Source organism: Flavobacterium sp. CR10 (assembly GCF_055814415.1).
In genome coordinates this window covers 1,208,878-1,266,548 of record NZ_CP185985.1, presented here as the reverse complement: position 1 = coordinate 1,266,548, position 57,671 = coordinate 1,208,878, and the positions used below count along the sequence as shown (strand labels likewise).

Genomic DNA, 57,671 nt, shown 5'->3' with positions numbered 1-57,671 from the left:
TATTTTTTATAATGAAATGTTTCAATTACCTGCAGTTGATTTTATAGTTTCAGAAAAAAGAACCAGAATCACAATGTTTAGCTATAAAGATCTTAATAATTTAGATAAGAAGGATAAAGTCCGAGCGTGCTATCAACATGCATGTTTGCGTTATGTCTCAAATGACATTATGACTAACCAAAGTTTAAGGGAACGTTTTCAAATTGAAGAACAAAACTCTGCAATAGCCTCTAGAATAATAAAAGACACTATAAATGAGGGTCTGATAAAAGATGATGATCCTACTAGCAATTCCAGAAAGTATAAAAGGTACATTCCTTTTTGGGCTTAATAATTATAGCTACCTTTCTACAAATCAATTCTTCCAAAAGTTATAAATTCTTTTTATTAATTTCTATTTTCGGAACCGCATGTTTTTTCAATGAAAAATAAGCTACAACTGTACTCAGCAACATTAAAACTCCTCCTAAAATAAAAGGTGCTCCTGCAAATTTAAAAGGTGCGTCGTCATGAGTGAAGAAATAAAATGTATTGGCCATCATTGGCGGACCAATAATAGAAGAAGCGCTCATTAAACTGGTTAAGGTTCCTTGAATTTCTCCTTGTTCGCTTGGCGCTACTTTACTTGCTACAACAGATTGTAACGCTGGTCCTGCAATTCCGCCAAGGCAATATGGAATTAAAAACACAAACATCATCCAGCTTTCTGTTGCAAAAGCAAATAATAGCATTCCGATTGTATATAAAGCTAAACCAGTGTAAATGCTTTTCTCATTTCCTATTTTCGGATTGATGTAACGAACCAATCCTCCTTGAACCACTCCAACTAATAAACCGATTATTCCCAATGAAATTCCGATCATTCTTTCGTTCCAATTAAATTGATAGATAGTGAAGAAACTCCAATTGCTTTGTACTGCATGAGAACCAACGTATAGTAAAAAAATAGCAACAATTAATCCAATTAATGTTGGGTGTTTTCTTAATCCTAAAATAGCTCCGATTGGATTGGCACGTTTCCAGTCGAATTCTCTTCTGTTTTCTTTTTTTAATGATTCTGGTAAAATGAAAAATCCGTAAAGGAAATTAAGCATGCACAGAACTGCGGCTGCGTAAAAAGGAACTCTAGAGCCATATTGACCTAAAAGTCCGCCAATAACTGGTCCGATGATAAATCCTAATCCGAAAGCAGCTCCAATTAATCCAAAGTTTTTTGCTCTGTTTTCTGCAGTGCTGACATCGGCAATATAAGCAGACGCGGTTGTAATACTAGCGCCAGTTATACCTGCGATAATCCTTCCAACAAAAAGCCAGATAATCGTTGGAGAAAATGCCAATAAAATATAATCTAATGAAAATCCGAAAAGTGAAATCAGGATAATCGGTCTTCTTCCGAATTTATCACTTAAATTTCCAATAACGGGAGCAAATACAAACTGGGTTATCGCATACGCGAAAGTTAACCAACCGCCAATTTTTGCGGCTTCGCTGATGTCACCGTGAATCAATTCTTCGATTAATTTTGGTATTACAGGAATAATAATCCCCCATCCTGTAATATCTATTAACATGGTTATGAAAATAAAACCAATTGCTGCTGACTTGTCTTTTTGTAGCATAATATTTTTTGTAAGGTGATGCAAATAAACAGATTTTTCAATTAACATTAAAAAAATCCTAAATCGCAAGGTTTAAATTCCAAAGTTCAAATTCCAAATTCCAATTGAAAGTGCTTTTTTTTTTCACGCAGATTTAATAAAGATTTAAGCGGATAAATACAGATTTTTCTAATTAAATCTGCCAAAAATCTGTAAAATCTGCGTGAAACTTTTTTAAGGTATTAATAAAAAAATCCCAAATTCCAATTTGAAGGAATCTGGGATTTTTCATTGTGAAATTCCGAATTCGGGCTCGGAATTTCACTATCAAAAATTAAAACTATTAATGAGTGTGTTTAGGATTGAAACCGTCTTCGCTTAATTCTGCTGGCGTATAATCCGCGTGCATTTCAGCTTCGTAGTCGATTTTTTCGCCTTTAGAGAATTTTCTAATGATTTTCTCCATAATATCATAGATTACAGGAACCACGATTAACGTAAGGAATAATGAAGAAATCAAACCTCCAATAATTACCCAAGCCAATCCGTTTTTCCATTCAGCTCCTGCTCCAGATGCCAATGCAATTGGGAACATACCAAATACCATCGCAATTGTTGTCATCAAGATCGGACGTAAACGAGCGTGGTTTGCCTGAATCAAGGCATTTCTGATTGATTCTCCAGCCGCTCTTCGCTGATTCGTATAATCGACAAGCATGATCGCATTCTTACACACCAGACCAATCAACATGATTACCCCTAAGATAGTAAAGATATTTAACGTATTGTTTGTTAATGCAAGTGCAAATAAAACCCCAATGAACGAAAGCGGAATAGCAAATAATACGACAAACGGGTGAACGAAACTGTCATACAATCCAACCATTACAAGGTAAACCAAAATAATAGCGGCTAATAATGCGATTCCTAACGTACCAAAACCTTCCGATTGGTTTTCTTGGTCACCACCCCAGATATAGTTAACTCCGGTTGGTTTTTGCAATTTATCTAATTTTGCCTGCCATTGCTGAACAATCGTTCCCGCTGGCACCCCAACATTCTGACCTTGTACAGTTACAGAAGCTGTTTTATCTCTACGCTCCAATTTACTTGGTCCAGAACCTTCTGTAATTGTGGCGAATTGGTTTAATTTAATCTGCTGACCAGCATTGTTGATGAAAATCAAATTACTAACGTCTGTTATATTTTTTCTATCAAATTCGTTGTATTTAATGTTGATGTCATACTCGTATTCACCAGCTCTAAATTTACCATCTGTGTTACCACTGTAAGCAGTCTGCATGGTTAAACCAACTGTTTGAAGTGTTAATCCTAACGCAGCCATTTTATCTCTGTCAACCTGAACGTTGATCTCAGGGTTTCCATCCTCAACTGTTAATTTAATCTCAGTTGTTCCAGGAATGGTGCGTAATTCAGCTTCGGCAAGTTTAGCAAATTTCATGGCACTTTCTACGTTTGGACCTGTTACGATCAAACCTAAAGTAGCGTCTTCAGCGGTACCTAAAATACCTACAGGAACTGTTTTTACTTTTGCTCCAACTAAAACTTTTTCCAATTTACGTTTCACTTTTGCAGCGTATACGTTGGCGTCATCTGTACGATCTTTTTGATCGATCATTTTAACGTCAATCTCTGCTTTGTATGCAGTTGCCTGAGCTGCTCCTAAACCTTCACTGGTTTGTCCAACTGTTGTAATTTGGCTGAAAACATATTTCTCTCCTTTTAAGAAAGCTTCTGCTTTTTGCGTCATAAAGTTTGTCTGTTCTAACGAAGCGTCTTTTGGCATCTCGATTTGAACCAAGAACTCACCACTATCAGATGATGCGAAGAACTCTCCTCCAATGTATCCGCCTCCCATTAACCAGAAGATCGTACCAAAGAACATTACCACAATGACAACCATTGTTTTAATATAGTGATCTAAACACCAGTTTAATAAGTGAGATACCCAGTCAGTAAAACGAGTTAAGTAGCTTTCAAATCCAAGGATAATTTTTCCGAAAAGATTTTTACCTTCAATATGCTCTAATTTTCCGAAACGTGATGATAACCACGGAATAATCGTAAATGAAGCCAATAACGAGAACATTGTAGAAATAATTACCGTGACACAGAACTGTGTAATAATGTTCGATACCAATCCTGTACTCATCGCAATCGGTAGGAACACTACAACAATTACTAATGTAATCGAAGTTACGGTTGCACCAATTTCGGCAGTTCCATCATAAGCGGCACGAATTCGGCTTTTACCCATCTCCATGTGTCGGTAAATATTTTCAAGTACAACGATCGCGTCATCCACAAGAATACCAACTACAAGAGATAAACCAAGTAAAGACATTAAGTTAAGTGTATAACCTAATAAATAGATTCCAATAAATGTTGCAATCAAAGATGCTGGAATAGACACCATTACGATCAATGAGTTTCTAATACTGTGCAAGAAGAACAACATTACGAATGCTACCAGAATAACCGCAATTAACAAGTCATGTACAACAGAATCTGCTGCTTCAAGAGTAAAAACTGTACTGTCTTTTGCAACTTCTAATTTTAATTGAGCCGATTTATAATCGTTCTCTAAAGTTTTAATTGTTTTAATCAACTGCTCACTTACCGCAACGGCATTAGCATCTGATTGTTTTACAATTTGAAGTACAATCGCGCTTTTTTGATCTACACGCGCAATTTTCTCTGCAATTTTTTGCGTATCCTGAACATCTGCAATTTCTCCTAAACGAATTTGGATTCCGTTTTGAGAAGAAACCACTAAGTTTCTTAATTCGTCAACATTTTTATATTTACCCGCTAAACGGATTAAGATTTTTTGATTACGAGTCTGGATGTTACCTGTTGGGAAATCCAAGTTTGAACTCAAAATGGTCTGCTGCACTTGAGGAACTGAAAGTCCATAACCTTGCATTTTTACTGCGTCAAGGTTTACCTGAATCTCACGCTCTTGACCACCAATAATATTTACCTGAGCAACCCCTTGTACACGAGATAAAACTGGAGCAATCTTTTTATCGATCAAATCGTAGAAAGCTGCTTCGTCCATTTTACCATTCGCACCAAGCGTCATAATTGGTAAATCACTCAAAGAGAATTTAGTCAATGACGGCGGATCCGCATCGTCTGGCAAATCACTCAAAATCGCATTGATTTTACGCTGCGCATCATTCATCGAAATATCAACATTCGCATTTGAAGTCAATGTGATCGATACAATCGAAAGGCTCTCGTAAGATTTCGAGTCGATTTTCTTGATATTTTCCAAAGACGCAATCGCATCTTCAATTTTCTTTGTTACTGTATTTTCAACCTCACTTGGAGAAGCTCCAGGATATACAGTTGAAACCGTAATTACGTTGGTTTCGAATTTTGGGATCAGCTCGTAGCCTAATTGGCTGTAGCTGAACAATCCACCTAGTGTCAGAATTGTAAACAATACAATTACCAACGACGGACGTTTTATGGATATTTCGGCTAATTTCATATATTTTTTCTTTATGCTTTAAACTTTAGGCAGTAGGCTTTAAGCTTTTAAATTGCTTATAGCCTATCGCTTAATGCTTATAGCCAAATAATTATTTAATAATTTCTACTGTATTTCCGTCTTGTAGGTTGATTTGACCTGTAACAATTACAGTTTCTCCGTCATTTAAACCGCTGATAATTTCAACCTTATCTCCTAAAATTCTTCCAGCAACTACTTTTCTCAATTTAGCAACGCCGTTTTCTACAACAAAGATTTCGTTACTGCTCACACTACCAACAAATGCATTTCTCGGAACTACTTTTAAGTTTTGTTTTTGGTTTGTTGAACCGAAAGTTGCAGTTCCGTACATACCTGCTTTTAAGTCATTGCTTGCATTGTTTGTAATTTCAATTTCTACAGGGAAATTTAAAGAAGCATCTGCTTTTGCAGCGATGAAAGTAATTTTTCCTGAGAAAGTTTTGTCAGGATAAACGCTTGCTGTAATGTTTACTGTGCTGCCTAATTTTAAGCTTGCTACTTGAGTTTCGTTTACAGTAACATTCAGTTTTAATTTAGAAACATTTACGATGTCAAATAAGGCTGTTGCAGGCATTCCAGCTAAAATAGAACCTGGTTCAATATATTTTTTGTTGATGTAACCGTTAATTGGCGCTTTTACTCTTGTATCTCCAACATTGATTTTTGCTTGAGTATAATTAGATTGAGCGTTTGTTAAAGCCAATTTTGCCTGATCTAATTGTTGTTTTGTAACACCACCTGTTTTAAAAGCATTTTCATATCTAGCATAATCAGATTTTGCATTTTGGTATGCTGCCTCAGCTGCTTGAGCGTTTACGTTGATAACATCTCCTCTTACTGTTAAAAGAGTTTGTCCTACTTTTACATAGTCACCTTCTTTTACTAAAACACTAATTACTTTTCCAGATTTTTCAGCAGAGAAAGTCAATTCCTGAATTGGCACAAAGTTTCCGTTAGCAGTAAAAGCCAAGTTTACATCTTCAGTTTTTACTGTAGCCACTTTTACAGAAACTGCTGCGTTTTTTTCTGCTACAATGGCAGTTTTCGCTTCGTTTTCTGCTTTGTTCTTATTTAAAATGTAGCTAACTCCAAAAAAAGCTACAATTATGATTACGACTGTTATAATTATTTTCTTCATTGTAATAATTTGTTATTTAGTAAGAGATTTAAGTTCGCCTTTTGATTTGATTAGAGATATTTCGGCAATTTTATAATTTAAAACCGCTCTTGTAAAGTTATTTTGAGCTTCAAGTGATGCGTTTTCTGCGTCTAGCAAATCGGTTAAAGATGCTAAACCTTGAAGGTAATTATTTTTGGTATTGCTTAGAATTTCTAACGCTAAACGCATATTTTCTCTCTGATTTTCAATAGTTACAAGATTATTATTAATCTGTGTCATTGCATTTCTATAATCTAAATCAAGAGAAAGTTTAGTGTCTTTGATATCTTCTTGCAGTTCTCTAATTTGAACATCGGCTTGTCTAACTTTTGCACGAGTTCCGAAACCTGTAAAGATTGGCACGTGTAAGTTTAAAGCAATAGCTGAGAAATCTGACCAATACACTCCTTTTTCTGGTTTTGCAAACCAAGGCATTTCAGGTCCTTGTCCGATATAATTGTAACCCGCAGATAATGAAAGTGTAGGATAATAACCCGCTTCAACAGCTTTTTTATTGAATACTAAAAGTTCTTCTTGTTTTTTCAAAAGCAAATATTCTGTTCTGTTTTCAATATTCGGCTCTTGTGTTAAAGCAGCTGGCACAACTTCAAATTCTTCTTTTGGCATCACAATTTGAGTTTCTATAGGCATACCCATATAAAACTTCAATGCATTTTCCTGTAACTCGATTTGATTTTTAACCTGCTGACGATCTGTATCAATGTTAGACAGTTTTACGATAATACGATCTAAATCAATTTTTTTAGCCAAACCATTATTAAACTGCCCTTGAACAATATCACGAACTTTTTGCGTATTTACATAGTTGCTATCTAAAAGAATAAGTCTTTCTCTTTGCACATAAACTGAATAGTAGTTATTTGCAACTCTCTCAATAACTTGTTCTTCAGTTAACTGATCGTTTATTTGATAAAACTCACGAGTCGTTTTTGCTGCTCTTAAACCTGTAAAAACAGACTGATCAAATAATGCTTGAGTCAAAGAAATCCCTGCAGTTGATGTCCATTTTTGGCCAAATGCTGCCTGAATCGTAGTTCCTGGTGCGCCAAATGCAGCTCCATCAATAACTGTTGTCTGAATTACCGGATTATATGTTAAATTCCCGTTTGCACTAATTTGCGGTAAAGCTCTCGAACGTATTTCCTGAATCTGATACTCACTATTTTCTACCTGAAGTTTTGCTTTTTTAGCGTCAGCTTTATTTTGAAGCGCATAATTAACAGCATCTTTCAGGGTTAAAGTGGTTTGTGCGTTGACAGACAAGCCAATGGTGCACAAAAATATAAGAAGGATTCTTTTCATAAGTAGTTATTATTTATTTTTAAAATTTGAGATGGCATCGTCATTTCATCTTTTACAACTCTCTCAGAAAAATGACGACAATTTGGATAATAATTAATTGCTAATCTTTTTTAATTGTTTTTCTAATTCCTCTACCCCCTTTTCAGTCGCCATTGCACGAGTATGATACTCTAAGGCTTCCAGCTCTATTCTTTGCGCTTCACTTTCAGAAACCGTATTTTCGTTTATATGAAAAACTAGAGTGTAATAAAATTTAACGTAAACCTCTACATTCAGATCACTTCTATAAAGTTCCTCGCGAATTCCTTTTTCGATATTTTCTCTAAAAAGCTGGGTACACTGATCAATTTCGAAAGACAAAATATTCTGATAAATCTCAGGATAATGCTTTTTCAACTGATAGATTGGTGACGTATCCGTATTGTTTTTAAACATATCACGAAACATTTCTCTAATCTCAAAATTTTCATGAATAGCATTATAATTCTTTGCAATAATAGTATCCATGATTTCGTGTACCTGACCGTGAACTAATGAAGTGCTTTCTTCAATCAGAACTTCCTTATTGCAGAAATACTTGTAAATCGTTTTTTTCGAAATACACATCTCACCCGCAATATCATCCATTGTAACACTCTTAAAACCAAGCTTTAAAAACAATTCGCTTGCTTTTGCTATAATCTTCTCTTTCATTTTAAATTCTCGAATTGCATCACAAATATACTTTGGAAACTAAAATTAAAAAAATAGTTTCCTGTTTATTTGTAATAATTTTACATCAATTTATTGATTTGGTAAGATTTATATGCTAAATTCTAAATTTGCGATAAGTTTAATGTCTTTACCTAAAGCGGCGCCTGAAGCGTGATTGAAAGAGCTGTAATCTAAACCAAAGTCTTCACGTTTGATGTTTCCTTTAATTTCAAAAGCTACTTTCTTTTCTCCGTTATAAATATTTTCTCCAAGAAATTCAGCATCTAACTCCACTACTCTGGTAATATCTTTTATAGTTAAATCTCCTTTGAAGAAATTGATGTTTCTATTTACTTTTTGAAATGAAGTCGATTTGAAGCTAATAATTGGATGCTCATCTTCTTCAAAAAAGTCTTGAAGCTGTAAATAAGCATCTATAGATTGGAAACTTTCATTTTTGTTATTGATATCTAATGAGAATTCTACAGAAGCATCTTCAATCTCGTTATCTTCAATATTTACATACCCATCAAATTTATTGGCATCTCCTCCTAAATAAGCAGTTCTTGATCGTCTCATTTTCAATAAAACATCTGACTGGCTAGAATCTAAAGTCCATTTTGTTTTCATAAATACCTGATTTAATTGATTTTACAAATCATTAAAACTTTACACGGAAACTTTTACAGTGTTCTCAGTTTCCATTTTAATGTTGCAAATATAGACAGGAAACTCTAAATACCAAAAAAGTTTCCGAGTTTTTTAGATTTTTTTTTAACATATTAAAAATGAGAACGGTTAAAAGCCATTTTAAAGCCCGACAAGCTTTTAACATTTCATTCTTAGAAATTCATATTTGAATTGTATCTTTGAGCCGCGAAATCAGAATTTATTATGCACGATATAAGTCAGTACCAAGATTTTTTTATTAATTATCTACAAAGCCAGAACATACATAAAGACCCTAAAAATCTTTACGAACCAATAGAATACATTTTAGGACTAGGCGGAAAACGTATCCGTCCTGTTTTAACTTTAATGGCTGCAGAGGTTTTTGACACTGATTATTCGGTTGCGCTTCCGGCAGCAATGGCGGTTGAAGTTTTTCATAACTTTTCGCTCGTTCATGACGATATTATGGACGATGCGCCTTTGAGAAGAGGACAAGTTACTGTGCATGAAAAATGGAATCTAAACACTGGAATTCTTTCTGGAGATGCCATGCTGATTTTAGCTTACCAGTATTTTGAGCAATACGAACCAAGTGTTTTTAGAAATCTTGCCAAATTATTCAGCAAAACAGCTCTTGAAGTTTGTGAAGGACAACAATGGGATGTAGATTTTGAAACTCGTAAAGATGTTACGATTCCGCAATATCTTAAAATGATTGAATACAAAACGGCTGTGTTGGTTGCTGCTGCCATGAAAATGGGTGCCATTGTGGCTAAAACTTCTGAAAAAGAAGCAGATCTAATTTACGATTTCGGATTAAATTTAGGATTAGCATTCCAACTTCAAGACGATTATCTAGATGCTTTTGGAGATCCAGAAACTTTTGGAAAACAAGTTGGAGGAGATATTATAGAAAATAAAAAAACATATTTATATCTAAAAGCCTTAGAGTTTTCTTCTGATGAAAAAGCTTCTGAATTAGAAAAATTATTCACGCTTCAACTGGAAGATAATACAGAAAAAATAGCAACCGCTAAAGCCATTTTCAACGAATCCGGAGCATCAAAAGCCACTCAGGAAGCAATCGAAATGTACACTTTTAAAGCTTTTGAAACGTTAGAAAAAATGGAAATTAGCAATGAAAAGAAAGACGTTTTGAGAACTTTCGGAGAAAATTTAATGGGACGTAAAGTTTAAAAACTAGCAATTCAAAAATCAATTTCAATAACAAATTCTACAATCATAAATCAGTAATCTAAAATCTAAAATCTAAAATCATATGTTTGTAGCACCAGCAAATACCGAATCATTATTAGCGCAGGCGCAAGCAGAGACTTTATATCTGAGTCTTATTGAACAGCTTAATAAAGATTTTAATTTAGCGAATGAAGGAATTGATTTTCCAATGAGCATTTCTCCAGATGAATTAAAAATTCAGCTTCACGAAAAAGTCTATAGAATGATTCAGTATAAATTTGCTGAATATTTAAATCTCCTTTATATCATTGACGTTCCAGAAAATGAAATCAAACAACTAGATGGTTCTGATTTAGTCATTCTTGCTGAACAAGTTGCTTTCTTAATTTTAAAAAGAGAATGGCAGAAGGTTTGGTTTCGAAATTACTACAAGTAGTAAAGGTGCAAAGGTACAAAGTAGCAAAGCAACAAAGGCTTCCTTTCTTTGCGAACAGTTTCCTGATATTTTAGATAGAACTTTGAACCTTTGTTACTATGAACCTTTGAACCTCTAAAAATACACTCTCACAAAAGGCATAAATCCTGAGCCGTAAAGACTTTTATTAGGATCATACAAAACATCGTAACGGGCTCCAATAGTCACATTTCCTGTTCTATAACCTGCTCCTAGATATAGTGCAGTATTCCAATAACTATCTGAATAGGAAGGATAATAACGACCATAAATATCATATCCTGCTTCATATTGGCTATCGACTCTTACTTGTTCCAATTCAGCTGATAATTGGATTTCAGGAATTGGATTTACTAACCCTATAAGGCTTCCTCCCCAAACGAAAGATTCGTAATAATTTTTTTGATATAAATAGCCAAATTGAAGACCTGCTCCAACTGCTACAATTTCGTTAACATTATAAATGGCACTCGGCATTACCGAGATATTGGTATATCCTGAACCAAATCCGAGACCTAAACCACCTCCAAATTGAACTTTATCCCAAAAATGGTTACTATTGTCAATGACATATTTTTGTTGTGCAATACTATAACTTGAAAATAAGACAGCCAAAATCACAAAAAAATATCTGCAATCGATTGAAAATTGAATTTTATTCATAGTTAACGTTTATTTTAACAAATTTTTACGTAAAAGTACGTAAAAAAAAGATTTAAATAAATGCGATTGTTGTACTTTTGCCTTTCTATATAACAAAAAGTATATTCACTCATATTATGGATAGGTTTTCATTTTTAAACGCAGCGCATACTGAGTTTTTTGCACAATTATACGATCAATATTTAGTTAACCCAGACAGCGTTGAGCCTAGCTGGAGAAGTTTCTTTCAAGGTTTTGACTTTGGGCAAACAACTTATAATGACGAAAATCCGGTGCAAACGATCGTTGAGTACGTGACTAGCGATAACACAGATTACAGTCAGATTTCTGAAAAACTAAAGAAAGAATTTAACGTTCTTAAATTAATTGACGGATACCGTACGCGCGGGCATTTATTCACGAAAACAAATCCTGTTCGTGACCGTAGAACTTCATCTCCAACTTTGGATATCGAGAACTTCGGATTATCTACAGCAGATCTTTCAACTGTTTTTGATGCAGCTCAAACAATCGGAATGGCGCCGTCTTCTTTGCAAGATATCGTAAATCGCCTAAAAGCTATTTACTGCCAGCATATCGGTATTGAGTATATGTACATCAGAAATCCTAATGTTGTAAAATGGATTCAGGACAAATTATCTGTAAATACAAATCAGCCTAATTTCTCTACAGAAGAAAAGAAAACAATCTTAAATAAATTAAACGAAGCCGTTTCTTTTGAGAATTTCCTTCATACTAAATATGTTGGACAAAAACGTTTCTCATTAGAAGGTGGAGAATCTATCATCCCAGCTCTTGACGCTTTAATTGAGCAAGCTGCTGAAAAAGGTGTTGAACAATTCGTAATGGGAATGGCTCACCGTGGCCGTTTGAACGTTTTGGCAAACATCTTCGGAAAATCTACTCAAGATATTTTTGGTGAGTTTGACGGAAAAGACTACGATCAAGAATATTTTGATGGTGACGTAAAATACCACTTAGGCCTTACTGCTGACAGAAAAACAAGATCTGGAAAAAGCATCAACATCAATTTAGCGCCAAACCCTTCTCACTTAGAAACTGTTGGAGCAGTAATTGAAGGTATCACAAGAGCAAAACAAGAAAGACATTTCCCAGAAAATATTTCAAAAGTATTGCCAATCGCTGTTCACGGTGATGCAGCTATCGCTGGTCAAGGTATTTTGTATGAAATCATTCAAATGTCTTTATTGGACGGATACAAAACTGGTGGTACAATTCACATCGTAATCAACAATCAGGTTGGATTTACAACTAACTACTTAGACGCTCGTTCTTCTACTTACTGTACAGACGTTGCCAAAGTAACGCTTTCTCCAGTATTACACGTAAATGCTGATGATGCTGAAGCTGTTGTTCACGCGGTATCTTTTGCATTAGATTACAGAATGCAGTTTGGACGTGACGTATTTATCGATTTACTAGGATATAGAAAATACGGACACAACGAAGGTGATGAACCACGTTTTACTCAGCCTGTTTTATATAAAATCATTGCTAAACATAAAAACCCAAGAGACATCTACGCTGAGAAATTACTTTCTGATGGCGTAATCGATGCTTCTTATGTAAATGCTTTAGAAAAACAATACAAATCTCAATTGGAGGAGAATTTAGAAGCTTCTCGTAAAAAAGATTTGACTATCATTACTCCATTCATGAAAAACGAATGGGAAGGTTTTGTTCAGGTTACAGACACGCAAATGCTTCAAAAAGTTGATACTTCTTATCCAAAAGAAAAATTAACTCAAATTGCAAATGCACTTTCTAATTTACCTGAAGACAAAAAATTCATCAGTAAAATTCAAAAATTAATCAACGACAGAAAAACAATGTTCTTCGAAACTAATCTTTTAGATTGGGGTATGGCTGAGCATTTAGCATACGGATCTTTATTACAAGAAGGTTTTGATGTTCGTATTTCTGGACAAGACGTAGAAAGAGGAACTTTCTCTCACCGTCACGCTGTAGTTAAAGTTGAAGATTCTGAAGAAGAAGTAATCTTAATCAACAGCCTTGAAGACAAAAAAGGAAACTTTAATGTTTACAACTCTCACTTATCTGAGTACGGAGTTCTAGGTTTTGATTACGGATACGCATTAGCAAGTCCAAAAGCTTTAACTATTTGGGAAGCACAATTTGGAGATTTCTCTAACGGAGCTCAAATTATGATTGACCAATACATTTCTTGTGGTGAAGATAAATGGAACAACCAAAACGGTATCGTTCTTTTATTGCCTCACGGATACGAAGGACAAGGTGCTGAGCACTCTTCTGCAAGAATGGAGCGTTACTTACAGCTTTGTGCAAGACATAATATGTATGTTGCAGATTGTACAACTCCTGCTAACTTCTTCCACTTATTGAGAAGACAATTGAAAACGAATTTCCGTAAACCTCTTGTAGTATTTACTCCAAAAAGTTTACTTCGTGACCCAAGATGTGTATCTCCAGTAGAAGATTTAGCAAACGGAAGTTTCCAAGAAACAATTGACGATACTACAGTTAACAAAAAAGATGTTAAAACATTAGTTTTCGTTACTGGTAAATTCTACTACGATATTACTGCAGAAAGAGAAAACAACGGAAGAAAAGACGTTGCTGTTGTTCGTATCGAGCAATTATTCCCTTTCCCAGTTGAGCAGATTAAAGAAATCATTGCAAAATATCCAAATGCAGATGATTACGTTTGGGCACAAGAAGAACCTAAAAACATGGGAGCTTACAGCTTTATGTTAATGAACTTTGATCTTGTAAAATGGAGATTGGCTTCATTAAAAGCATATTCTGCTCCTGCATCAGGAAGTTATACACGTGCTAAACGTCGTCATGCAGATGCTATTAGAATGGTATTCGATAAAAATTTATTTAGATAATTAAAAAATAATTGTTTCAAGTTTCATGTTCCAAGTTTCAAGTCTAACAACCTGAAACATGAAACATGAAACGATAAAAACCTTAAACAAAAACAAGATGATTTTAGAAATGAAAGTCCCATCACCAGGGGAATCAATAAAAGAAGTTGAAATTGCAACTTGGTTAGTAAAAGACGGAGATTATGTAGAGAAAGATCAGGCTATTGCTGAAGTTGATTCAGATAAAGCTACTCTTGAATTGCCTGCTGAAATGAGCGGTGTAATTACACTAAAAGCTGAAGAAGGTGATACAGTTGCAGTAGGTGCTGTAGTTTGTTTAATTGATACAGATGCTGCTAAACCAGCAGGAAGCGGATCTGCAGCTCCAGCAGCAGAAGCTCCAAAAGCTGAGGCTCCTAAGGCTGAAGTAAAAGCAGAAGCTCCAAAAGCTGAGCCAGTTCAAGCTCCAGCTGCTACAAGCTATGCAGCAGGAACTCCATCTCCAGCAGCAAGAAAAATATTAGACGAGAAAAATATTGCTCCAGCTTCTGTAACAGGAACTGGTAAAGGTGGCAGAATTACTAAAGATGATGCGGTAAATGCAACAGCTGTAGCTTCAATGGGAACTCCAACTGGAGGAAACCGTGGAACTGAGCGTACAAAATTATCTATGTTACGTCGTAAAGTAGCAGAAAGACTAGTTTCAGCTAAAAATGAAACAGCTATGCTTACTACTTTCAACGAAGTAAACATGACTCCAATCAACAATATCCGTAATGAATACAAAGATGCTTTCAAAGCTAAACACGGTGGTTTAGGTTTAGGTTTCATGTCATTCTTTACAAAAGCGGTTACAAGAGCACTTCAATTATACCCAGATGTAAACTCTATGATCGATGGGGATTACAAAGTAGGATACGATTTCTGTGATATCTCTATTGCAGTTTCTGGACCAAAAGGTTTAATGGTTCCTGTTGTTCGTAATGCTGAAAACTTAACTTTCCGCGGAATTGAAGCTGAAATCAAAAGATTGGCTTTAAGAGCTCGTGATGGTCAAATTACAGTTGACGATATGACTGGAGGAACTTTCACAATCACAAACGGTGGTGTTTTCGGAAGTATGTTATCAACTCCAATCATCAACCCTCCACAATCAGGAATCTTAGGAATGCACAATATTATTGAGCGTCCGATTGCTGTAAACGGAAAAGTTGAAATTCACCCAATGATGTATGTAGCTCTTTCCTACGATCACAGAATCATTGACGGACGTGAGTCTGTTGGTTTCTTAGTTGCTGTAAAAGAAGCTTTAGAAAATCCATTAGAATTATTAATGAATGGCGACGCTAAACGTGCTTTAGAGTTGTAATTTTTAAGTAATTTTCGACAATACTAAAGCCTGTTCTTTCATTAGAACAGGCTTTTTTTGCTTAAAATTAGCTTAAGATTAGCTTAAGATGTTAATTTTTTGCATTAATGAAAATTTAACCCTTTAAAAAATAATTTATTTAGAATAAATAAAAACAACTTGTTTGATTGCGCTCCAGCAATTAAATTTGCACTATCAAAATTAATTCTAAATAAAAATGAAATTAAAATTTACGATTTCGCTCTTAACTTTATGCTTTGTTCTATTTGCAGGAACATCTGTTTTAGCACAGGAAAAAGCGACAATAAAAGGTCAGATTAGTTCGGATAGTGGAACAGCAGATAACATATCTGTTGCTTTAAAAGGAACAAAAATCGGAACAAACACAGACACCAAAGGTAACTATGAAATAAAGAACCTAAAACCAGGAACTTACATTATTAGAGTCTCAGCAGTTGGATTTACATCTAAAGAAAAAAGCATTACGCTTAATAGCGGAGACGAATTAATTGAAAATTTCAGTATTACCTCAAACTCTGAGCAGTTAAGTGAAATTGTAATTAACGGAAACGGCAGAAAAAACCCTCTTGCTCGTAAAGAAACACAGCAAGTATCAAGATTACCCCTTAAAAATCTTGAAAATCCACAAGTATATACTACAATTACAAGCGAACTTTTAAAAGAGCAAGTAGTTACAAACCTTGATGATGCTCTTAAAAATGCTCCAGGATTAAATCCGTTATGGGCTTCTACAGGTCGTGGAGGTGATGGAGCAGGATATTTCTCTTTACGAGGATTCGCTGTACAGCCAACAATGATTAACGGTTTGCCAGGTTTAACAAATGGAAGTTTAGATCCTGCAAACATCGATAAAATTGAAGTAATTAAAGGGCCATCTGGAACTTTGTTCGGAAGCAGCCTTATTTCTTATGGCGGTTTAATCAACATGACTACTAAAAAACCTTACGACCGTTTTGGCGGAGAAGTAACTTATACAGCTGGAAGCTACGGTTTAAACCGTGTTACTGCTGATGTAAATACTCCATTAGATGAAGAACATAAGATTAACTTCCGTCTTAACACAGCTTATCACACCGAAAACAGTTTTCAAGATGCTGGATATAGAAAATCTTTCTTCTTTGCCCCTTCATTATCTTATGAAGTAAACGACAGACTTTCATTTTTCATCAATACTGAATTCATGAAAAACGAAGCTACGAATCCAACTATGCTTTTCTTAGACAGAGCTGCCCCATTAAGAGTTCACAATATTGACGAATTGGGTTATGATAACAAACGTTCTTACACAAGCAACGAACTTGCAATCCAAACACCTTCTTATAGTCTTCAAGGACAAATGAACTATAAAATCTCTGACCAATGGACTTCTCAAACAGTTGTTTCTAGAGGTTCTTCGAAATCAGAAGGCTACTATACTTATCTATATGAAGGAACAAAATCAATTCCTCAAATCACTGAAGGAATTGTTTTAGGACGTTCCATGAATTACCAAAACTCTACAACTTTAACAACAGATATTCAGCAAAACTTCATTGGAGATTTCAGAATCGGAAGTTTAAGAAATCGTATTGTTGCTGGTTTAGACTACTTCAATAGAGGACAAATAGATAACGGATCTGGATATGTAAGAAATGGAAATGTATATATTGGAAACATGGATTTAGCAACCGTAAATCAATACGTATTTAAGATTACAGATCCAAAAAAATATATCACAGATGGTGATAGTGGTAATTTAACGAAAGCTGGCTCAGACAAACTTTTAGCTGAAGCAGCTGCAAATAACAACAAAACTAAACAAGAAGTTTTTAGCGCTTATGTTTCTGATGTTATCAACATTACTCCTGCATTATCAGCAATGGGAAGTTTACGTGTAGACCGTTTTATGACAGCTGGAGATGTTACAACAAAAGCAGATGATTATAACCAAACTGCTTTTTCTCCAAAATTTGGTTTAGTTTACCAGCCAATTATTGATAAGGTTTCAATTTTTGCAAACTACATGGACGGATTTGCAAACTCTGCTCCAACAAGCGATATTTTACCTGACGGAAGTTCTAGTCCAAGAACATTCAAACCAGAGCACGCCAATCAATTTGAAATCGGAACCAAATTAAATGTTCTTAAAGACAAATTGTATGCAACATTTAGCTATTATGATATCCAAGTAAAAGATCAGGTGTATACTGTATATGGAACTAGTGGTTCTGTCAACACTCAAACATCTTACCAAAACGGTGCTCAAAGAAACAAAGGTTTTGAAGCAGAAATCGTGGCAAGTCCAGTTCCTGGTTTAAACATTGTAGCGGGTTATAGCTATGTAGATGCAATCTTAAATGCGGGAGATCCTGATTTCGTAGGACACAGACCGGAAAGTTCTGGACCAAGAAATTCAGCAAACTTCTGGGCAAGCTATAAATTCTTAGAAGGAGATTTACAAGGATTTGGTTTAGGTTTTGGAGGAAACTATGCTGACAAAAACCTAATCATGAACAGAACAATTACAGGTCAGTTTACTATACCATCTTACACGGTTTTAAATTCATCTATTTTTTACGGAACAGAAAAATATACATTGACACTTAAACTAGACAACATAGCAAATGTTGACACTTATGATGGATGGTCAACTATTCATCCAAGAAACATGAGAAGTGTTGCTGCTAGTTTCTCTTATAGATTCTAATAAAAACAACAAACACCTTCCTTTATCGGAAGGTGTTTTTTAAATTTTAATGATTATGATTACAATCGCCAGCCTTATTGTTTTCTTAGCTTTTTACACACTGTATTACACTTCGAAAAGAGCAGTGTTATCGTATGATCTAGGTTTTGAAAAATGGATGCAGAAAAATCCAAAGAAAACAAAAATCATCGGATTAATGCTTTTACTTTCTGCTTATGCAATGTGGCTTTTTACACAATCTTTAGGTTGCGGTACTTTGATGTTTTTCATTCAATTGATGACCGTTGGAAGCTTAATCATTATCCTTACTCCTTTAAAAAAAATAAACAGCAAGTTACTTTTGGCTTTACTCATTTTTGTTGCCGTAACTGAACTTTATTACAACTAAAATCCACTTTAAAATATAATATGCCAGCAAATCCAAAATATCTAAATCCTTCTTTTTGGCCTCGTTTTTCCAAAATTACTGCTGCAATCTTAGGCGGATACTTTGTTTCTGTTACTTTTCATTTGGCTTTAGCCGCTTGGTTTAGCCGAAAAGATGTATTAATCACAATGGCTTTCAGCGGTTTTATCCTTTGGGTGGCCTTAATGATTATTGCTTTCTTAGCCAAAAGCGGCTGGAAAATTTGGGGAGTTTACATTCTGCTGTCTCTACTTTTTTGTCTTTTCATTTATCTAGGTCAAACCTATAATACGGCACAATAATATTTATGAATAACCGTCATTACAATATCTATTTTCACACGCATACTGTCAGCGGAATCGTTATCAGTGTAGTTCTTTTTGTAATTTTCTTCGCTGGATCTTTTTCTTTTTTTAGAGATGAAATCATCAATTGGGAAAGAAGTGAATCTACAGCAATCACACGAGAAATTCAATTAGATTATAATGATGCACTTCAGCATCTTGACAAAAAATATGTTTTGCACGGAAGAAATCTTACCATTTCTAAACCGTCTGTAGAAAATAGGGTTGCTGTATATATGGAAGGAACTAAAGATACCTTGGCTCCAAAAAAACAGCAAGCGGGAGAGTTCTTTTATCTAGACAATAAAAATTACAAAACCTACACTTACGAAGAGTCTTATTCATTAGGCGAACTTTTATACCGTCTTCATTTTTTAGCACAAATTCCTTATCCCGCAGGGTATTATTTGTCTGGATTTACGGCTTTGTTCTTCTTGTTTGCTATCATAACAGGAGTTTTATTGCATTGGAATAAAATTGTTTCTAACTTTTACATGTTCCGTCCGAAAGAAAAATTAAAAACGCTTTGGACAGATGCACACACTGCTTTAGGAATGATTGGTCTGCCATTTCAATTTGTATATGCGGTTACCGGAGCATTTTTTATGATTAAACTCTTAATCGTAGCGCCAGCTGTAATGGCTTTGTATAAAGGAGATCAAGATAAATTATATAAGGAACTGGAATATACTGATCCAGATTATAAATTTGAAAATAAAAAACTGGCAAATCCATTTAATATTAATGAACTCGTTGCCAAAACTAAAAAGAACTGGGCTGATTTTGAAATTACTCGTGTTTTCATCCAAAATTATGGAGATGCCAATATGCACGTTTTGGTTGAGGGCGAACTTTTAAGCCATAAAAAATTTACAGGAATTGGAAAAATAGTATACAGAGTTTCTGACGGAAAAGAAATTGCCAAAAAAGACCCTATTGCACAAACAAGCTATTTAGATGTTGTCAAAAATGTTTTGTACCGAATACATTTTGGAGATTATGGCGGATATGCTTTAAAAATCGTTAGTTTCCTCCTAGGAATTATAACTTGCTTTGTCATTATTTCTGGTGTTATGATTTGGCTTGTTGCCCGACAAAAAAATAATATGCCTGAAAAGAAAAGACGTTTCAACGCTGCTGTTGTTCGCATTTACTTGGCAATTTGCTTAAGCATGTATCCAATTACAGCTTTGGCTTTTATTGGAAGCAAAATTTTCTATCCTTTAAGCCAGTCTAATTTATATGCACTTTATTTTGGAGGTTGGCTCTTGCTGACGATCTTCTTTATCATTAAAAAGAATGACGCTTTCACCAACAAGTTCTGTCTGATTTCAGGAAGTATTTTAGGATTTTTAATTCCAATTACAAATGGAATTGTTTCTGGAAATTGGTTTTGGAATTCTTTTATAGAGAATAAGATTCAGATTTTCTTTATCGATGTTTTTTGGATTTTCCTTGCTGGAATTTCTTTATACACAGCGTATCATTTAAAACCTAAAAAAGCAGTTTCTTAATCATGACTTTTGCCACAAAGGCACGAAGGCGCTAAGTTTTTATTTAAAGCTACAGATTAGAAAATTGGAATGATTTTGTCTCGCAGATTCTGCAGATTAAGCAGAAAAAAATATAAAAAAAATCTGCTCAATCTGCAGAATCTGCGGGAAACAAAATCTTTGCAACTTTGCGACTTTCCGAGATTTTTCTTTGACCAACACTTTACCTTATAAACAAAATACTTTGGAAATATTTGCCCTATATAGATTTTGAGCATACTTTTACGCTTTTAATCAAAAAATGGGATTCAAAACCAAAATACGTTTTATACATAAATGGCTCGGATTAATTTCTGGGCTTATTGTTTTTATAGTCTGTATTACGGGTTGCATTTTCTGTTTTCATGATGAAATAAAAGACATTACCAGAAAAGAATGGCGTTTGGTTGAACCTCAAAACAAACCTTTTCTATCACCATCTCAGCTGCAGAAAAAAGCAAAAGAAGCTGTTCCTGCAAACAAAGCCAGTATGATCGCTTATTATGGAAAAGATAGATCGGCGATTGTTTACACTTATTCAGATACAGGAAATCTCTACTTATATTTTAATCCGTATACTGGAAAATATTTAAAATCCGAAAATCCAGAAAATGACTTTTTCATTATTGTAGAATACATTCATTTATATCTACTTCTACCCGATTATATCGGAAAACATATTATTGGCGGAGCAACCATCATTTTTATTTTATTGCTCATTTCGGGAATCATACAATGGTGGCCAAAACGAAAAAGTGACATTAAAAGAAGTTTTACCATAAAATGGTCAGCAAAATGGCGACGCGTCAATTACGACTGGCATAATACTACTGGTTTTTACATTTCTATAATAGCCTTAATTTTAGCCATAACCGGACTTACTTTTACCTACGAATGGGTTGGCGACGGAATTTATAAATCTTTCAATTTTGGAGGAGAAAAAGCTTCCGAAACAAAAACGCCTATAATCGACACTACCTCTTTCAAATCAAATTCGGTTACAGCAATTGACAAAGCATTTGTTCAAACTCAGAAATTGCGACCAAAAGCAGAAATGTTTTTTATAATGATTCCACAGAAAAAAGGCGATATTGTCAGCACAGGCGCTTATCCGCATACGTTACGCTATGATCAGCAGAGTAATTATTATTTTCATCCGTCAAGCGGAAAATTAATCCAAAGCCAAACTTTTGATGAAAAAAGCCTCGGACTGCAAGTTGTCGAAATGAATTACGGAATACACACGGGACAAGTTCTAGATCTTCCAGGAAAAATAATAGCTTTTACTGTGAGTCTAATTGCTGCCGCACTTCCTGTCAGCGGATTCATAATTTGGTTTGGAAGAAGTAGAAAATCTAAAAAAAGTAAAGCATAAAAAAACCGTCTCATTAAAAACGAAACGGTCTTTTTATAAGTGATTTTTGAAATTATGACTAATTTCTGTTTGCTAAAGCATTTTTCTGTAAACTTTTAACTGAGCTTACTTTGTTGTCTACATAAGCAACTTCGCTTAAACTGTTTTCATTAAAGTAAATCCATTTTCCTGTTTTAACTCCGTCTGTGTATTCTCCAACGGCTTTTTTATTTCCATTTTCGTCATAAGATACCCAGACACCGTCTAATTTACCGTCTTTAAAAAAGCCTTCTTGCTGCACTTTACCATTGTCATAGTAATACGTTGCTTTTACCTTATTCCCAGCAGCTTCTAATTCAGGCTTTCCTTCTTGTGCAACTACAATTCCAGAGAACAATATTGCAGCTAAAATTACACTCTTTTTCATATCTTTAGGTATTTAATGTTAAGAAATCTTTATCAAATATAGTTAATTGTTTACATTAAAAAAACTTTTACTTAACAATTTGGTAACATAGAATAAAAACTTAACATTGGAAAAACCTATAAAACAAAAAAACCAGCGCTCAAGCACTGGTTTTAATGGTATTTTAGAAATATTTGAATTTTACGATAACGTTGTAAATTTCGTAAATAAATTAGTTCAATAATGCGCTAAGCTCTTTATCAAGTTCAGGATCAGACGGTCTTGATGCATCAGATTTTACAATATTACCTTGCGGATCTATTAAAATAAATCGTGGAATTCCCGTTACACCATAATTCACAACAAATTCAGATTCCCAATCTTTATCTGCAAATAATTGAACGCCACCCAATTTTTTATCAGTTACGAACTTTTTCCATTTTTCATTGTCTTTTGCTTTATCAATAGAAATACTTACGAATTCAATATTTTTTCCATGGTATTTCTCTTCAATCTTTTGCAAATAAGGAATCTCAGCTCTACAAGGCGCGCACCAAGTAGCCCAAAGATCAATATAAACATATTTTCCTTTTAGATCAGAAAGTTTTGTTTTTCCTCCTTTAAAATTTTCGTAGTCAAAACTTGGCGATGCTTTTCCAACCATTTTATTTGCCTTAGAAACTCTTTCATATTCTTCGGCAGCATATTGGTGAAAACTTTCAAAACTGCGCTTTAGAGCTGTTTTAAATTCTGGAGCAAAATTTCCTTTTTCCAAACTCTCTGTATCGGTCTTTAGTTTACCATCAAGCAAAGCAGTAAATTCGGTTGATTCTTTAGTAAAAGCATCTTTCTGAAAATTTTCATCTTTTAAAGCCTGCTGCGCCAAAAAATTACTTTCATCCACACCTTTACCTTTATATACAATCGTTTCATCAAATTCTTTGGCATTCATGGTTAAATTGACTTCAGAATTTGGCTTTAAATATAAATTAGACGATTCCGTTCCATCAGAAAAAACATAGAACCCCTGAGGAGCATCAAAAGTTGCTGCAAAAACCTCTTTTTTATCAATTGGAATTACTTGTCTGAAATTATCTCTTCCTTTAATAACCAAAGTATCGCTATTTCTATTGGCTATTTTAGCTGTGAACTTAATTGAACTTTTGCTTTGAGCAATAATATTTAAAGCATTAAAAAGTACTAAACCTGCAACAAAAAGTTTTTTCATAGGTATTAAGATTTGTTTTTAGATGAATCAAAACTAAAGAAATAAAAGCTTCGGATTTTCACAATTAACAATTTATTTGAAATTATTCTGAATCAACTTATCACTTTACTATATTATCTTGAATTTTGTATTTACTTTTGCAGTCTAAAATTTTGATTATGTATAGAAGTCATAATTGTGGCGAATTAAACGCTTCAAATATTAATACCGAAGTTACACTTGCGGGCTGGGTTCAAAAATCACGTGATAAAGGATTTATGAATTGGGTCGATTTACGCGACCGTTATGGAATTACACAACTTATTTTCGACGAAAGTCGTACCGATAAAACTGTTTTTGAATTGGCCAAAACTTTGGGTCGTGAATTTGTAATTCAGGTAAAAGGAACTGTTATTGAGCGTGAAGCCAAAAACAAAAATATTCCAACGGGTGAAATCGAAATTTTAGTTTCTGAATTAACGATTTTAAACACTGCATTAACTCCTCCATTTACAATTGAAGATGAAACTGACGGTGGAGAAGACATCAGAATGAAATATCGTTATTTGGATATTAGAAGAAATCCTGTAAAAAACAGTTTATTATTCCGTCATAAAGTAGCGATGGAAGTTCGTAAATATCTTTCTGATTTAGATTTCTGCGAAGTTGAAACGCCTTACTTAATTAAATCTACTCCAGAAGGAGCAAGAGATTTCGTTGTGCCAAGCCGTATGAACGAAGGTCAGTTTTACGCTTTGCCACAATCCCCACAGACTTTCAAACAATTATTGATGGTGGGCGGAATGGATAAATATTTCCAAATCGTGAAATGTTTCCGTGACGAAGATTTACGTGCAGACCGTCAGCCAGAGTTTACTCAGATTGACTGCGAAATGGCATTTGTAGAGCAAGAAGATATCTTGAATATTTTTGAAGGCTTGACAAGACATTTATTAAAAGAAATTAAAGGTATTGAAGTAGATAAATTTCCAAGAATTACTTACGACTATGCCATGAAAACATACGGAAACGACAAACCGGACATTCGTTTCGGAATGAAGTTTGGAGAACTGAACGAATTTGCACAACACAAAGAATTCCCTGTTTTTAATTCAGCAGAATTAGTTGTCGGAATTGCTGTTCCAGGAGCAGGAAATTACACTCGTAAAGAAATAGATGGATTAATTGACTGGGTTAAACGTCCTCAAGTTGGAGCATCTGGAATGGTTTACGTAAAATGTAACGAAGACGGAACTTACAAATCATCTGTAGATAAATTCTACGATCAGGATGATTTAGCAAATTGGGCAAAAGCAACAGAAGCAAATCCTGGAGATATGATTTTTGTTCTTTCTGGACCTGCAAATAAAACAAGAGCACAGCTTTCTGCGCTTCGTATGGAATTGGCTACTCGTTTAGGATTACGTAATCCTGAAGAATTTGCTCCATTATGGGTTGTTGATTTCCCATTATTGGAACTTGACGAAGAAAGCGGTCGTTACCACGCGATGCACCACCCATTTACTTCTCCAAAACCAGAAGATATGGCTTTACTGGAAACTGAACCTGGAAAAGTTCGTGCAAATGCATACGATATGGTTTTGAATGGTAACGAAATTGGAGGTGGATCTATTCGTATTCATGATAAAGCAACACAGCAATTAATGTTCAAATATTTAGGATTTACCGAAGAAGAAGCAAAAGCACAATTCGGATTCTTAATGGATGCTTTCCAATTTGGAGCACCACCACATGGAGGACTTGCTTTTGGTTTAGACAGACTTGTTGCTATCTTAGGAGGACAAGAAACCATTAGAGATTTCATTGCATTCCCTAAAAATAATTCTGGACGTGATGTCATGATTGATGCTCCTGCTGCAATTGACGATGCACAATTGAAAGAACTTCGCATTAAAGTTGACATTGCTTAGGCAGTAATATTCATAAAAATTTAAAAAGCCGCTGAAATTTCAGCGGCTTTTTAAACTTAACAAAATGTTAAGAAAAATCTTAGAAGAAGATTTTTTTGAATTATCAAATTCTTACAATTTTAATATTTTTATATTCTTACAATTAATGATTCGCAAATTATGCTATTTTATAAACAAATTGATGCAATAAACCGCGTAAAAACACTGTAAATCAATAATTTTTACAAAAAATTAACACGTATTTGTCTTTTGTATTATTTTATATGTTACATTTGTTTTATTATAAATTATTATTACAATTACAATGCGTACAGGTACAGTAAAATTTTTCAATGAATCTAAAGGTTATGGGTTCATTACAGACGAAGAAACAGGAAAGGACATCTTCGTTCACGCTTCAGGAATTAACGCGGAAGAATTACGCGAAGGTGACCGTGTAAGCTATGAAGAAGAAGAAGGAAGAAAAGGGAAAGTTGCTGCTAAAGTAGCAGTGATCTAAGAAAAATATAGCAATTATTTTTTTTTGCCTCTGAATGGTCTCAGAAGACGTCCCGAAAATATCGGGACGTTTTTTTTTGCCCAAATCTTAAAAAAATATTAAAATAACTCATTGTTATTTATAATGAATAAAAATTAGACATAAACACGGTTTACCCCCCTACTTAAATCCTTTTTTAGCTTGTGTTTTACAGAGTTCCAAGTTATCTTTGTGGCTCATTTTTTTAAGTATAAAACCGAAGTTTATGCAATCTGATCAATACAGTTACATTCCTATTTTAATGCAGTTTATTCTAGCTGTTGGTTTTGTGGTAGGAACAATCATTATTTCTGGAAAATTAGGACCTAGAAGAACCTCTGAAGTTAAAGATAAAAACTTCGAATGTGGTATCGAATCTGTTGGTAACGCTCGTATCCCATTCTCTGTAAAATACTTCTTAGTAGCCATATTGTTCGTATTATTCGACGTAGAGGTAATCTTCCTTTACCCTTGGGCAGTAAACTTCAAAGACTTAGGAATTGAAGGAATGTTAAAAATGTTAGTTTTCATGTCTTTACTTTTAGTTGGTTTCTTTTACATCATCAAAAAGAAAGCATTAGAGTGGGAATAACGATTTTAGATTTTAGATCTGATATTTGAGATTTATCTAATATTGAGATTTAAAATTTGAACTCAAATTTAAAGTACTGATTTAAAAAATTGATTTTACCTTTTAAGATTACAAAAAATCTAAAATCTAAAATCAGAAATCTAAAATAAAATGAGCGATTCAAAAGTAAATATGGTTGCGCCGCCAGAAGGAGTTACTGGTGAAGGTTTCTTCGCCACAAAACTTAGTGATGTTGTTGGTTTAGCAAGAGCTAACTCATTATGGCCGCTTCCTTTCGCGACTTCATGCTGTGGTATTGAGTTCATGGCGACAATGGCATCTCATTACGATTTAGCGCGTTTTGGTTCTGAGCGTGTGAGTTTCTCTCCTCGTCAGGCAGATATGTTACTTGTAATGGGAACTATTTCTAAAAAAATGGCTCCAATTTTAAGACAAGTGTATGAGCAAATGGCTGAGCCTAGATGGGTAATTGCCGTTGGGGCATGTGCTTCTTCAGGAGGTGTTTTTGATACGTATTCTGTTCTTCAAGGAATTGACAAAGTAATTCCTGTTGATGTTTATGTACCTGGATGCCCGCCAAGACCAGAACAAATTGTTGATGGAGTTATGAGACTTCAGGAATTGGTAAAAAGCGAATCTGTAAGAAGAAGAAGCTCACCAGAATACCAAGAATTATTAGCTTCATATAATATCTCATAAGATGGCCTTAGAAAATACCCTGATTCAAGACAAACTTGTAGAAACATTTAATAACGATGTTTTTAACTTTCAGCAAGAAAGAGATATTTTTTCTTTAGAAGCTTCGGCTGATAAAATCACGCCCTTGATTCTATTCCTTAAAAATGATCCGGAATTACGTTTTCACTTCTTAACAGATTTATGCGGAATTCACTATCCAGATAACGAAACAGAACGTCAGTTTGCAGTTGTTTATCATTTACACAACTGGTACGAAAACAAAAGATTAAAAATCAAAGTTTTCTTAAACGGTGAAAAACCAGAAATTAAATCCGTTTCAAATATTTTCTTGAGTTCAAACTGGATGGAAAGAGAAACTTACGATTTCTTTGGGATTAACTTTATAGGGCATCCTCAATTGAAACGTATTTTAAATATGGACGAAATGCAGTCTCACCCAATGAGAAAAGAATTCCCATTGGAAGACAGCGGAAGAACAGATAAGGATGATAGATTCTTCGGAAGAACAACATCAAATTGCTAAAAAATAATTCAACATTATAAAATGTCAGAACTATTATTACCACCAGAGCATCGTTATGCTAAAATAATTAAGGAGAGACTAAATGAAGACGGAAGCGAACTTTCTGTACTAAATTTAGGTCCTACACACCCTGCGACACACGGTATTTTCCAAAATATCCTACTGATGGATGGTGAAAAAATTCTTGAAGCTGAGCCAACTATTGGCTACATCCATAGAGCATTCGAAAAAATTGCCGAAAATCGTCCTTTTTATCAAATTACACCTCTTACAGACCGTATGAACTATTGTTCATCTCCTATTAATAATATGGGATGGTGGATGACAGTAGAAAAACTATTGGGCATTGAAGTTCCTAAAAGAGCTCAATATTTAAGAGTTATCGTTATGGAGTTGGCTCGTATTACAGACCATATCATCTGTAACGGGATTTTGGGTGTTGATACTGGTGCGTATACTGGTTTCTTATACGTTTTCCAATTTAGAGAGAAAATCTACGAGATCTACGAAGAAATTTGTGGAGCTCGTCTGACTACAAATATGGGAAGAATTGGTGGTTTTGAAAGAGACTGGTCTCCAGAAGTTTTCAAAAAGCTAGACAAATTCTTAGAAGAATTCCCACCAGTTTGGGAAGAATTCCAAAACTTATTTGAGAGAAATAGAATTTTCCTTGATAGAACTGTAAATGTTGGTGGAATCACTGCTGAAAAAGCAATGGCTTACGGATTTACAGGTCCAAACTTACGTGCTGCAGGCGTTGATTATGATGTACGTGTTGCACAACCTTACTCATCTTACGAAGATTTTGATTTTATTGTTCCTGTTGGAAAATCAGGAGACACTTATGATCGTTTCTGTGTTCGTAATGCTGAAGTTTGGGAAAGTTTAAGCATTATTCGTCAGGCTTTAGAAAAAATGCCTCCTGGAAACGAATACCATGCTGAAGTTCCAGATTACTACCTTCCTCCAAAAGAAGATGTTTACACATCTATGGAATCTTTAATTTATCACTTTAAGATCGTAATGGGAGAAGTTCCTGTACCAGTTGCAGAAATCTATCACCCTGTAGAAGGAGGAAATGGAGAAATCGGTTTCTATTTGGTAACAGACGGAAGTAGAACTCCATATAGATTACATTTCAGAAGACCATGCTTTATTTATTATCAAGCATTCCCAGAAATGATTAAAGGTGCCATGCTTTCTGATGCAATTATCATCCTTTCAAGTTTGAACGTAATTGCAGGAGAATTAGACGCCTAACAGATTATAGATTTTAGATTATAGATTTTAGATTGCTGAATGAGGATGCAGATTTTAGAATTTAGATTTAAAATTATAATTAGGAATTGAAAAATTCAGATTGAAGAATCTAAAACTTAAACAATGATTGAAGAATCATAGATTGTAGACAAAGATTGAAAAAATCTAAAATCTAAAATCTGAAATCTAAAATTAAAAATGGAACGTAAACATTACAAACAAGAAATAAACATGACTGAGGCATTGATGAACCGCATCAATGAATTAATCAGTCATTATCCTGAGGGCAAACAAAAATCGGCTTTATTGCCTGTTTTGCACGAAGTTCAGGATGCACACAACAACTGGCTTAGTATTGAATTGCAAGATAAAGTTGCCGAGATTCTTCAGATAAAACCAATCGAGGTTTATGAAGTGGTTACTTTCTATACGATGTTCAACCAGAAGCCAATTGGCAAGTACATGTTTGAATTCTGCCAGACTTCTTGTTGCTGCTTACGTGGTGCCGAAGATTTAATGGATTATACTTCTGAAAAATTGGGCATTAAAATGGGTGAAACAACTCCAGACGGAATGTTCACTATTGCTGGTGTAGAATGTTTAGGTGCTTGCGGATACGCTCCAATGATGCAGTTGGGAGATTTCTACAAAGAGAAACTGACAGAAGAGAAAATCGATCAGATCATTGCTGATTGTAGAGATGATAAAATAATATTACACGATAAATAAGATGTCACAAAAAATATTATTAGATAAAATCAATATTCCTGGAATTAAAACCTACGAAGTGTATCGCCAAAATGGTGGTTACGCTTCTGTAGAAAAAGCTTTAAAAACACTTACTCCAGATGAAGTTACTGAAGAAGTAAAAAAATCAGGATTACGTGGTCGTGGTGGTGCGGGTTTCCCTGCCGGAATGAAATGGAGCTTTATTGATAAAAAATCAGGAAGACCAAGACACTTAGTTTGTAATGCCGACGAGTCTGAGCCTGGAACATTCAAAGATCGTTATTTGATGGAATTTATTCCTCACTTATTGATCGAAGGAATGATTACTTCGAGCTACGCTTTGGGTGCCAACCTATCTTATATCTACATCCGTGGAGAATATATGTGGGTTTTTAAAATCTTAGAAAGAGCAATCGCCGAAGCAAAAGCTGCCGGATGGTTAGGAAAAAATATATTAGGAACAGGTTATGATCTTGAACTTCACGTTCACTGTGGAGCTGGAGCTTATATCTGTGGAGAAGAAACAGCATTAATCGAATCATTGGAAGGTAAAAGAGGAAATCCTCGTATTAAACCACCTTTCCCAGCGGTTTCTGGTCTTTGGGCAAATCCAACTGTAGTAAACAACGTTGAAACTATTGCGACTGTGCCATGGATTGTAAACAATTCTGGTGATGATTATGCAAAAATTGGTATCGGACGTTCTACTGGAACTAAATTAATTTCTGCTTCTGGACATATCAAAAATCCTGGAGTTTACGAAATTGAATTAGGATTAAGTGTTGACGAATTCATGAATTCTGATGAATATCTAGGAGGAATGTCTTCTGATCGTCCACTAAAAGCATTTGTACCTGGAGGTTCATCTGTGCCAATCTTACCTGCTGATTTGATTTTCAAAACAGCAAACGGCGAAGATCGTTTAATGACTTACGAATCTCTTAGCGATGGTGGTTTTGCTACTGGATCTATGTTAGGTTCTGGAGGATTTATTGTTTACAACGATACAGCTTGTATCGTTAGAAACACTTGGAACTTTGCCCGTTTCTACCACCACGAATCTTGCGGGCAATGTACGCCTTGCCGTGAAGGAACAGGATGGTTAGAAAAAATCTTATGGAGAATCGAAAACGGTCAAGGCCGTGAAGAAGATATCGAATTATTGTGGAGCATTCAAAGCAAAATTGAAGGAAACACAATCTGTCCACTTGGTGATGCTGCTTCCTGGCCAGTAGCTGCGGCAATTCGTCACTTTAGAGATGAGTTCGAATATCACGTTCGTTTCCCTGAAAAAATCAAAAATAGAGATCACTTTGTCGCTGAACCTTTTTCACAAGTAAAACATTTAGTTGGCGGTAAAGTAGTCGTATAATATAAAAAGCAGAAAGTTATAAAGTTCATAATGTTAAAAAGGACAGCAATTCTTTTCAATATTCCGACTTTCAACATTCAAATCATAAAGAGATGAAAGTAACCATAGACGGTCAAAGTATAGACGTAGAACCAGGAACAACGATCCTGCAGGCTGCACGTATGATTGGTGGAGATTTGGTGCCGCCAGCCATGTGCTATTACTCAAAATTAAAAGGCAGCGGCGGTAAATGTCGTTGTTGTTTAGTTGAAGTTTCTAAAGGTAGTGAAGCTGACCCACGACCAATGCCAAAATTAATGGCATCTTGTGTAACAGGATGTATGGATGGTATGGAAGTAAACAGCAAGTCGTCTGCAAGAGTAACTGAGGCTCGTAAATCTGTAACAGAATTTTTATTAATCAATCACCCATTAGACTGTCCTATTTGTGACCAGGCTGGAGAATGTGATTTACAGAATTTAAGTTTTGAGCACGGAAATCCGAAATCACGTTACATCGAAGAAAAAAGAACATTTGAACCGGAAGATATTGGTCCAAATATTCAACTTCACATGAACCGTTGTATTTTATGCCAGAGATGTGTACAAGTTGCAGATCAATTGACAGACAACAGAGTTCACGGAGTATTAGACCGTGGTGATCACGCTAATATTTCAACTGGTATTTCTAAAGCAATCGACAATGAGTTTTCTGGAAACATGATTGACGTTTGCCCAGTTGGAGCTTTAACAGACAAAACTTTCCGTTTTAAATCAAGAGTTTGGTTTAACAAACCTTATAATGCGCACAGAGAGTGTACAACTCCAGGATGTTGCGGTAAAACTACAGTTTGGATGTTTGGTGGAGAAATTCAGCGTGTAACTGGTCGTAAAGACGAGTACCATGAAGTTGAAGAATTCATTTGCAACAGCTGCCGTTTTGACCACAAAGATGTAAATGACTGGGTAATTGAAGGACCAAGAGAATTTGAAAAAGACTCTGTAATCAACCAAAACAACTACACTCAAAGATTAGAGAAAGTTACCATCGATACAGAAAAGAACATTCTTTTAGGTAGAGATATCGACCGTAAAAAAATTAGTATGGCAGCAATTCCATTAACTGATAAAGACCAAAAACAATAAGAAATGGAAAGTGCATTTATTATAGAAAAGAGTGTTGTTATTGTTGTCGTTTTTGCGGTAACAATGATTATGGCAATGTATTCTACTTGGGCAGAACGTAAAGTTGCTGCTTTCTTGCAGGATCGTGTTGGACCAAACCGTGCTGGATGGGGGGGATTATTACAGCCGCTTGCAGATGGTATGAAATTATTCTCTAAAGAAGAGTTTTTCCCAAATACGCCAAATAGATTTTTATTCGTAGTTGGACCTGCAATCGCGATGAGTACAGCCTTGATGACAAGTGCTGTAATTCCGTGGGGAGATCGTTTGCATCTTTTTGGAAGAGACATTATTCTTCAAGCTACCGACGTAAATATTGCTTTATTATACATTTTCGGAGTTCTTTCTGTAGGAGTTTACGGCATCATGATTGGTGGATGGGCTTCTAACAACAAATTCTCTTTGATGGGAGCTATACGTGCAGCTTCTCAAATGGTTTCTTACGAAATTGCAATGGGATTATCAATTATTGCTTTATTGATGATGACTGGAACAATGAGTTTAAAAGAAATCTCATTACAGCAGCAAGGAATGAACTGGAATGTTTTTTATCAGCCGTTATCATTCTTAATTTTCTTAATCTGTTCGTTTGCAGAAACAAACAGAACTCCATTTGACTTAGCAGAATGTGAAAACGAGTTAATTGGAGGTTACCATACAGAATATTCATCAATGAAAATGGGATTCTATTTATTTGCTGAATATGCAAGTATGTTTATCTCTTCTACTATTATTTCTGTATTATTCTTCGGTGGATACAACTACCCAGGAATGCAATGGATGGTAGAAAATGTAGGCGTAAATACAGCTAACTTATTAGGAATTGGAGCATTATTTATAAAAATATGTTTCTTCATATTCTTCTACATGTGGGTACGTTGGACTATTCCAAGATTTAGATATGACCAATTAATGAACTTAGGCTGGAGAATTTTAATTCCGCTTTCGATTATTAATATCATGATTACGGGCGTTGTTATTTTAAGACACGATATTGCAGCAGCTTTAGGATTCTAAGAACCGTAACAAGCTTCAAATAAAAACAAAATAGATTTTGAATTTGATTGATATCAAATTGTAAATCATAAACTATAATAGTAAAAATGTCAATAGAAACTATATCATTATCGGGTAGAAAAAAGGTGGTCTCAAATAAGGAGATGTCTTTTGTTGAACGATTGTATCTTGTGGCGATTGTAAAAGGTTTATTTATTACTGTAAAACACCTTTTCAGAAAAAAAGTTACCATTCATTACCCAGAACAGGTTCGTGAAATGAGTCCAGTTTACCGTGGTCAGCACATGTTGAAACGCGATGAGCAAGGCCGTGAAAACTGTACTGCTTGCGGATTATGTGCATTATCATGTCCTGCTGAAGCGATCACTATGAAAGCTGCAGAACGTAAGCCTGATGAAAAACACTTATATAGAGAAGAAAAATACGCTGAGATATACGAAATCAATATGCTTCGTTGTATTTTCTGTGGTTTATGTGAAGAAGCTTGTCCAAAAGACGCTATTTACTTAACAGAATCTAAAGTATTGGTTCCTGCTAACTACAATAGAGAAGATTTCATTTTCGGGAAAGATAAATTAGTAATGCCTTTAGAAATGGCTTTGAAAAATGCTCAACTTAAAAACGCGAACTAAATGATACATATTCCTGATTTTGCACACGCAACAACTATTCAAGTTATCTTTTGCTTTTTAGCGTTTATTACCGTTATTACTGCTTTCTTGACTATTTTCAGCAGAAACCCGATTCACTCGGCTATTTACTTAGTGATCTGTTTCTTTTCTATTGCTGGTCATTATTTACTATTAAATTCTCAGTTCTTAGCTGTTGTACATATAATAGTCTACTCCGGAGCTATTATGATTCTGTTCCTGTTTACGATCATGTTGATGAACCTGAACGAACAGCGAGAAGTTCACCGTCCTAGAATTACACGTTTAGGCGCTATTGTGTCTTTCTGTTTAATATTGATTGTTTTAATTGCAATCTTTATTAATTCGAAACCAATTGTTGGTGAATACGATTCTACTGGAGAAGATTTCCAATCAATTAAAGTTTTAGGTAAAATCCTATTGGACGAGTATATGGTTCCTTTTGAATTTGCTTCGATCTTACTTTTGGTTGCTATGATTGGAACAGTTCTATTGTCTAAAAAAGAAAAATTAAATAAATAATGGGTAATATATTAAATCAAATAGGTATTGAAAACTACATCTTTTTAAGTGTTGTACTTTTCTGTATTGGTATTTTTGGTGTATTGTACAGACGAAATGCTATTATCGTTTTCATGTCTATCGAAATTATGTTGAATGCGGTAAACCTTTTATTTGTTGCTTTTTCAACTTATCATCAAGATGCACAAGGACAAGTTTTTGTGTTCTTCTCGATGGCGGTTGCTGCAGCCGAAGTTGCGGTAGGATTGGCCATTTTAGTTTCTATCTTTAGAAATATCGGATCAATCAGTATCGATAATTTAAAAAATTTAAAAGGATAATCAGAAATGGATACCAATTTAGCTTTAATTTTAGTTTTAACTCCTTTACTAGGTTTTCTAGTAAATGTCTTTTTTGGAAAAAGCTTAGGAAAAACAGTTTCTGGTGCAATCGGAACTATTGCCGTAGCAATTTCTTTTGTAGTTTCTCTTTTACTTTTTAATCAAATAACTTCGACTGGAAAAGGAATCGAAGTTACTTTATTTGATTGGATTCAAATTAGCAACTTAAAAATCAATCTTGGATTTTTATTAGATCAATTATCTGTTCTTTGGTTACTTTTTGTAACTGGAATCGGATCTTTGATTCACTTATACTCTATCAGTTACATGCACGATGATGAAAATATGCACAAGTTTTTTGCCTATTTAAATCTATTCGTTTTCTTCATGATTACACTTGTAATTGGAAGCAACTTATTGGTTCTTTTCATTGGATGGGAAGGTGTTGGACTTTGTTCTTACCTATTAATTGGATTTTGGTATAAAAACCAAGAATACAATGATGCCGCGAAAAAAGCTTTCATCATGAACAGAATTGGAGATTTAGGTCTTCTAATCGGAATGTTCATCATCGGAACGATGTTCTCGACATTAGATTATGCAACTTTAAAAACGGCAATTGCTGGAGCTACTAACTTAAATTTACCATTACTTTCTTTAGCGGCTTTATGTTTGTTTATTGGAGCTTGCGGTAAATCTGCTCAGATTCCGTTATACACTTGGTTACCTGATGCGATGGCTGGACCAACTCCAGTTTCTGCATTAATCCACGCGGCTACGATGGTTACTGCTGGTATCTTTATGGTAACAAGATTAAACTTTGTTTTTGACCTTGCAACAGATGTTCAATCTGTAATTGCAATTATTGGAGCTATCACTTCATTGGTTGCTGCTACAATTGGATTAGTTCAAACCGATATCAAAAAAGTATTGGCTTACTCTACAGTTTCACAATTAGGTTTAATGTTCTTAGCATTAGGATTTGGAGCTTATGAAGTAGCGGTTTTCCACGTAATTACTCACGCTTTTTTTAAAGCTTGTTTATTCTTAGGATCTGGATCTGTAATTCACGGATTACACGGAGAGCAAGATATGCGTAACATGGGAGGTTTGCGTAAAGCGATGCCAATCACTTTCTGGACCATGTTAATTTCTTCATTAGCAATTTCTGGAGTTCCATTTTTCTCAGGATTCTTTTCTAAAGACGAAATTTTATTGACAGCTTTCCACCACAGTATTCCACTATACGTTGTTGGATCAGTTGCTTCAATCATGACAGCTTTTTATATGTTCCGTTTAATGTTCTTGACTTTCTTCAAAGAATTTAGAGGTACTGAAGAACAAAAACATCACTTACACGAAAGTGGTTCATTAATTACTATTCCGCTTATCATCTTAGCTATTTTGGCAACTTTTGGAGGATTGATCAGTTTACCTGGAAACAGCTGGTTAAATGGATACCTTGCTCCTCTTTTCACGAAAGTAGCTGGAGAAGAACACCATTTAGGCACAACTGAATACACTTTAATGGGTGTTGCAGTTCTAGGTGGATTACTAGGAATTTTAATTGCTTACGTTAAATACTTTAAACAAGATAATGTTCCTGAATCTGATGAAAACATTACTGGTTTAAGCAAAGTTTTATACAACAAATATTATGTAGACGAAGTTTACGATGCAGTATTTGTTCAGCCAATTAATAGTTTATCTAAATTCTTTAGAGACTATATCGAGACAGGATTATCTGCTCTTGTTTTTGGATTAGGTAAAATAGCAAACGAAATTGCTTTCCAAGGAAAAAAATTACAAACCGGAAGTATAGGATTATATCTATTTGTTTTTGTTTTAGGACTTTGCGCAATTGTTTCCTATATATTTTTAGCTCAATAATATTATTACTATGAACGTTTCTACTATATTAATTATACTTTTAATTGGTGCATTTGCCACTTATTTTTCTGGTGACAAACTAGCTTCAAAAGTTGCTTTATTATTTAGTTTAGCAGCTTTAGGATGTTCAATTGTATTATTGAATAATTATAATGCTGGCGAAAATATCAGCGTAATCAGCAGCTGGATCAATCAGCCAAAAATTTCTTTCGCTTTAAATGGTGACGGACTTGGGCTTGCAATGGTTTTATTAACTGCAGCTTTAACTCCGATTATTATATTTTCTTCTTTTGGAAATGAATATAAAAATGCAAAAGGCTTTTATGGATTAATCTTGTTTATGGCTTTTGCTATGGCGGGAACTTTCTTAGCAGCTGACGGTCTTTTATACTACATTTTCTGGGAGTTAGCACTTATTCCAATCTACTTTATTGCTTTGATTTGGGGTAATGGCGATGCTGAAGAACGCAGAAAAGCAGTGGTTAAATTCTTTATTTACACACTTGCTGGTTCGTTATTCATGTTGACTGCTTTTATTTATTTATACACAAAAGCTGGTTCTTTCTTAATCGAAGATTTATACAAAGTAAACTTATCTGCTTGCGAGCAATTCTGGATTTTCTTGGCTTTCTTCTTAGCTTATGCTATCAAAATTCCAATTATTCCTTTCCACACTTGGCAGGCAAATGTGTACCAAAAAGCGCCAACAGTTGGAACAATGCTTTTATCTGGTATCATGCTAAAAATGGGATTGTACAGTGTTCTACGTTGGCAATTGCCACTTGCACCAATCGCGGCTAAAGAATACATGCATATTTTTATTGCTTTAGGAATTGCAGGTGTAATCTATGGTTCAATTGTAGCGTTGAGACAAAAAGATTTGAAAAAACTATTAGCTTATTCTTCTCTTGCTCACGTTGGATTAATTGCTGCTGGATCTTACACTTTGACTCTTGATGGTTTTAGAGGTTCAGTCATGCAAATGATCGCTCACGGTTTTGTTGTGGTAGGATTGTTTTTTGCTGCTGAAGTAATTTTCAGAAGATACGAAACTAGAGAAATTGGTGAAATGGGCGGAATCCGTGCTCAATCTCCAAAATTCACATCGATGTTTTTAATCTTAGTATTAGCTTCTGTTGCATTACCAAGTACATTTAACTTCGTTGGAGAGTTTACAGTATTATACAGTTTATCTCAAATCAATATCTGGTTTGCTATTCTTGGCGGTACTACTATTATTCTAGGTGCTTACTATATGCTAAGAATGTTCCAGCATGTAATGTTAGGAGAAACTAATTCTAAAGCTTTTGCAGATGTTACGCTTAACGAAGGAATTTCATTTGCTGTAATTATTGCAGTTTTATTATTCTTTGGTTTCTATCCAAAACCAATCACAGATTTGATTACACCAAGCTTGGAAAACATTTTACAAGTTATCAATAAGAACTAATATTTTAAACAAAAAATAAATTAGGATTTAAGCTTAAAATTGAAATCCTAAATCAAAAAGATAAAAATGAATACATTAATAGCTATAACAGGATTGGGTATTTTCTGCCTATTGTTTGAAATTCTTAATTTAAGAAAGGCGATCGTTCCTATTACCATTTTGGGTTTATTAGGCGTATTGGCACTTAATTACTGTGAATTTGGAGCAGAACAAAGTTATTACAACAACATGATAGCAGTGAGTAAGTTTTCTACAGCTTTTTCATCATTGTTTATCGTTTTGACTATTTTCCTTGTAGCATTAAGTCATAATTTTTACCATAATCACCCAACGAAAATTTCTGATTATGTTGCTATTAAAGTTTTCTTACTAGCTGGAGCTGTAGCGATGGTTTCTTTTGGAAACTTAGCCATGTTCTTCTTAGGAATCGAAATCTTGTCTATTGCATTATATGTTTTAGCTGCTAGCGACCGTTTGAATATAAAAAGTAACGAAGCAGGTATGAAATATTTCTTAATGGGATCTTTTGCTTCTGGAATTATCTTATTCGGAATCTGTTTGATTTACGGAGCAATGGGAACTTTTGATATAAGTGAAATCCACGAAAGCGCTTTATCTGCAGAATTACCAATCTGGTTTCCTATTGGATTAATTTTAATGATTATCGGAATGTTATTTAAAGTTGCGGCTGTTCCTTTCCACTTCTGGGCTCCAGACGTGTACGAAGGTTCTCCAGCTCTAACAACAGCTTTAATGAGTACTTTAGCAAAAGTAGTAGCTATTGCAACTTTATTTAAGTTGATTTCTGGAATGAACGTGATTTCTTCTTTAGAAAACCAAGATCTTTTACATACGTTTGAAGTTATTGTAGTTATTATCTCTATCGCTTCAATGTCTGTAGGTAATATTATGGCATTAAGACAAGTAAACGTAAAACGTATGCTTGCTTTCTCAGGAATCTCTCATGCAGGTTTCATGTTAATGACATTATTGACTGTTTCTGCTTCTGCTGGAGTTCTATTATATTATACTGCTGCTTATGCATTGGCAGGGATCGCAGCTTTTAGTGTAATCTTATATGTTTGCAGAGATCAAGATAATGAAGATATTACAAACTTCCACGGTTTAGGAAAAACAAATCCGCTATTGGCTGCTGTTCTTACAGCTTCGTTATTATCAATGGCCGGAATTCCTATTTTCTCTGGATTCTTTGCTAAACTATTCTTATTCAACCAAACTATTCAAGCAGGATATATTGGTTTAGTAATTGTTGCTGTGATCAACTCAATCATTAGTGTTGGGTATTATTTCAAACTGATCATCGCAATGTATTCTAAAGAACCTAATCAAGAAAGAACAGGAAAACCATTCCTTATTTATGCTACAGCTGTGGTATCAATTGTTTTAAACATTGCATTAGGCTTATTTCCATCATTAGTTTTAGACTTATTGAAATAAGATAATTTCTTAATTAAAAATATTTAGAAATCCATTAAATTAATTTTTAATGGATTTTTTTTATGCCTTACATAAGAACAGAAATTCATGTTAAAAAATTCTTTCCAATAATTACACTTCAAAAAATCTCCATATATTTGAGTTCAATTAAATGTATTAAAATATGAACTTTAATTCAAAAAATCCATTTTTAAACAGTAAGCGTTTTTCATCAAATGCTGAACCAAGAACAGAAGTACACCAAGCTCAGATTATTGATTACAATCAAGAAATGACGGTATCTGGAACAATCAACAAAACAGCAATCTTATTCCTTATTTTATGCGGTGCTGCTATGGTAACATGGTGGATGACTTTTAACGGAATGAACCCGATGTTGCCTACAATTGGAGGAGCAATTGTTGGTTTCATTTTAGTATTGGTTTCTTCGTTCAAACCACAGCTGTCTCCTTACCTAGCTCCAGGATATGCATTATTTGAAGGATTATTCATAGGAGGTATTTCTGCAATATTTGAATTAAAATTTCCTGGAATTGTAATTAATGCAGTTGGAGCAACTTTGGTTACTTTCTTGGTTTGTCTTGGTTTGTATAAATTTAGAATAGTTAAAGTTACGGAACAATTTAAATCTGTTGTCGTTGCGGCAACATTAGCAATTGCTACATATTATTTAATTTCTTGGGTTGTCTCTATGTTTACAAGCTGGACTCCTGTTCACTACGGAAATTCTATGATGAGCATTGGTATTAGTGTTTTTGTTATCATTATAGCAGCTCTTAACCTTTTCTTAGATTTTGACTTAATTGAAAAAGGCGCAAGAGAAAAAATGCCAAAATTCATGGAATGGTACGGGGCAATGGGATTAATGATTACATTGGTTTGGTTGTATATCGAATTCTTAAGACTTTTATCAAAACTTTCGAGTAAAGACTAACAGTCTCTTTTAAATAATCCAAAAGCCTTTTTGAGTAAAATCAGAAAGGCTTTTTTATTTCAACCAATTATTTTTCTGATTATAAACATCAAAACTTCTAGGAATAATCTGCTATTCAAAACATGAAAAGAATCTATTTCCTACAAAATTTAAAATGTAATTTATTGCAATAAAAAAAATTACAGACTCTCAATCTCCATTTTGTTTAAACTTTTCGAATTGTTAAAAGCGAGAAAAATACGGCTTTCCACAATTAATTGATTATATGTAATAAATTACAATCAATGCAATTTATTACATTTTTAACATTTTAAAAGCTAAATAATTTAAGTATCCTCTTTTTTTTAGTAAAAAAATTATACTATTAAAAATTAATATATAATTTTGTGTAATCGATTACAATTAAACCACTTGGAATCGTAAGTAAAAACCACTTACTTATTATATTAACTATCTTAAACAAACCTTATGAAAAAAAACCTACTTTTCGTGGCTGTCTTTCTTATGACAGTTCAATTATGGGCCCAAACCATTCAAATTAATGAAGCTTCTGGCTGGCTAGAATCTGCTTTTGTAAAATGGCAACCAGTCAGTGGTGCCCAAACCTACAATGTGTATTATACAGGAAACGGATTTACAGACCAAAAAATAGATGACCAGCTTATTAGAAGTTATGGTTCTTATTTTCGTGCTGATATTCCAGGTCTTAAAGCTGGAACTTATACTGTAAAAGTAAAACCTGTTGTAAACGGTACTGAAGGAACTGGAGCTACAACAGGCAATTTAACAGTAGCCGCACACGACAGAAATGGATTTGCTTTTGAAGGCGGACGTGTTCCTGGAGGATACAAAGCTGACGGAACTCCTAAAGACAATGCTGTAATCCTTTACATTACACAAAATACCAAAAACACAATTTCGATGAATATTACTGGAGCTAGCGCAAATCCTTGCGTTGGTCTTCAAAATATTCTTTACGCCATTAAAAAAGGAAAAGATACGCGTCCATTTATCATTCGTTTAATTGGAAATATCACTGATATGACGGTTATGGAAGGTGGCGACGTAGTTATTGAAAATGCAAACAATGCTTCTAGCTATGTAACAATTGAAGGTATTGGTGACGACGCTGTAGCGAACGGATGGGGAGTTAGATTAAAATCGGCTTCAAATATAGAAGTAAGCAACCTTGGTTTTATGAACTGTAATAGTACTGCAGGAGATAATGTAGGAATGCAGCAGGACAATGATCACGTATGGGTTCACAACTGTGATTTATTTTACGGAAATGCAGGAAGCGATGCCGACCAGATAAAAGGTGACGGAGCATTAGACAATAAAACTTCAACTTATATTACATTATCTTACAACCACTTTTGGGATAACGGAAAAGCAAGTCTTTTAGGCTTAAGCGAAGGAACAACTTCAGGATTGTACATCACGTACCACCATAACTGGTTTGATCACTCCGATTCTCGTCACCCGCGTGTGCGCTATTATTCAGCACATATTTACAACAACTATTATGACGGAGTTTCTAAATATGGTGCAGGTTCAACTCTAGGTTCTTCTCTTTTCGTTGAAGGAAATTATTACAGAAACAGCAAACATCCAATGTTAACTTCTCTTCAAGGTTCTGACATTTGGGACGAAGCCAATCAAGTGAATAATGCCGGAACAATGGGAACATTCTCTGGTGAAGCTGGAGGAAGCATTAAAGCTTTCAACAATACTTTTGACGCTTCTAATGGAACAAACAACATGCGTTTTGTAGCATACAACGATCCTAATCCTTTGTATAACATCGCAGGAAAAATAAGCTCAACAACAGATTTCGATGCTTATGTAGCTACAACAAGAGGAGAAGTGGTAAGCAGTGCTGTAAAATCTAAATCGGGTGCAAATACCTACAACAACTTTGATACAGATGCTAATTTGTATGTAAAAAATCTAACTATCGATACTCCTGCTGCTGCGAAAACAAAAACAACTCAATATGCAGGACGTGTATCTGGTGGAGATCTAAAATGGACATTTAACAATGCTACAGATGATACTTCTTCTTTAGTTATTACAGCTTTGAAAACAGCTCTTACAAACTATTCAGGAACTTTAGTTGCTGTACAAGGTGAAGGAAATCCGCCTGCTGGAACGCAGACTCTAACTTTGACTTCTGCTTCAAACAACAATCAAACTGTTGCAAGCGGTACTGCAATTTCTTCAATAGTATTTACATGGGGAGGAGATGCAACTGATGCAACCGTAACTGGATTGCCAGCTTCTGGATTGACTTTTGTAAAAAATACTACAGCTAAAACGATAACTATTTCTGGTACGCCAACTGCAACAGTTTCGTACTCAATTGCAACTTCTGGAACTAGTGGTTCCCCAGCCACTGGTTCAGGAACTGTAACAGTTACTGCTGCTGGAAACCAAACTTTAACTTCAACAGGAAATAATAGCCAAACCGTTTCTTCTGGAACTGCTATTGCTTCGATTGTATTTACTTGGGGTGGAAATGCTACAGACGCATCTGTAACAGGATTACCTGCTTCTGGATTGTCTTTTGTAAAAAATACAACAGCAAAAACGATAACTATCACAGGAACTCCAACTGCAAACGTATCTTATTCTGTAACAACTTCAGGAAGCGCAGGAACTCCTGTAACTGCATCAGGAACAATAACAGTTACTACAAGTTCAGGTGGCGGATCTGAATTACATAATTTTACAACATCTGGCAAAACAAGTACATTCTACTCTATTACAGGAAACATGAATTCAACTCCTGGATCTGTAACTTACAACGGATTAACATTAACAGAGCGTTTAAAAATAGAATCAAGCACATCTATAACGTATACAACAACAAGTGCGTCTACTTTAACTTTAGTTTTCGATTCGAGCTTTACTGGAACTATTAAAGTAGATAACGTTTCTTATACTGCATCTGCTGGTATTGTAACCGCATCAATTGCAGCTGGTTCGCATACCATAACAAAAGGTTCTGTTGCCAACTTATTTTACATTAGCACTGTTTATAGCGGAAGTACTTTAAGAATGGCTGTTGGAGCTGAAACTACTGCAAAAGAAAGTACAGAATCATCAAAAATAGTTTTATATCCAAATCCAGTTTCAAGCACTTTATTCTTATCAGATCCAGAACAAAAAGTTCAGAGTGTGCTTATATACAACATTTCTGGAAACTTGGTAATTAATTCTGGAAACTCTGAGAGTATTGATACAAGCAGTTTAATTCCTGGTACTTATTTAGCCAAAATTATTACTGTTGATGGATCAATAAACCAAACACTTATTAAAAAATAAAACTAACTTAACGAAAAAGGCTTCCAAATTTGGAAGCCTTTTTTATTTCTGATAATATGAATTACAAATCAAATTTAATTCCCTGCGCTAACGGAAGATTTGTAGTATAATTGATTGTATTGGTTTGACGTCTCATATATATTTTCCAAGCATCTGAACCTGATTCACGTCCGCCTCCAGTTTCTTTTTCACCACCAAAAGCACCGCCAATTTCTGCACCAGAAGTTCCGATATTTACGTTTGCAATTCCACAGTCAGAGCCTGTTGCAGATAAAAATCTTTCGGCTTCACGTAAATTATTCGTCATAATTGCAGAAGATAATCCTTGAGCAACACCGTTTTGAATTTCGATTGCATTTTCTACTTCTCCAGAATATTTAATTAAGTATAAAACTGGAGCAAAAGTTTCATGCTGTACAATTTCAAATGAATTTTCCGCTTCGGCAATCGCAGGTCTTACATAACAACCGCTTTCATAACCTTGACCAGAAAGCACTCCACCTTCTACCAAAATTTTTCCACCTTCGGCTACCACTTTATTTAAGGCAGCCGCATACATTTCTACAGCATGAGTATCAATTAGCGGTCCAACATGATTGTTTTCATCAAGCGGATTTCCGATTCTTAACTGTTTGTAAGCTGCCACCAATGCATCTTTTACTTTATCATAAATACTTTCGTGAATAATCAATCGACGAGTTGAAGTACAACGCTGTCCAGCCGTTCCAACAGCTCCGAAAACTGCACCGATAACTGTCATCTTAATATCGGCATCTGGAGTAACAATAATAGCATTGTTTCCACCTAATTCTAATAAAGATTTACCTAATCTTCCTGCTACAGTCTGCGCAACAATTTTCCCCATTCTAGTTGAACCTGTTGCAGAAATAAGCGGAATACGAGTATCTGCAGTCAACAACTCTCCTATTTTGTAATCTCCGTTTATTAAACACGAAATTCCCTCTGGAAGATTGTTTTCTTTAATAACCTGAGCTATAATATTCTGGCAAGCAATACCGCAAAGAGGTGTTTTTTCAGAAGGTTTCCAAACGCAAACATCACCAGAAATCCATGCTAAAGCTGTGTTCCAAGACCAAACCGCGACTGGAAAATTAAATGCTGAAATGATTCCAACAATTCCCAACGGATGATATTGCTCGTACATTCTATGTCCTGGCCTTTCAGAATGCATTGTTAATCCGTGAAGCTGACGAGATAAACCAACTGCAAAATCGCAGATATCTATCATTTCCTGAACTTCTCCAAGACCTTCCTGAAATGATTTTCCCATTTCGTAAGAAACCAATTTACCAAGAGCATCTTTATTTTGTCTTAATTTTTCTCCAAACTGACGTACAATTTCACCACGCTGTGGCGCTGGAATCAATCTAAAAGTTTTAAATGCTTCTGCAGCTGTTTGAATTGCTTTTTCGTAATCCTCAGCAGTTGACATTTTTACCGAAGCAATTAATTTTCCGTCAACTGGCGAATAACTCTCTAAGATTTCTCCAGATGAAAAATTATTAATTCCTGTTGATGTTCCTTCATTTATTGTCTTGATGCCCAATTTTTCAAGAGCTTCCTTCATTCCAAATTGCGATGCTATTGTTGTCATTGTAACTTTTTTGGTTAGAATTGTTATATTTTTAATGTAAAGATATTGTTTTAGAATTAATTTCCGATTGAAGTTAATTCATAAATGAACGTAAATTTAAGTTTATTTTATAGTATTAACAGAAACAAAACTTCAATATTGAATTTATTTAATGAAATTTGCATTACTTAAAATTAAAAATATGACCTCGTACATTAGGCTTCTGCTTTGTTTTCTTTTAGTAACAACCAATATATTTTCTCAAAAAGCAAAAACTTCCTTTTCAGTAGTTCCATTAGGAGTAATGGGCGGTATTGATGAAAAAAATCTTTCAGCTTACTTAATAGCTCCATCAAACACAACCGATTATATCTGTCTTGACGCTGGAACTGTAAATGCTGGAATCGAAAAAGCGATTGAAAAGAAAACTTTTAAAGTTTCCACAAGCGAAGTTTTACGAAAATACATCAAAGGATATTTGATTTCCCACGCGCATTTGGATCATGTTTCGGGTTTGATTATAAACTCTCCTGCCGATTCTTCTAAAACGGTTTATGCAACGAATAAATGTATGGAAATGATGGAAAATCATTATTTCAACGATCAGACTTGGGCTAATTTTGGAGATGCAGGTCCTGGCTTTCCTTTAAAAAAATATCATTTTCAGATTTTAAATCTGACTGAAGAAACTCCTTTAACTAATACCAAAATGACGGTTAAAGCTTTTTCTCTTAGCCATGTTAATCCGTTTGAGAGTACTGCTTTTTTAATTAAAAATGAGAATGATTATGCATTATATTTAGGAGATACAGGACCAGATGAAGTAGAAAAAAGCAACAATCTTCGTGAGTTATGGACAGCCATTGCTCCATTGGTAAAGGCCAAACAATTAAAAGGAATTTTTATTGAAGTTTCGTTTCCTAACGAACAGCCTGACAAATTTTTATTTGGCCATTTGACTCCGAATTATTTAATGAAAGAACTTCATGTCCTAGAGGATTTAGCAGGAAAAGGTTCTCTTGAAAACTTTAAAATTATCATCACACATTTGAAACCGCCTGCAAAGAATATTGCAAAAATTAAAGAGCAGTTAAAAGCTCAAAATGATTTAGGATTGAAGATTATCTATCCTGAACAGGGGAAGAAATTTAGTTTGTAAAAACAAATTATTTGTAGGTTTATTTTTATATTTTAGCCAAATATTTTTGAAAGATGAAAATTGTTTGGTCAACAAAAGCTAATTATACTTTTTATAAAACGCGAGATTATTTAATTCATTACAGGAATAATGAAATTGCTCAAAAATTCGTAAATGAAGTTTTATTAATCCTTAATTTGATTTCTAAAAATCCTTTACTAGGCAAATTTAGAAATGATTTAGAATGCAATGAAATATTAATTTCAAGGCATATATCACTTTATTATATTATAAATAAAGACTTAATTCATTTAATTAGGTTTCATGACAATCGACAAAAACCGTTAACAATCTTAGATCTTTTTTAGATTATTCCTTTTCTCTTTAACTCAAGCAACATATCCTCATGAGTTATAAAATTCCCCTCTTCTAGCTCACGTTTAGCCTGTTCAATATCTGCCTTTAATTCTAATCTAAAGTTTTCTTCAGGAGAAAGTATTTTAGCAATAGATAGTACTTCATCAGGAGTAAATGACTGTGTTTTCAGTTTACGATAGAATGTTGGACTAGGGATTCCTACTTTTTCAATTATATAGTTTTTCTTGTAAGGTGATTTTTCCATTAATCCTTCAATATTATCAACTATATTTTTATATGCAATTATTTCTTGTATCATAATTGATTGTTTTTTGTTTCATATTTGATACAAATGTAGAAAATAATTTCTTATTTGAATGAAAATACACCAAAATAAACCCGGCAAGTTTTTAAAAACCTGTCGCGTTTCGTATTTCTATCAAATAAAATATTATTTCTTAGCCGTGAATCTAGGATCAGTTTCCATAACAATTCCACAATTATCGCACGTTCTTAATTCTTCTGAATTGTAGAAATGTTCAAAATGAGGAAGGAAATCTTTTTCGATATTATGAAGTTCAAAATACACTTCATACAATTTATGATTGCAATTGTCACAATGCCAAAGCAAACCATCTGTAAAGCCTTGTCCAGCACGTTTACGTTCAATTACAAGTCCGATCGAACCTTCTGAACGAACAGGAGAATGTGGCACTTTTGCAGGATGCAGATACATATCGCCTGCATTTAATTCCATTTCTTTACGCTGTCCATCTTCCTGAATTACCACTTTTATACTTCCTTCTAGCTGATAAAAAAGTTCTTCTGTTTCGTTATAATGATAATCTTTTCTTGCATTTGGTCCCGCCACAATCATTACAATATAATCTCCAGAATCTACGTAAAGATTTTTATTTCCAACTGGCGGTTTTAATAAATGACGGTTTTCGTCAATCCATTTAATTAAGTTGAAAGGTTTTGCTATAGCCATTTTTATTCAAAATTTATGAAAAGCTAAGGTAGTGAAAAGTATTCAGTCGCAGTCGCAGTTTTCAGTTTTACTTAAACTGATTACTGTGGCTGAAAACTGAGACTGAATCCCATTAAAATTCTTTTATCAAATACACATAAACTGGAAGGTGATCACTAAAACCTGCTTCACTGAGTGTATTTCGCAATGGATACCCTTTATAGGCACCTGAATTTTGAATAAGATAAGGTCTGTTGAAAATGCCTGCTTTCCAAAAATTAAAAGTCGAAAAATCTGTTTTAACGAAAGAAGCTGTCATGATAATCTGATCAAAAATATTCCACGAATCACGATACGCAATAGTTCCCAAACCTTTATTGGCAAGTTCTTCAAACGGATTAAAAACATCAAATTCTGAAACTTCAGTCTTTATGCCCTTTGCTCCTAACCAAGCTTTTATACTTTTATTAAATGGTCCGTCATTAAAATCTCCCATTGTCAATACTTTAGCTTGTGGATTAATTTGCTGTAATGAATCGATAATTTTTCTATTCAATTTACCTGCTGCTTCGCGAAATAAACTCGTTGCCTTTTCTCCACCCGATCTTGATGGCCAATGATTAACAATAATATGAATTTCTTCATTTTCTAAAAATCCAGAAACCAAAAGCTGGTCTCTTGTAAAAACACGATTTTTATTTTCTTTTTTAACTTCAATTTCATCGTCTAAAACTTCTGTTTCTTCTTTTTGTGGAAATTCTTTTTTATAAATAATCAATGGAATATTCGAATAAGAAGTCGGTCTAAAATATTTTTTCTGATAAAGTAGCGCCACATCGATACCACGCTTATCTGGTGAATCAAAGTGAATAATTCCTAAATCTAATGGCTGTAATTTTGGCTCTTTTATCAAATCTTCTAAAACATTTCTATTTTCGACCTCTGCTGCTCCGATTAAAGTGGGCGCATTTGAATTTTCAGGTGTCCCAATTTCTGATATTGCTTTGGCTAAGTTTTTTAATTTTTGCTGATATTTTTCTGTTGTCCAATGCTGCGCTCCATTTGGCGTCCATTCATTATCATTTGTAAATGCATCATCCACAGTATCGTAAAGGTTCTCGAAATTGTAAAAGGCAACTGTATGTATTTTATACTTTTTGGATTGACCCGAAAGAACTAAAAATGAAAAAATAAAGAACAAACAAGATTTGAATTTGAGCGGCATGCAGAGAAAATTTAATGATAGCAATAAAAACAAATGTAAGAAAATTATTAAATTAAATTTCAGATTATTATATTTGTTTCTCTAATAATCTCTTGTACCTTGCTTAAAAAATCTGACCATTTCTACAATGAAAAAAATACTGTTTTTAACCTTCTTTTTTAGTTTTATAAACAACTTCTATGGACAAAAAAACAGGGATTTGGCAGAGAAAATCCGAAAAGAATACAAAATTCCCGAATTAGCATACGCTGTAGTTTCATCAGATTCCATTTTTGAAATTGACGTCCTAGGATTTCAACGTTATCAAACTTCTTTTAAAGCAAAAATTGACGACAAGTTTCGTTTAGGATCAATCACAAAAACGATCACAGGTTATATTGCTGCGACTTTAGTAAATGAAGGAAAGATAAAATGGGACACCAAATTCTTTGATTTGTACCCCGAATTAAAATCAGAAAGTAATCCAGAAGTTTATAATATAAACTTGCAAGACTTCTTAACTTTTCGAGCACCAATTCCAACTTGGTCTTACGGAAATGAAACTCCAACACAAAAAGAAATAAAAGGAAACAACCAAGAACAGCGTTATGAATTTATAAGCTGGTTTTTTAAACAAAAACAAATTATTACTGAGAAACAAGATTGGTACGGTTCCAATCCAAGTTTTGTTGCCGCAGGTTTAATGCTCGAAAAAGCAACTGGAAAAAGTTATGAAACTTTAGTACAAGAATTGGGTAAAAAGCTAAATATTAACTTCGGTTTTGGACAACCAAATGTTACTGATATAAATCAGCCGTGGGGACATGATGAAAATTTGATGCCTGAAAAACCGTTCGGAAATTATAAATTAAATTGGCTTTCATCAGCAGGAAATATCAATGTAAATCTTCCTGATTTTTGCAAATTTACTCAGATGCAATTACAAGGTTTATTAGGAAAATCAAAAGTATTGTCTGAAGAAGAATTTAATAAAATACATTTTGGCTTTCCAGAATTTTCTTTTGGTTGGTATTCTGAAATAAATGAAAATTCAGGTTTAAAATATTCTTTTCATTACGGAAATCCAGGAACATTTTTAACCAAAGTGTATATTTGCAAAGACATCAATAAAGCTTTCATACTTTTTGCAAATGTTCAATCTGAAGAAGCCGATAGAGGTTTAATGCTACTCTTGGCTGAACTTCAAAAACAATACGGAGGATAAATTACCAAACCTTAAAAATTAATTTTATAAATTTAAGCAAAAGAAAAAAATGAATAAAAACTGCTTTCACTATATAAAGAAACACTTTGTCTTTTGTAAACTCGCATTTCTTATTTTTGCTTTACAATCATTCAACTGTCAATCTCAACAAAACATGATAACACCACCTTATTTACAAAAAGGAGATACTGTAGCGCTTTTAGCAACAGCAAGAAAAAATATCGATGACAATTTAAAACCTACAATAGATTTGTTGCACAGCTGGGGTTTAGAAGCAGTAATTGGATCAACAATCGGTTTGGATTACAATCAATTGGCAGGAACAGATGAACAGAGAGCAGCCGATTTCCAGAAGCAAATGGACAATCCTAATATTAAAGCAATTTGGTGTGTTCGTGGCGGATATGGAACAGTGAGAATGTTAGATTTATTGGATTTTACCAAATTCAAACAGCACCCAAAATGGGTTATCGGTTTTAGTGATGTAACGGTTCTACATAATCATTTGAATACAATGGGTTATAAATCTATTCATGGCATTATGCCTGTAACCGTTCCGAGAGCAACTCCAGATGCTGTAAGTTCATTAAAAGCGGCTTTGTTTAACGAACCTATTTCCTATACTGTGAGTCCAACTCCGATAAACCGTTTGGGAAGTGCAACAGGAGAATTAGTTGGAGGTAACTTGTCTATTTTATATAGTTTATTAGGATCTCCGTCTGCAATTGACTGCAAGGATAAAATTTTATTTATAGAAGATTTAGATGAATATCTGTATCACATCGATCGTATGATGATGAATCTAAGACGTAACGGATGCATTGAAAACCTAAAAGGAATTATCATTGGAGGTATGACAAGCATGAAAGACAATGAAGTGCCTTGGGGAAAAAATGCATTGGAAATTATTGACGATGTAACCAAAAAATACAATATTCCCGTTATTTTTAATTTCCCTGCTGGACACATTAGAGACAATAGAGCTCTTGTTATGGGAAATATCGTTACGATGGAAGTTACTGCTTCTGGAAGTACCGTCACTTTTAAAAAGTAATAATACGTTGCTTATACTTTAAGCAAGTCTAACAATACCACATAAAATCTCGCAAAGACGCGAAGTCGCAAAGTTTTTAAATATCCTTTGCAACTTCGCGTCTTTGCGTGCAAAAAACTTAAAACTTGAAACCTGAAACAAAAAAACAATGGCAGAACATAATGATTTAGGAAAATTAGGCGAAGATCTCGCCGCTGCATATCTTGAAGAAAACGGATATTCTATTATAGAACGAAACTTTGTTATACAGAAAGCAGAAATAGATATTATTGCTCAAAAAGATTCCATTTTAGCCATTATTGAAGTAAAGACCCGTTCGAGCTTAGATTTTGGTTCTCCGCAAGATTTTGTTAAGCAAAAAAAAATTCAATTACTCATTAAAGCAGTAAATGCCTACATAAACGATAGGGAAAAGGATCCTCAGGAAGATTTAGAAATCCGTTTTGACATCATTGCGGTCCATAAAAATGGGGAATCATTTGCAATTGAACATCTTACTGACGCTTTTTATCACTTTTAACATAATTTTTTATTGTTATAATTGTAACAATTTGTTTTTTTATTTATATTTGCAAAGAATTATAACATCACAATGTTAAATTAACAAACCAACTCAACTGTTACCAAAAAAAAAAAAATTATGAAAACTGTTTCTTCTATTGTAGAAAACTACATTAAAACAAAACCATTTTTATTAAATGCCCTGTCACTCGGAATTATTAACCTAACATCACTTTCGCGAAATATCATGACCGAATTAGAAAGTGAGTTCGGAAAAGAGGTAAAACAAGGCGCTGTAGTAATGTCTTTAAAACGACTGACGGAAGAACTAGATTTTAAATTGAACCACAAAATCAATAAAGTAATTAAGAATATCGGTGAAATTACAGTTCGCTCTGAACTTACAGATTACACTTTCGCAGCATCTGAAACTGTACTTAACAAACAGGCAGATTTAATCTCTGATATTAACGCTTTATCTGATATTTTTTATACCTCATCTCGTGGAGTAAACGAAACTAATATCGTGGTAAGCAGCAGTGTGAATCATTTAGTTGAGAAACACTTTATGAGAGAAAAATTAATCCAGAAATTAGATAATTTAGCTTCTATTACGGTAAAATTACCAAAAGAAAATATTGTTGTTCCTGGTATTTATTACTTCATTTTCCAGCGTTTGGCTTGGGAAGGAATTATCATTAATGAAGTAATTTCGACTTCAAACGAATTTACAATTTTAGTTGGAGAAGATCAAGTTGATGTAGCTTTTAAAGTAATTAAAGACTTGAAAAACTAAATTAAATAATATTAAGAATCGTTTTGATTCTTCTTTATACCCACAAAATCCTTTTGTCTTTTTAATGAAAGATGAAAGGATTTTTTTTTGAATAAAATAGCACCTAAGCATAATTCTATTTTTAGCAAATAAGAATATTCTCAAAAGACAATTCTAAAAATAGATTTTATTCTGTTAAAGCGTCAATATGACACTTACTTGTAAAAAGCCACTTCACACTGCATTTTACGTCTTTTATATAAAAAACTAACAAAAAATCCGAATTAAGTTTTTTTAAATATAATTTATTACGAATAATATTTTTATATATTTGCTAACGCATCAAAAAACAAGAGCGATTTTTGACTGTATAGCCAAACTAATATTGAATTAAATTGTTTTGAAATAAATTCGATTTGTAGAATTTAAATCAACACTACTTTTTTCAAATTCACGATACAATTATCTAACCAAAACCACAATAATGCCATTAAATCACTCTTCGGAGTGATTTTTTTTCAAATATTAGAAAGAATAATTCAGAGCAAACCCAAAATTATTATTGAATGTGATATCATTTTTTATAACAGCAGGTTTAAATGCCAGTCTTTCATCTACATTAAATTGAGATAGAGCGGCATCTATATTAGCATCAATAATATTTAAAACATAAAATCCGACTATAAATAGAGCTGATAAATCTCTATATCGTTGATATTCTTTTTGAGCAGTTGTCAATTGGCTTTCTGATAATCGTGCTAAAAATTCGGAATCACTTTTTTTCCCTTCAAGTCTGTTTTTGTATTCGTCTCTGTATAAATTATATTTTTTCTGATTATCAATATAAAAATAAGTGCTCGTGCCAATTGCGCCATAAACTAAAGGAAGTTTCCAGTATTTTTTATTATAAATCTGCCCTAAACCAGGCAAAACTGCCGAATAAAATGCAGCTTTTGCAGGACGTAGCGGATCAATTGTTTCCGATTTTAAAGAATCTTTTAAAACGATTTTATTTTTTTCTTGAGCGAAGATTGTAGTTAATCCTAAAAATAAAAATAGAAGAATAAGTTGGTTCTGCATATAAAGTTGTCTTTGAAAATTTGACTCAAAGAAAACTTTTTAGTTCTAAGATTTTTCTTAAATAAAAGATAAAGAAAGCTTAATTTTTGATTCGCCACGAATTCACACGAATTATTTTAAAAAATTATTGCCACAGATTAAAAGGATTTAAATGATTTTTTTAATCTTCATAATCTTTTTAATCTGTGGCAAAAAAATTCGTGCAAATTCTTGCAATTCGTGGCAAACTTTATTTTTACTCTTCAAATAATTCCATCAACTCCAACGCTCTTTTTATCGACTTCACATTTTCAAAAGTCAATAATAAACGTAATCCATTTACGGTTTGTTTTTCTTTCATTTTGCAAAGATTGCTATGCTTCTGAACAAAATTCAAGACGTTTCTAAACTTCACCGATTGATAATAATCAGATTGTTGATCAGATACAAAATAACCAATCATTTTACCTTGTTTCAAAACCAATTTCTCGATTCCGACTTTCGTCGCAATCCATTTTATTCTGATGCTGTTTAATAAAGCAACAGCTGGTTTTGGCAATGGTCCGAAACGATCGATTAGTTTTTTCTCAAATTCCTGTAAACCGGCTTCGTCTTTTATAGCGCCTAATTCGTTGTATAAAACCAAACGTTCCGAAACGTTGTTGATATATTCATCTGGGAATAAAAGCTCAAAATCGGCATCGATTTGTATGTCTTTTACGTATTCTTTGGTGTCAATATCATTTTCTTCCGGATACAAATCTTTGAATTCATTTTCCTTCAATTCTTCAATCGCTTCATTCATGATTTTTTGGTACGTATCAAAACCAATTTCGTTAATGAAACCGCTTTGTTCTCCACCTAATAAATCTCCTGCGCCACGAATTTCAAGATCTTTCATTGCGATATTAAAACCGCTTCCCAATTCGCTGAATTGTTCCAAAGCCTGAATACGTTTTCTAGCATCTTCGGTCATTGATGAATATGGCGGACAAATGAAATAACAGAATGCCTTTTTATTGCTTCGCCCTACTCGACCTCGCATTTGATGCAAATCTGACAATCCAAAATTATTGGCGTTGTTGATGAAAATTGTGTTGGCATTTGGAACGTCCAATCCGCTTTCGATGATTGTTGTTGCTACCAAAACATCAAAATCTCCATTCATGAAACCTAACATCAATTCTTCCAGTTTTGCGCCGTCCATTTGTCCGTGGCCAATTCCGACTCTTGCATTTGGAACCAAACGCTGAATCATTCCGGCCACTTCTTTTATATTTTCAATTCGGTTATTGATAAAGAAAACTTGTCCGTTTCTTTGAATTTCATACGAAATCGCATCGCGGATAATTTCTTCATTAAAACCAACCACATTCGTTTCAATTGGATAACGATTTGGCGGAGGCGTAGTAATTACCGATAAATCTCGCGCAGCCATCAATGAAAACTGAAGCGTTCTCGGAATTGGCGTTGCCGTTAATGTCAGCGTATCAACATTTGCTGCAATAGTTTTTAATTTATCTTTTACGTTTACACCAAACTTTTGTTCTTCATCAACAATCAATAAACCAAGGTCTTTAAAAACCACATTTTTGTTTACTAATTGATGTGTTCCAATTACAATATCGAGTTTTCCTTCGGCTAAATCTTTTAAGGTTTGCGTTTTTTGTTTTGCGGTTCTGAATCGGTTTAAGTAACCAATTGTAACTGGCATATCTTTCAAACGTTCTGAAAAAGTTCTGTAATGTTGGTATGCCAAAATAGTTGTCGGAACCAAAACCGCTACTTGTTTACTATTATCAACCGCTTTAAACGCCGCACGAATGGCAACCTCTGTTTTTCCGAAACCAACGTCACCACAAACCAAACGATCCATTGGGCGATCGCTTTCCATATCGGCTTTAACTTCCGCTGTCGATTTCATTTGGTCAGGCGTATCTTCGTAAATAAACGAACTTTCCAATTCGTTTTGAAGATAACTGTCTGGCGCAAACTGAAAACCTTTTTCTAAACGACGTTTTGCATATAGCTGAATCAAGTTGAACGCAATATGTTTAACACGCGCTTTGGTTTTTTGTTTTAAAACCTTCCAAGCGTTCGATCCTAATTTATAGATTTTTGGAGGAGTTCCGTCTTTTCCGTTGTATTTTGAGATTTTATGAAGCGAGTGAATGCTCACATACACAATATCATTATCGGCATAAACTAATTTTATCGCTTCTTGTGTTTTTCCTTCAACTTGAATTTTCTGCAATCCGCCAAACTTACCAATTCCGTGATCGATATGCGTTACATAATCGCCAACAGAAAGCGCAGTTAATTCTTTTAAAGTGATATTCTGCTTTTTAGAATATCCGTTTTTGATGTTGAATTTATGATAACGCTCAAAAATCTGATGATCGGTATAAGCCGTTATCTGGTTTTCTTCATCAATAAAACCTTGATATAAAGGCAATACAATGGTGTGATATTGCTTTCTGATATTTTCTGAATTGGCTTCGTCTAAGCTCTCAAAAATATCATGAAAACGTTTTGCCTGCGTATCATTCGAACAGAACAGATAGTTGACATATCCGTTAAAATGATTATCGCTCAAATTATTCAGCAATAAATCAAATTGTTTATTGAAAGACGGCTGTGGCTGAATATGGAATTCGAATTTCTTAGTGGTTTTATAAACTGGTCTTGAAGCCAATTCTACAACCGAAAAATCTAAAGATCTTTTGATAAATGACGCCTGATTTAAAAATAATTGTTCTGGCGTGGCATGTTTTATTTCTTTCGAAAGTTTCTCAAAAGCTTCTTCTGCCCTTGCAAACTGTTTATCCAATTGACTAAAAAGTCCTTCAGTATTTTGAATAAAAAGAACTGTTTTTTCGGCAATATAATCTAAGAAGCTTTCACGATTTTCCTGAAAAAGTTTGTTCTCAACATTCGGGATAATTGTGATTTTTTTATGCGTTTCGACAGATAATTGTGTTTCAACATCAAAAGTTCTAATGCTGTCTACTTCGTTTCCGAAAAACTCAATTCGATACGGATGATCATTTGAGAAAGAAAAGACATCGACAATTCCCCCACGAACTGAAAATTCTCCAGGTTCTGTAATAAAATCTACTCTTTTGAATTCGTATTCGAACAAAACTTCGTTGATAAAATCAATCGAAATTTTATCGTTTAAAGCTACTTTTAAAGTGTTTTTATCTAGTTCTCTTCTCGTAACTACTTTCTCAAAAAGTGCTTCTGGATAAGTAACAATTACGGCTGGCTTTTTTCTAGAATTGATTCTATTTAAAACCTCAGCACGAAGCAAAACATTGGCATTATCGGTTTCATCAATCTGGTAAGGACGGCGAAATGATGCGGGATAAAACAAAACATCTTGTTCTCCGATCATTTGCTCCAAATCGTTTAGATAATACGCAGCTTCTTCTTTATTGTCTAAAACAATCAGAAAAGGCAGTTCGGTTTTTCTGAAAACGGAACGGATAATAAATGAAACAGCAGATCCTAACAATCCGCTGATGTTCATTTTTACCTGATTTCCTTCCAGTAAATTTTTAGCAATCTGCTCTGCTTTTGGCAGATTGTCGTATGTAGTATATAAGGCGTTTTTACTCAACTTTTGGTATATTTGGATCTATTGGCGGTGCCGAATTCGGAATCGCGCGTGTTGTATCTAACATTCTAAGGAAATCTTCTTCTCCTTCTTCTTTCGGGATTTTGGCTTTTTCGACAATTTTATCCATTTGTCTCTCCAGCGAAATCAGTTCTTTGTTGATTTCCTGTATTAAAAAAACCACTTTATCATCTGGAATATTATTTAAATGAATAAACAAGTCCAGCATTCTGATTTTGGTAATCAAAATAGAAATACGGCTTTTAATCTGAGGCTGGTTAAATTGAGCTGGAATGTTGTTATTTAGAGCCATTGCTTTTCTA

Annotated in this window: 49 protein-coding genes (2 of these 49 only partly in view); 33 read left to right on the top strand and 16 right to left on the bottom strand. The window is 34.1% G+C overall.

Annotation, left to right across the window (positions count from 1 at the left end):
• On the top strand, positions 1 to 331 hold the 3' portion of the coding sequence (locus tag ACNRYB_RS05785) for an RNA-binding domain-containing protein (protein WP_473729495.1). 1,169 nt of this gene lie to the left of the window's left edge; the window shows 331 of its 1,500 coding nt (coding positions 1,170-1,500); the start codon falls outside the window, past its left edge; the stop codon is at positions 329 to 331.
• Between the two features lie 40 nt (positions 332 to 371).
• Here ACNRYB_RS05785 and ACNRYB_RS05780 read toward each other — a convergent pair whose 3' ends face one another.
• From ACNRYB_RS05780 to ACNRYB_RS05755, 6 genes are all read right to left on the bottom strand, one after another.
• Entirely contained in the window at positions 372 to 1,667 is a 1,296-nt protein-coding gene (locus tag ACNRYB_RS05780) for a TCR/Tet family MFS transporter (RefSeq protein ID WP_473729494.1), read from the bottom strand.
• Positions 1,668 to 1,941: 274 nt separating this feature from the next.
• Positions 1,942 to 5,118, bottom strand: a complete 3,177-nt coding sequence (locus tag ACNRYB_RS05775) for an efflux RND transporter permease subunit (protein ID WP_473729493.1) — start codon at positions 5,116 to 5,118, stop codon at positions 1,942 to 1,944.
• Positions 5,119 to 5,209: 91 nt separating this feature from the next.
• Positions 5,210 to 6,277 (bottom strand): efflux RND transporter periplasmic adaptor subunit, encoded by a 1,068-nt coding sequence (locus ACNRYB_RS05770; protein ID WP_008466154.1) that lies wholly within the window; start codon positions 6,275 to 6,277, stop codon positions 5,210 to 5,212.
• A 12-nt stretch (positions 6,278 to 6,289) separates the two neighbouring features.
• A complete protein-coding gene (locus ACNRYB_RS05765; RefSeq protein ID WP_129745968.1) occupies positions 6,290 to 7,621 on the bottom strand; it encodes a TolC family protein in 1,332 nt (443 codons plus the stop codon).
• 93 nt (positions 7,622 to 7,714) lie between these two features.
• On the bottom strand, positions 7,715 to 8,314 hold the full coding sequence (locus ACNRYB_RS05760) for a TetR/AcrR family transcriptional regulator (RefSeq protein ID WP_473729492.1): 600 nt from the start codon (positions 8,312 to 8,314) through the stop codon (positions 7,715 to 7,717).
• A 108-nt stretch (positions 8,315 to 8,422) separates the two neighbouring features.
• Entirely contained in the window at positions 8,423 to 8,944 is a 522-nt protein-coding gene (locus ACNRYB_RS05755) for a YceI family protein (protein WP_129745966.1), read from the bottom strand.
• 264 nt (positions 8,945 to 9,208) lie between these two features.
• Between ACNRYB_RS05755 and ACNRYB_RS05750 the strand changes: the two genes are divergently transcribed.
• Both ACNRYB_RS05750 and ACNRYB_RS05745 read left to right on the top strand, forming a co-directional pair.
• Entirely contained in the window at positions 9,209 to 10,183 is a 975-nt protein-coding gene (locus ACNRYB_RS05750) for a polyprenyl synthetase family protein (protein ID WP_473729491.1), read from the top strand.
• An 82-nt stretch (positions 10,184 to 10,265) separates the two neighbouring features.
• Complete coding sequence (locus tag ACNRYB_RS05745) at positions 10,266 to 10,619, top strand: hypothetical protein (protein WP_091128762.1); 354 nt, start codon at positions 10,266 to 10,268, stop codon at positions 10,617 to 10,619.
• Positions 10,620 to 10,733: 114 nt separating this feature from the next.
• Here ACNRYB_RS05745 and ACNRYB_RS05740 read toward each other — a convergent pair whose 3' ends face one another.
• Complete coding sequence (locus ACNRYB_RS05740) at positions 10,734 to 11,300, bottom strand: hypothetical protein (RefSeq protein ID WP_473729490.1); 567 nt, start codon at positions 11,298 to 11,300, stop codon at positions 10,734 to 10,736.
• A 116-nt stretch (positions 11,301 to 11,416) separates the two neighbouring features.
• Between ACNRYB_RS05740 and ACNRYB_RS05735 the strand changes: the two genes are divergently transcribed.
• From ACNRYB_RS05735 to ACNRYB_RS05705, 7 genes are all read left to right on the top strand, one after another.
• Positions 11,417 to 14,194 carry a 2-oxoglutarate dehydrogenase E1 component gene (locus tag ACNRYB_RS05735; protein ID WP_473729489.1) on the top strand — a complete coding sequence of 926 codons (2,778 nt, stop codon included), beginning with the start codon at positions 11,417 to 11,419 and terminating at the stop codon, positions 14,192 to 14,194.
• Between the two features lie 97 nt (positions 14,195 to 14,291).
• Complete coding sequence (odhB, locus tag ACNRYB_RS05730; protein WP_008466142.1) at positions 14,292 to 15,542, top strand: 2-oxoglutarate dehydrogenase complex dihydrolipoyllysine-residue succinyltransferase; 1,251 nt, start codon at positions 14,292 to 14,294, stop codon at positions 15,540 to 15,542.
• 217 nt (positions 15,543 to 15,759) lie between these two features.
• The gene (locus ACNRYB_RS05725; protein ID WP_473729488.1) at positions 15,760 to 18,249 is read left to right on the top strand and encodes a TonB-dependent siderophore receptor; all 2,490 of its coding nucleotides are present in this window, start codon (positions 15,760 to 15,762) and stop codon (positions 18,247 to 18,249) included.
• A gap of 55 nt (positions 18,250 to 18,304) precedes the next feature.
• Positions 18,305 to 18,637, top strand: coding sequence for a hypothetical protein (locus ACNRYB_RS05720; RefSeq protein ID WP_473729487.1), 333 nt, complete (start codon positions 18,305 to 18,307; stop codon positions 18,635 to 18,637).
• 20 nt (positions 18,638 to 18,657) lie between these two features.
• Positions 18,658 to 18,957, top strand: a complete 300-nt coding sequence (locus ACNRYB_RS05715) for a hypothetical protein (protein ID WP_111368866.1) — start codon at positions 18,658 to 18,660, stop codon at positions 18,955 to 18,957.
• A gap of 5 nt (positions 18,958 to 18,962) precedes the next feature.
• The gene (locus ACNRYB_RS05710; protein ID WP_473729486.1) at positions 18,963 to 20,513 is read left to right on the top strand and encodes a PepSY-associated TM helix domain-containing protein; all 1,551 of its coding nucleotides are present in this window, start codon (positions 18,963 to 18,965) and stop codon (positions 20,511 to 20,513) included.
• 280 nt (positions 20,514 to 20,793) lie between these two features.
• Positions 20,794 to 21,906: a PepSY-associated TM helix domain-containing protein gene (locus ACNRYB_RS05705; RefSeq protein ID WP_473729485.1), complete on the top strand. Its 1,113-nt coding sequence runs from the start codon at positions 20,794 to 20,796 to the stop codon at positions 21,904 to 21,906.
• A gap of 58 nt (positions 21,907 to 21,964) precedes the next feature.
• Here ACNRYB_RS05705 and ACNRYB_RS05700 read toward each other — a convergent pair whose 3' ends face one another.
• Positions 21,965 to 22,312, bottom strand: coding sequence for a toxin-antitoxin system YwqK family antitoxin (locus tag ACNRYB_RS05700; RefSeq protein ID WP_066033062.1), 348 nt, complete (start codon positions 22,310 to 22,312; stop codon positions 21,965 to 21,967).
• Between the two features lie 211 nt (positions 22,313 to 22,523).
• Positions 22,524 to 23,519 (bottom strand): TlpA family protein disulfide reductase, encoded by a 996-nt coding sequence (locus ACNRYB_RS05695; RefSeq protein WP_473729484.1) that lies wholly within the window; start codon positions 23,517 to 23,519, stop codon positions 22,524 to 22,526.
• Positions 23,520 to 23,677: 158 nt separating this feature from the next.
• Between ACNRYB_RS05695 and aspS the strand changes: the two genes are divergently transcribed.
• From aspS to ACNRYB_RS05605, 18 genes are all read left to right on the top strand, one after another.
• Complete coding sequence (gene aspS, locus ACNRYB_RS05690) at positions 23,678 to 25,429, top strand: aspartate--tRNA ligase (RefSeq protein WP_343705218.1); 1,752 nt, start codon at positions 23,678 to 23,680, stop codon at positions 25,427 to 25,429.
• A gap of 304 nt (positions 25,430 to 25,733) precedes the next feature.
• Positions 25,734 to 25,928 (top strand): cold-shock protein, encoded by a 195-nt coding sequence (locus ACNRYB_RS05685; protein ID WP_007137066.1) that lies wholly within the window; start codon positions 25,734 to 25,736, stop codon positions 25,926 to 25,928.
• Positions 25,929 to 26,172: 244 nt separating this feature from the next.
• Positions 26,173 to 26,538, top strand: a complete 366-nt coding sequence (locus ACNRYB_RS05680; protein ID WP_095929654.1) for an NADH-quinone oxidoreductase subunit A — start codon at positions 26,173 to 26,175, stop codon at positions 26,536 to 26,538.
• 150 nt (positions 26,539 to 26,688) lie between these two features.
• Entirely contained in the window at positions 26,689 to 27,237 is a 549-nt protein-coding gene (locus tag ACNRYB_RS05675; RefSeq protein WP_129745954.1) for an NADH-quinone oxidoreductase subunit B, read from the top strand.
• Position 27,238: 1 nt separating this feature from the next.
• Positions 27,239 to 27,760 carry an NADH-quinone oxidoreductase subunit C gene (locus tag ACNRYB_RS05670; RefSeq protein ID WP_129745953.1) on the top strand — a complete coding sequence of 174 codons (522 nt, stop codon included), beginning with the start codon at positions 27,239 to 27,241 and terminating at the stop codon, positions 27,758 to 27,760.
• A gap of 21 nt (positions 27,761 to 27,781) precedes the next feature.
• Positions 27,782 to 29,020 carry an NADH-quinone oxidoreductase subunit D gene (locus tag ACNRYB_RS05665; RefSeq protein WP_129745952.1) on the top strand — a complete coding sequence of 413 codons (1,239 nt, stop codon included), beginning with the start codon at positions 27,782 to 27,784 and terminating at the stop codon, positions 29,018 to 29,020.
• Between the two features lie 198 nt (positions 29,021 to 29,218).
• Positions 29,219 to 29,749: a complex I 24 kDa subunit family protein gene (locus tag ACNRYB_RS05660; RefSeq protein WP_057115709.1), complete on the top strand. Its 531-nt coding sequence runs from the start codon at positions 29,219 to 29,221 to the stop codon at positions 29,747 to 29,749.
• A gap of 1 nt (position 29,750) precedes the next feature.
• Complete coding sequence (gene nuoF, locus ACNRYB_RS05655) at positions 29,751 to 31,121, top strand: NADH-quinone oxidoreductase subunit NuoF (RefSeq protein WP_129745951.1); 1,371 nt, start codon at positions 29,751 to 29,753, stop codon at positions 31,119 to 31,121.
• A 92-nt stretch (positions 31,122 to 31,213) separates the two neighbouring features.
• Positions 31,214 to 32,245, top strand: a complete 1,032-nt coding sequence (locus tag ACNRYB_RS05650; RefSeq protein WP_473729483.1) for an NADH-quinone oxidoreductase subunit G — start codon at positions 31,214 to 31,216, stop codon at positions 32,243 to 32,245.
• Positions 32,246 to 32,248: 3 nt separating this feature from the next.
• Positions 32,249 to 33,301, top strand: coding sequence for an NADH-quinone oxidoreductase subunit NuoH (gene nuoH / locus ACNRYB_RS05645; RefSeq protein WP_473729482.1), 1,053 nt, complete (start codon positions 32,249 to 32,251; stop codon positions 33,299 to 33,301).
• A gap of 86 nt (positions 33,302 to 33,387) precedes the next feature.
• Positions 33,388 to 33,933, top strand: coding sequence for a NuoI/complex I 23 kDa subunit family protein (locus ACNRYB_RS05640; protein ID WP_129745948.1), 546 nt, complete (start codon positions 33,388 to 33,390; stop codon positions 33,931 to 33,933).
• Positions 33,934 to 34,473 (top strand): NADH-quinone oxidoreductase subunit J family protein, encoded by a 540-nt coding sequence (locus ACNRYB_RS05635; protein ID WP_066033069.1) that lies wholly within the window; start codon positions 33,934 to 33,936, stop codon positions 34,471 to 34,473.
• Positions 34,473 to 34,793: an NADH-quinone oxidoreductase subunit NuoK gene (gene nuoK, locus ACNRYB_RS05630; protein WP_008466103.1), complete on the top strand. Its 321-nt coding sequence runs from the start codon at positions 34,473 to 34,475 to the stop codon at positions 34,791 to 34,793. The genes ACNRYB_RS05635 and nuoK overlap by 1 nt, the downstream gene beginning before the upstream one ends.
• Positions 34,794 to 34,799: 6 nt before the next feature.
• Entirely contained in the window at positions 34,800 to 36,683 is a 1,884-nt protein-coding gene (gene nuoL, locus ACNRYB_RS05625; RefSeq protein ID WP_473729481.1) for an NADH-quinone oxidoreductase subunit L, read from the top strand.
• A 10-nt stretch (positions 36,684 to 36,693) separates the two neighbouring features.
• Positions 36,694 to 38,133: a complex I subunit 4 family protein gene (locus ACNRYB_RS05620; RefSeq protein ID WP_473729480.1), complete on the top strand. Its 1,440-nt coding sequence runs from the start codon at positions 36,694 to 36,696 to the stop codon at positions 38,131 to 38,133.
• A gap of 66 nt (positions 38,134 to 38,199) precedes the next feature.
• On the top strand, positions 38,200 to 39,591 hold the full coding sequence (locus tag ACNRYB_RS05615; protein WP_473729479.1) for an NADH-quinone oxidoreductase subunit N: 1,392 nt from the start codon (positions 38,200 to 38,202) through the stop codon (positions 39,589 to 39,591).
• Between the two features lie 163 nt (positions 39,592 to 39,754).
• Positions 39,755 to 40,525 (top strand): Bax inhibitor-1/YccA family protein, encoded by a 771-nt coding sequence (locus tag ACNRYB_RS05610; protein WP_473729478.1) that lies wholly within the window; start codon positions 39,755 to 39,757, stop codon positions 40,523 to 40,525.
• A 468-nt stretch (positions 40,526 to 40,993) separates the two neighbouring features.
• The gene (locus ACNRYB_RS05605) at positions 40,994 to 43,852 is read left to right on the top strand and encodes a pectate lyase family protein (protein WP_473729477.1); all 2,859 of its coding nucleotides are present in this window, start codon (positions 40,994 to 40,996) and stop codon (positions 43,850 to 43,852) included.
• Between the two features lie 61 nt (positions 43,853 to 43,913).
• Here the strand turns inward: ACNRYB_RS05605 and amaB are convergent, their stop codons facing one another.
• A complete protein-coding gene (amaB, locus tag ACNRYB_RS05600; protein WP_473729476.1) occupies positions 43,914 to 45,467 on the bottom strand; it encodes an L-piperidine-6-carboxylate dehydrogenase in 1,554 nt (517 codons plus the stop codon).
• A 181-nt stretch (positions 45,468 to 45,648) separates the two neighbouring features.
• On the opposite strand from amaB, the gene ACNRYB_RS05595 reads away from it, so the two are divergent.
• On the top strand, positions 45,649 to 46,605 hold the full coding sequence (locus tag ACNRYB_RS05595; protein WP_473729475.1) for an MBL fold metallo-hydrolase: 957 nt from the start codon (positions 45,649 to 45,651) through the stop codon (positions 46,603 to 46,605).
• Positions 46,606 to 46,948: 343 nt separating this feature from the next.
• On the opposite strand, the gene ACNRYB_RS05590 is transcribed toward ACNRYB_RS05595, so the two are convergent.
• The 3 genes from ACNRYB_RS05590 to ACNRYB_RS05580 form a co-directional block, all read right to left on the bottom strand.
• Entirely contained in the window at positions 46,949 to 47,260 is a 312-nt protein-coding gene (locus tag ACNRYB_RS05590; RefSeq protein WP_129745940.1) for a hypothetical protein, read from the bottom strand.
• Positions 47,261 to 47,392: 132 nt separating this feature from the next.
• Positions 47,393 to 47,932, bottom strand: coding sequence for a 3-hydroxyanthranilate 3,4-dioxygenase (locus ACNRYB_RS05585; protein WP_129745939.1), 540 nt, complete (start codon positions 47,930 to 47,932; stop codon positions 47,393 to 47,395).
• 112 nt (positions 47,933 to 48,044) lie between these two features.
• Entirely contained in the window at positions 48,045 to 49,136 is a 1,092-nt protein-coding gene (locus ACNRYB_RS05580; RefSeq protein ID WP_473729474.1) for an endonuclease/exonuclease/phosphatase family protein, read from the bottom strand.
• Between the two features lie 199 nt (positions 49,137 to 49,335).
• On the opposite strand from ACNRYB_RS05580, the gene ACNRYB_RS05575 reads away from it, so the two are divergent.
• The 4 genes from ACNRYB_RS05575 to ACNRYB_RS05560 all read left to right on the top strand — a co-directional run bounded on the left by ACNRYB_RS05575 (position 49,336) and on the right by ACNRYB_RS05560 (position 52,691).
• Complete coding sequence (locus ACNRYB_RS05575) at positions 49,336 to 50,340, top strand: serine hydrolase domain-containing protein (RefSeq protein WP_473729473.1); 1,005 nt, start codon at positions 49,336 to 49,338, stop codon at positions 50,338 to 50,340.
• Positions 50,341 to 50,494: 154 nt separating this feature from the next.
• Positions 50,495 to 51,394 (top strand): S66 peptidase family protein, encoded by a 900-nt coding sequence (locus ACNRYB_RS05570; protein WP_473729472.1) that lies wholly within the window; start codon positions 50,495 to 50,497, stop codon positions 51,392 to 51,394.
• A gap of 148 nt (positions 51,395 to 51,542) precedes the next feature.
• Positions 51,543 to 51,914 carry a YraN family protein gene (locus ACNRYB_RS05565; RefSeq protein ID WP_473729471.1) on the top strand — a complete coding sequence of 124 codons (372 nt, stop codon included), beginning with the start codon at positions 51,543 to 51,545 and terminating at the stop codon, positions 51,912 to 51,914.
• A 120-nt stretch (positions 51,915 to 52,034) separates the two neighbouring features.
• Positions 52,035 to 52,691 (top strand): hypothetical protein, encoded by a 657-nt coding sequence (locus ACNRYB_RS05560; protein ID WP_008466087.1) that lies wholly within the window; start codon positions 52,035 to 52,037, stop codon positions 52,689 to 52,691.
• Positions 52,692 to 53,195: 504 nt separating this feature from the next.
• Here the strand turns inward: ACNRYB_RS05560 and ACNRYB_RS05555 are convergent.
• The 3 genes from ACNRYB_RS05555 to ACNRYB_RS05545 form a co-directional block, all read right to left on the bottom strand.
• The gene (locus tag ACNRYB_RS05555) at positions 53,196 to 53,750 is read right to left on the bottom strand and encodes a DUF5683 domain-containing protein (RefSeq protein WP_129745934.1); all 555 of its coding nucleotides are present in this window, start codon (positions 53,748 to 53,750) and stop codon (positions 53,196 to 53,198) included.
• A gap of 235 nt (positions 53,751 to 53,985) precedes the next feature.
• Positions 53,986 to 57,351, bottom strand: a complete 3,366-nt coding sequence (gene mfd, locus ACNRYB_RS05550; RefSeq protein WP_473729470.1) for a transcription-repair coupling factor — start codon at positions 57,349 to 57,351, stop codon at positions 53,986 to 53,988.
• Positions 57,344 to 57,671, bottom strand: partial view of a hypothetical protein gene (locus tag ACNRYB_RS05545; RefSeq protein WP_129745932.1) — the 3' portion only. It continues 281 nt past the right edge of the window; the window shows 328 of its 609 coding nt (coding positions 282-609); its start codon lies beyond the right edge, outside the window — the gene reads right to left on this strand; the stop codon is at positions 57,344 to 57,346. The genes mfd and ACNRYB_RS05545 overlap by 8 nt, the downstream gene beginning before the upstream one ends.

Excerpts from the sequence above, each read along its gene's own strand:
- ACNRYB_RS05780 (WP_473729494.1), bottom strand. The coding sequence starts at position 1,667 with ATGTTAATTGAAAAATCTGTTTATTTGCATCACCTTACAAAAAATATT.
- ACNRYB_RS05775 (WP_473729493.1), bottom strand. The coding sequence starts at position 5,118 with ATGAAATTAGCCGAAATATCCATAAAACGTCCGTCGTTGGTAATTGTA.
- ACNRYB_RS05770 (WP_008466154.1), bottom strand. The coding sequence starts at position 6,277 with ATGAAGAAAATAATTATAACAGTCGTAATCATAATTGTAGCTTTTTTT.
- ACNRYB_RS05765 (WP_129745968.1), bottom strand. The coding sequence starts at position 7,621 with ATGAAAAGAATCCTTCTTATATTTTTGTGCACCATTGGCTTGTCTGTC.
- ACNRYB_RS05760 (WP_473729492.1), bottom strand. The coding sequence starts at position 8,314 with ATGAAAGAGAAGATTATAGCAAAAGCAAGCGAATTGTTTTTAAAGCTT.
- ACNRYB_RS05755 (WP_129745966.1), bottom strand. The coding sequence starts at position 8,944 with ATGAAAACAAAATGGACTTTAGATTCTAGCCAGTCAGATGTTTTATTG.
- ACNRYB_RS05750 (WP_473729491.1), top strand. The coding sequence starts at position 9,209 with ATGCACGATATAAGTCAGTACCAAGATTTTTTTATTAATTATCTACAA.
- ACNRYB_RS05745 (WP_091128762.1), top strand. The coding sequence starts at position 10,266 with ATGTTTGTAGCACCAGCAAATACCGAATCATTATTAGCGCAGGCGCAA.
- ACNRYB_RS05740 (WP_473729490.1), bottom strand. The coding sequence starts at position 11,300 with ATGAATAAAATTCAATTTTCAATCGATTGCAGATATTTTTTTGTGATT.
- ACNRYB_RS05735 (WP_473729489.1), top strand. The coding sequence starts at position 11,417 with ATGGATAGGTTTTCATTTTTAAACGCAGCGCATACTGAGTTTTTTGCA.
- odhB (WP_008466142.1), top strand. The coding sequence starts at position 14,292 with ATGATTTTAGAAATGAAAGTCCCATCACCAGGGGAATCAATAAAAGAA.
- ACNRYB_RS05725 (WP_473729488.1), top strand. The coding sequence starts at position 15,760 with ATGAAATTAAAATTTACGATTTCGCTCTTAACTTTATGCTTTGTTCTA.
- ACNRYB_RS05720 (WP_473729487.1), top strand. The coding sequence starts at position 18,305 with ATGATTACAATCGCCAGCCTTATTGTTTTCTTAGCTTTTTACACACTG.
- ACNRYB_RS05715 (WP_111368866.1), top strand. The coding sequence starts at position 18,658 with ATGCCAGCAAATCCAAAATATCTAAATCCTTCTTTTTGGCCTCGTTTT.
- ACNRYB_RS05710 (WP_473729486.1), top strand. The coding sequence starts at position 18,963 with ATGAATAACCGTCATTACAATATCTATTTTCACACGCATACTGTCAGC.
- ACNRYB_RS05705 (WP_473729485.1), top strand. The coding sequence starts at position 20,794 with ATGGGATTCAAAACCAAAATACGTTTTATACATAAATGGCTCGGATTA.
- ACNRYB_RS05700 (WP_066033062.1), bottom strand. The coding sequence starts at position 22,312 with ATGAAAAAGAGTGTAATTTTAGCTGCAATATTGTTCTCTGGAATTGTA.
- ACNRYB_RS05695 (WP_473729484.1), bottom strand. The coding sequence starts at position 23,519 with ATGAAAAAACTTTTTGTTGCAGGTTTAGTACTTTTTAATGCTTTAAAT.
- aspS (WP_343705218.1), top strand. The coding sequence starts at position 23,678 with ATGTATAGAAGTCATAATTGTGGCGAATTAAACGCTTCAAATATTAAT.
- ACNRYB_RS05685 (WP_007137066.1), top strand. The coding sequence starts at position 25,734 with ATGCGTACAGGTACAGTAAAATTTTTCAATGAATCTAAAGGTTATGGG.
- ACNRYB_RS05680 (WP_095929654.1), top strand. The coding sequence starts at position 26,173 with ATGCAATCTGATCAATACAGTTACATTCCTATTTTAATGCAGTTTATT.
- ACNRYB_RS05675 (WP_129745954.1), top strand. The coding sequence starts at position 26,689 with ATGAGCGATTCAAAAGTAAATATGGTTGCGCCGCCAGAAGGAGTTACT.
- ACNRYB_RS05670 (WP_129745953.1), top strand. The coding sequence starts at position 27,239 with ATGGCCTTAGAAAATACCCTGATTCAAGACAAACTTGTAGAAACATTT.
- ACNRYB_RS05665 (WP_129745952.1), top strand. The coding sequence starts at position 27,782 with ATGTCAGAACTATTATTACCACCAGAGCATCGTTATGCTAAAATAATT.
- ACNRYB_RS05660 (WP_057115709.1), top strand. The coding sequence starts at position 29,219 with ATGGAACGTAAACATTACAAACAAGAAATAAACATGACTGAGGCATTG.
- nuoF (WP_129745951.1), top strand. The coding sequence starts at position 29,751 with ATGTCACAAAAAATATTATTAGATAAAATCAATATTCCTGGAATTAAA.
- ACNRYB_RS05650 (WP_473729483.1), top strand. The coding sequence starts at position 31,214 with ATGAAAGTAACCATAGACGGTCAAAGTATAGACGTAGAACCAGGAACA.
- nuoH (WP_473729482.1), top strand. The coding sequence starts at position 32,249 with ATGGAAAGTGCATTTATTATAGAAAAGAGTGTTGTTATTGTTGTCGTT.
- ACNRYB_RS05640 (WP_129745948.1), top strand. The coding sequence starts at position 33,388 with ATGTCAATAGAAACTATATCATTATCGGGTAGAAAAAAGGTGGTCTCA.
- ACNRYB_RS05635 (WP_066033069.1), top strand. The coding sequence starts at position 33,934 with ATGATACATATTCCTGATTTTGCACACGCAACAACTATTCAAGTTATC.
- nuoK (WP_008466103.1), top strand. The coding sequence starts at position 34,473 with ATGGGTAATATATTAAATCAAATAGGTATTGAAAACTACATCTTTTTA.
- nuoL (WP_473729481.1), top strand. The coding sequence starts at position 34,800 with ATGGATACCAATTTAGCTTTAATTTTAGTTTTAACTCCTTTACTAGGT.
- ACNRYB_RS05620 (WP_473729480.1), top strand. The coding sequence starts at position 36,694 with ATGAACGTTTCTACTATATTAATTATACTTTTAATTGGTGCATTTGCC.
- ACNRYB_RS05615 (WP_473729479.1), top strand. The coding sequence starts at position 38,200 with ATGAATACATTAATAGCTATAACAGGATTGGGTATTTTCTGCCTATTG.
- ACNRYB_RS05610 (WP_473729478.1), top strand. The coding sequence starts at position 39,755 with ATGAACTTTAATTCAAAAAATCCATTTTTAAACAGTAAGCGTTTTTCA.
- ACNRYB_RS05605 (WP_473729477.1), top strand. The coding sequence starts at position 40,994 with ATGAAAAAAAACCTACTTTTCGTGGCTGTCTTTCTTATGACAGTTCAA.
- amaB (WP_473729476.1), bottom strand. The coding sequence starts at position 45,467 with ATGACAACAATAGCATCGCAATTTGGAATGAAGGAAGCTCTTGAAAAA.
- ACNRYB_RS05595 (WP_473729475.1), top strand. The coding sequence starts at position 45,649 with ATGACCTCGTACATTAGGCTTCTGCTTTGTTTTCTTTTAGTAACAACC.
- ACNRYB_RS05590 (WP_129745940.1), bottom strand. The coding sequence starts at position 47,260 with ATGATACAAGAAATAATTGCATATAAAAATATAGTTGATAATATTGAA.
- ACNRYB_RS05585 (WP_129745939.1), bottom strand. The coding sequence starts at position 47,932 with ATGGCTATAGCAAAACCTTTCAACTTAATTAAATGGATTGACGAAAAC.
- ACNRYB_RS05580 (WP_473729474.1), bottom strand. The coding sequence starts at position 49,136 with ATGCCGCTCAAATTCAAATCTTGTTTGTTCTTTATTTTTTCATTTTTA.
- ACNRYB_RS05570 (WP_473729472.1), top strand. The coding sequence starts at position 50,495 with ATGATAACACCACCTTATTTACAAAAAGGAGATACTGTAGCGCTTTTA.
- ACNRYB_RS05565 (WP_473729471.1), top strand. The coding sequence starts at position 51,543 with ATGGCAGAACATAATGATTTAGGAAAATTAGGCGAAGATCTCGCCGCT.
- ACNRYB_RS05560 (WP_008466087.1), top strand. The coding sequence starts at position 52,035 with ATGAAAACTGTTTCTTCTATTGTAGAAAACTACATTAAAACAAAACCA.
- ACNRYB_RS05555 (WP_129745934.1), bottom strand. The coding sequence starts at position 53,750 with ATGCAGAACCAACTTATTCTTCTATTTTTATTTTTAGGATTAACTACA.